Source organism: Streptomyces spongiicola (assembly GCF_003122365.1).
Classification (GTDB): domain Bacteria; phylum Actinomycetota; class Actinomycetes; order Streptomycetales; family Streptomycetaceae; genus Streptomyces; species Streptomyces spongiicola.
The window spans coordinates 6726412-6782797 of record NZ_CP029254.1; the positions used below are offsets into that span (position 1 = coordinate 6726412).

Consider the following 56386-nt stretch of genomic DNA (forward strand, 5'->3'; position numbering starts at 1 on the left):
CGGGCCATCCGCACACCAACATGGCCAAGGCGGCGCTCAACATGCTGACGCGCACCAGCGCCCAGGAGATGTTCGACGCCGACGGCATCCTGATGACCGCCGTCGACACCGGCTGGATCACCGACGAGCGTCCGCACCCGGACAAGGTGCGCCTCGCCGCCGAGGGCTTCCACGCGCCGCTCGACCTGGTCGACGGCGCGGCGCGGGTGTACGACCCGATCGTGCGCGGTGAGGCCGGCGAGGACCTCTTCGGCTGCTTCCTGAAGGACTACGACCGCGCGAACTGGTGAGCAGTCGCGAGGCGCCCCGTTCACGGGCCGCGGGGTAACCCGTTCACAAGCCGTTGGGCGACCCGTTCACGAGCCGCTGGGTAACCCGAACGGCGGATCCCCCCGGGCGAGCACGACTCCCCGGGGGTTTCCTGTACCCGATGGGACGTCACCCTGGAGTGCTTCTCGGTAAAGAAACGCCCAATGTGACCTAATCCATCGAGCGCAGCCGCGCTCATTTGGTTAGTCTGGAACCCACGGACGGTCGGCAAGGGGCCCACGAACCCCCCCCGAGACCGCCCCGGGACAGGTCCGCAACCTCGGCCGCGATCCCGCCCGAAGAACGGCGCCACCGCGACCGGACCGACCTTGTCCCTGTGACGCGACACTAAGGAGTGCGCGGTGACGACTGAAACGAAGAAGAAGACCAAGCCCTCGGCGGACCCCGGCGAACGACCCGGGCGGCCCGACGAACTCGGAAGCCTCGAGGTCTGGGCGCGTTCCGCGCCGATCAGACTGGCCGGATACGAGGACGACCTCGCGGAGCCGCACATCCTCCAGGGCATCGACTGATCCCGCGCCCCCACGGCTGTCACACCCCCGGTCCCGTCGGACCGGGGGTGCCTGCGTCCCGTCCCGGTCGGCCGGGGGCGTCGGCCTGCCCCGCCGGGGCGTCCCCGGCCCCGAGCCGGGTGGGCGGCAGATACTCGCGCAGGAAGCGCCGCTGCCACCACGCGCCCGTGGCGCGCCGCTGCCGCCGGTCCGTGAACGTGTAGTGGTACAGCCTGGCCCTGACGTACGACGGCGGCGCGTCCGGGAACGGATTGCTCCGCAGCAGCCTCAGGGTGTCCCGGTCGTTCTCCAGCAGCCGCTGCACGAAACCGCCGAACCAGGAGCGGGCGTACGCGGGGGAGAGGGCGGCGAACCACATCAGCCAGTCCAGGCGCAGATGGTACGGGGCGTACTGCCGCGGGAGCCGGCGGACGTCCCCGGGCTTCCCCTTGAACCCGTACTCCCGCCACACGGTGCCCGGTCGCGGCACCCGCTCGTCCGTGCCCTCGACCACGACCTCGTAGCGGACCCGCCCCACGGTGCCGAACGCGCCGTAGGTGTTGACCAGGTGGAGCGGGTCGAAGGACCGGTTCATCGCCTGCCGCCGGGAGAGCATGTTGCGCACCGGTTGGTAGCTCCGGGCGAGGACGAGGGCGGTCACCGCGATCACCAGGACCGTGTACCAGAGCGGCGGGGCCGGCAGCGGGGGCGGAGCGGCGAGCGCGGAGAGGTCGAGGACCGGGAGCGCGAGCGCGATCGTGAGCCAGTTGAGCCAGGCGAAGTTCCCGGACAGGACCAGCCACAGCTGGGTGGCGACGATCAGCCCCGCCGCCGCCGAGGCGATTGGCTGAGGCGTGAACAGGAGGACCGGCACCAGCAGTTGGGTCACATGGTTGGCGGCGGCCTCGACCCGGTGCAGCGGTTTCGGCAGGCGGTGGAAGTACCAGCTGAGCGGCCCCGGCATCGGCTGGGTCTCATGGTGGTGGTAGAGGCACGTCAGCCGGCGCCAGCACTCGTCCCCGCGGATCTTGATGAGCCCGGCGCCGAACTCCACCCGGAACAGCAGCCAGCGCAGCAGCCACAGCACCAGCACCGGAGGAGCGGCCCGCTCGTTGCCGAGGAAGACCGCCAGGAACCCGGCTTCCAGCAGCAGCGACTCCCAGCCGAAGGCGTACCAGGTCTGCCCGACGTTGACGATCGAGAGGTACAGCGCCCACAGCAGGGCCCACCACAGCATCGCCGTCCACAGCGGCAGGCGGTCGGCCGCGCCCCCGAGCAGCGCGGCCGAGAGCGCCGCGCCCGTCCAGGCACAGCAGGCGAAGAACCGGTCCGAGTAGTGCAGTTGGAAGACGCTCGGCGCCCGCCGCATCGGGGTGTGCCGCAGGAATTCGGGCACCGGCAGCATGCCGCGCTCGCCGATCAGGGCGCGGAACTGGACGGCCGCCCCCACGAAGGCCACCAGGTACAGCGCGGCGAGGGCCCGCTGGAAGACGATTCTGCTCAGCCAGTAGTCGGGTGCCGAGAACCACTCCATCGCGGACCTCCCGTACCCCAGTGTCCGCCCGGGGCACGAGGCGCCGCAGCCCGGCGCCGAACCGCCGCGCGTACATCCGCCGCGCCGGCGGTACGAGGGGTCCGGCGAGCCGGTGCCCCAGCGGGCGGGCCCGCCGAAGGCGGTCACCGTGAACCGCACGGTGCCGTCCTCCGCCGAGACCGAGAGGGCTCCGGTCGCTCCGGTCGTGCCGTTCGCTCCGGTCGTGCCGGTCGTGCCGGTCGGCCCGTTCGCTCCGTTCGTGCCGGTCTCTTCGTCGTGCCGGTTTCTGCGGTCGCTCCGGTCGCTTCGGTCGCTCCGGTTTCTGCGGTCGTGCCGGTCTCTTCGGTCTCTTCGGTCAGGCCGGTGCGGTGGTCTGTGTGCCGGGACGGGCTCACGGTGCGGCTCCCGGCGGGGTCCGCCCGTACGGCCCCCTCTCCGCCGGTCGCGGCAGGGCCGCCGGCGAACAGAGGGCGAAGCCCGGGGCGTTGCCGGGGCCGTGGGCGGCGGCCTCCAGGCCGGGCCGGGGTGCGGCGGGGCGGTGGCCTCGCCGAGGGCCCGGCTGAGGGGGAGGGGGCGTGGTCGCCACCGGAACGGCCGCCGAGACCCCCGGAAGTCTGTGAATCAGCCGTTCGGCCCTGCCGGGGTGGATATGGCGCCAGGTCAGTGGGGCGACGACCGGTATCCCCGCGATCACTGGCATCGCCCCGGCCGGCTCGCCCCACCCCGTTGAGCAGCCGGCGCCTACCGGCAGGGTGCCCGCCGGCACGCCGAGCGCCGCCAACCGGTCGGTGGACCCCCCCGGCCGCACGGCAGACCAGGGCCCTCGACCAGCGCAGCGGCGAAGCCCGCGAAGCGGAAGCGCGGCACGGTCGGAGCCAGGGTCTCGGGGCGAATCCCGGCGGATCGCGGCCGGAGCGTTCGGCCGCGAGGGCGACTCCGGCGACGGCCGGGCGGGGAGTGCAGGGCGGGGCGGCTGCGGCGAGGACATAGCCCGCGGTCAGAGCCGTGGCGAGTGCTCCCCGCGGCATCCGTAGGCCGGTGGTGCCGGGCAGGGCGAGCAGGGGCAGGGGCAGGGGCAGGGGCAGGGACGGGGGCGGCGGACGGCCTCCGGCCCTACGGCGGCCCCTATCGCGGCCTCTGCCCCGGCCCCTGCTCCGGCCTCTGCCCCGGGCCCTGCTCCCGCCGCGGCACCAGCCGCGGTCCCGACGGCGCGATCACCGGCATGCCGGCCTCACGACCACGCTGACCAGCGAGGTTGCCGGGCCACCCCGGTTTGAGCGTGTTCAGCTCCTCGGACGGGCGCGAGGGTGATTCTTGAGCGCGTTCAAGTCGCGGTATCGGGAGGCATGGGGCAAGACAGGGAGTGATCACTCCGGGTACACCTCACAACTGGCGGGAGATGGCGGAGCATGTTCGTGCGCTCACCGATGTATCGCCGGCACGCCGGGCTGGCCGCGTTGTCGGCCGGCCTGTCGGCCGCGCTGCTGGCCACTGGCTGCGGCAGTCTGACGGATCAGGGGCAGTCGGGATCGACCCCCTCGCAGGAGGTGCGACTGCTGGCGGCCGCGGAGCCGGGTCCCGATCCGTTCACCCCCTCCACGGCCACCGCGACGGCGGTCTCCCGGCAGCTTCCGGCGCCGAGGGTCTCCGGCTCCGCCGCGGCCTCCCCGGGCACGGACCCCGCCGTGCGTTCCATCCGGACCGTGCTCGGGTCCGCGCCCGGGCTGTACGGCGGCACCCGGTCCGTCGCGAGCTGCGACGTGGAGCAGCAGATCCGCCTCCTGGTCGCCGACCAGGGCAAGGCGCAGGCGTTCACCGAGGGCGTCGGAGTCGGCCAGCACGACATGCCGGGGTTCCTGCGGGGCCTGACCCCCGTGGTGCTGCGCGCCGACGCGCGGGTCACCAACCACGGCTACCGCGACGGGATCGCCCAGCGCCACCAGGTCGTCCTTCAGGCCGGAACCGCCGTGCTGGTCGACGAGCACGGCGCGCCCCGGGTCCGCTGCGCCTCCGGCAGCCCCCTCGCCTCGCCCGTGGTGACCGCCGGGCCCGTGAACGAGCAGGGCAAGCCCTGGCAGGGGTACGACCGCGACCGCGTGGTCGTGATCACCAGGGCGGCGCACGTGATCGACGCCCTGGTGCTCGTCGACATGGCCGCCGGCACGTGGATGGAGCGCAGGAGCGGATCGGACGGCGAGGCGGACCAGAACCCGCAGGTGCCGCCCGCCCACGACCCCGGCCTCCATGTCGTCGACGCCCCCCGGATTCCGCTGACGCCCGCGCCCGGCTCACCGAGCGAGCCGCCGCCGCCGAGCCCCGACGCGCCCGCCCCCCAGCAGGCCTCTCCGGAGGCGGTCGGCCCCGGTACCCCCGCCCCGCCGTCCCGCGGCCCCGACGGCCCGCCGCCCATCCTCCCGGACGCGCCACTGCCCGACGGAGCCGGCCAGGGCACCGGTGGACCGGCCGCGGGTGTCCCGGGCGTTTTCGAGCGGCAGGGCGCGGGCCGGAGCGACAGCGACATCTTGATCTCGCCGGACTCCGGCGGCGGCACGGGTCAGGGCGCGGGCACCGCGGGCGGCGGCAACCCCGACGGGGCGCCCGACGTCATCCTCCCCGACGCGCCGCTCCCCGACGCGCCGCTCCCCGACGCGCCGCTCCCCGCTCTCCCCGCCCTCCCCGACGCGCCCCCCGCGGACGCGCCGCTCCCGGGTGGCGTCGGGACCGGAGCCGGGTTGCCCGCCGCCGTCGGCGGCGGGAGCCACCAGGGCTGAGGACGGCCTCCGCTCGCTCGATAAATCGGATAAATGATGGCAGAGTGTCACCATGGCTGATCGGGCAGCGGGGGCCCTGTCACTTCCCGACGACTGGCCCGCCAACCCGGACCTGAGCCTGGCCCTCAACCGAATGGGCAGCTTCGACTGGGACCTCGACAGCGGGCTGATGCACCTGGACCAGCCCGCTCTCGAGGTGCTCGACACGCCCGCCGACCAGTACGACGGCCACCCGGAGACGCTGGCCCGGCGCTTCCCGCGCGACGAGGCGGCCCGGCTGGACGAGCTGGTCGCGCAGGCGCTGAAGAACGGCAGCTCCCACTACGGGGCGTACTTCCGCATCCGCTGCCGCAACGGCATCCTGCGCTGGACGCACACCCAGGGGTCGGTACTCCGCGATGCCGGGGGACGGCCGCACCGCGTCATCGGCATCGTCCGCGACGCCACCCGGGAGCTGGCGGAATCCTCCGCCCGGGTCGAACTCGACGCCGAACGCAGCCGCCAGACCAGCGTCGTGGAGCGCACCACGGCCGCGCTCGCCCACGCCAGGACCGTCAGCGACGTCATCGACGTGCTGAAGGACTCGGGCGGGCTGGAGCACCTCGGCGCCACCAGCCTGGTGATGGGGCTGCTGGAGGCCGGCCGCATCCACCTCGTCGCTGAGGGGCAGGAAGGGTCCTTCGTGCCGGGCACCCGCTTCACCCGGGTCGACGAGCAGTACCCGATGAGCGAGGTCATCCGCACCCTGGTGCCCCGCTTCATCGAGTCCAGGGAGGACTTCGCCGGCTCGTACCCGCGGCTGTGGCCGCATATCAGCGGGCTCGGCATCACCTCGGCGGCCTATATGCCGCTGATCGCCCAGGCGCGGCCGATCGGCGCGCTCGGCCTGCTGTACCGGGAGAAGACCGGCTTCACCACCGAGGAGCGGAATCTGCTCGTGGCACTGAGCAGCAGCATCGCGCAGAGCCTTCAGCGGGCCATGCTCTTCGAGCAGGAGCACGACCTCGCCGAGGGGCTCCAGCAGGCCATGCTGCCCCGCCGCATCCCCTCCGTCCCCGGGGCCCGGATCGCGGTGCGCTACCGCTCGGCACGCCTCGGCCGGGACATCGGCGGCGACTGGTACGACGTCATCCCGCTGCCCGGCGGCCGGGTCGGGGCGGTCATCGGCGACGTCCAGGGCCATGACACCCATGCCGCCGCGGTCATGGGACAGCTGCGTATCGTGCTGCGCGCCTACGCGGCCGAAGGCCACACCCCCGCGACCGTGATGGCCCGTGCCTCGGTCTTCCTCCACGAACTCGACACCGACCGCTTCGCGACCTGCATCTACGCGGAGGCCGATCTCACCACGGGAGTCGTGCAGATGGTCCGCGCGGGCCATATCGACCCGCTGCTCCTCGACTCCGCCGGTGAGGGCCGCCGCATCTCGGTGGAGGGCGGACTGCCGCTCGGCCTGTCCGCCGAGTTCGGCCGGCTCGAGTACCCCGTCGCCACCGTGGAGCTCGACCCCGGGCAGACCCTGCTGCTCTACACCGACGGGCTCGTCGAGGAGCGGGGCGCGGACCTCGACGACGGTATGCGGCAGCTCACCGCCACGATCCGGAGCGGCTCCAGGAACCTCCAGCTGCTGGCGGACCAGCTCTGCGAGGAGGTCGGCGAGCGGGGCGGCGACGACGACGTCGCCCTGCTGCTCCTCCAGCGCCGAGGTGCGTACACCCCGCACGCCGGCGGGCGGTTGCAGCAGCACGTCGCCCAGAACGACCCGGAGGCGCTCAGCTCCGCGCGGCACATGATCCGGGCCGCCGTGCGGGCCTGGGGCGCCGTGGACCGGTCGGACGAGATCGAGCTGGCCGCGGACGAGCTGATCACCAACGCGCTGCTGCACACCGACGGCGGGGCGATCGTGACCGTACGCGTGCTGACCGGCACCGAACGGCGGCTGCGGGCCGAGGTGGAGGACTCCTCCAGCGCTCTTCCCAGGCGCCGGGAGGCCGGGGAGTCCGGGGTCTCCGGCCGGGGGCTGCTGCTGGTGGACCGGCTGGCGGACGTCTGGGGCGTGGAGTCGCGAGGCACCGGCAAATGCGTGTGGTGCGAGTTCACCGTCCCGGGACGGTCGGCCACCTGAAGACTACTTGACGGTAACCATATGTAACCTGATTGTCCTTGACCGTAACCGACCGTAGGCGATTGACTGCTGATTCCTGTGTTCCGGCCCCCTAGGACATGAGGACCCCCCTTGAGCACCAAGCTGCTGGCACCCCTGGATCTGGCCTTCTGGCACCTCGAGTCCCCCGACCACCCGATGCACCTCGGCGCGCTCGCCTACTTCGCTCCGCCCGCGTCCGGGGACACCGGCACGAGCGCGCCCGGCAGCGAGGAGATCCTCGCCCTGCTGGCCGCCCGCACCTCCGCCATCCCCCGGTTGCGCATGCGCGTCCGCGATGTGCTGCTGCCCGTGGGCGGCGCCGCCTGGATGGCGGACCAGGACTTCGACGTGCGGCGCCATCTGCGCCGGACCAGGCTGCCGGCGGGCGACTTCGCGGCGGCCGCGGCCGCCCTCGCCGGGGAGCTGATGGAGCGTCCGCTCGAACGCGGGCTGCCGCCCTGGGAGATGCACCTGCTCACCGGGGGCCCCGGGGACCCGTTCGCCGTACTGGTCAAGCTGCACCACGCCCTTGCCGACGGCATGCGCGCCGTCGCCATCGGTGCCGGGATCTTCGACGAGATCGCCGGGCCGCTCGCCGAACGCGCCCGCGAGTACGGCCGAAGGACCGGCCGGAGCCCGTCCGCCGTACCGCCGCGCTCCTGGCTCCCCGGCCCCTGGCAGGCCGCCGGGATGGCCCGCGGCCGGATCGAGGAGCTGGGCCGGGCCTTCGGCGTCGGCGCCTCCCTCGTGGGCGCCTCCCTCGCCCGGGCCGGCCGGCTCGACCCGCGCGGCACCGCCGCGCTCAGCGCCAGCTCCAGCGGCACCCGCAGGCTCGCCACCTCGGTCCTCGACCTCGACGACGTCCACGAGGTCCGCAGGATCGCGGGCGGCACCGCGAACGACGTCCTCCTCGCCACCGTCGCCGGAGCGCTGCGCCGCTGGATGACCGGGCGGGGCGACGCCCTGCCGCCCACCGACCCCCGCGCCCTCGTCCCGGTGTCGAGGCGCCGCCCCGGCGGCCCGCCCGGCTCCGGCAACAAGCTGTCCGCCTATCTGCTCGACCTGCCCGTCACCGAACCCGACCCCTGGGCCCGGTTGTACGCGGTCCGCGCCGGCATGGACCGCAACAAGTCGGCCGGGCCACTGCGCGGCGCCGGTGCGGTCGCCGTGCTCGCCGACCAGCTTCCGCCACTCGCCCACCGCTTCGGCGCGCCCCTCGCCGGGAACGCCGCCCGGATGCTGTTCGACCTGCTCGCGACCAGTGTGCCGCTGCCCCGCTCCGCGCTGTCGCTCGGCGGCTGCCCCTTGCGCGAGATCTACCCGATGGCGCCACTCGCCCGCGGCCAGTCCCTGGCCCTGGCGATGTCGACCTACGGGGGCCGGGTGCACTTCGGACTGGTCGCCGACGGCAGGGCCCTGCCCGACGTGGACGGGCTCGCCCGCGCGGTCGAGGACGAGCTGGCAGCGCTCCTGGAGCTGGTCCGCTAGGGAGCGTTCGAAGGCAGCTCCGTCCGCCCGCGGGGCGGGAGCGACCTTCACAACACGCCCAGCGCCGCGTCGGGCAGGGTCTGTTCGGGGGGAAGCGGCGCCCGGTGCGGTGCGGTCCGGTTGGAAGCGGCGCCCGGTGCGGTGCGGTGCGGGTCCGGTTGGGTGCGGCGTGGTCCGGTGCGGCGTCGCAGGGCGCCGGACCGGCCTCGCAGCGGCCTGCCCGGCTGGTGCGACGCCGCGGCGATTCGCCGGGCCCGCCGTGCCGGGCGCCGCGACGGGGCGAACGCCCGCCCGATGCGGCCCGGGGCGTACTGCGGCAGGCTGGAGCCATGCCGGAACTGCCCGAGGTGGAAGCGCTCAGGGACTTCCTCGACCAGCACCTGACGGCCAGTGAGATCGCCCGGGTGATGCCCGTGGCGATCAGCGTGCTCAAGACGTACGACCCCCCGCTCGGCGCCCTCGACGGCAGCGAGGTGGTCTCCGTGCGGCGGCACGGCAAGTTCCTGGACATCGGCACCGGCGGCGGGCTGCACCTCGTCATCCATCTGGCGCGGGCGGGCTGGCTGCAGTGGAGGGACGTGCTGCCGTCCGGGGTGCCCCGTCCGGGCAAGGGACCGCTGGCGCTGCGCGCCGCCCTCACCGGCGGGGACGGCTTCGACCTGACCGAGGCGGGCACGACGAAACGGCTCGCCGTCCACCTCGTGCGCGACCCGGCCGACGTGCCGGGCGTCGCCCGGCTCGGCCCCGACCCCCTCGCCGGCGACTTCGACCGCGACTCCTTCGCCGCCCTCCTCGCCGGGGAACGCCGGCAGATCAAGGGCGCGCTGCGCGACCAGAGCCTCATCGCCGGAATCGGCAACGCCTACAGCGACGAGATCCTGCACGCCGCGCGGATGTCACCGTACAGACTCACCTCCAAGCTCGGCGCGGAGGAGGTCACCGGGCTGTACGAGGCCACGCGTACGACGCTCCAGGACGCCGTCGAGCGCTCACGAGGGCTGGCCGCCGGCCGGCTGAAGGCCGAGAAGAAGAGCGGACTGCGGGTGCACGGCCGCACCGGCGAGCCCTGCCCGGTCTGCGGGGACACGATCCGCGAGGTGTCGTTCCACGACTCGTCCCTGCAGTACTGCCCCACGTGCCAGACCGGTGGCAGGCCGCTCGCGGACCGGAGGCTGTCGCGGCTGCTCAAGTGACGGCGCGCGTGCGCAGTGCGCTCCCGTCCGGCGCCGACGACGGGCGGTCGAGCGAGACGAGGTGCTCGCCGCTGTCGGTACGGACCTCGAAGCGGCCGATCTCGTCCCGCCGCAGGACCGTCCCCACCTCCATGTCCAGCTCGTCCGCCGTCCCCGAGGCGCCCGTCCCGTACCCGCCGGCCGGCACCGACCAGCTGGTGACGGAGTACTCCCTGCCGTCCGTGGCGACCGCGACCAGCCGGCAGGTCTTCGGCCCCGGCAGCTTCGCCATGCGCAGGGCCACGGCGGTGCCCCAGCCCCTGGAACGCAGATCGACCGCGCCGTACACACCGGTGGCGCCGTCCGTGGCCGCGATCCGCTCGTCCGGGCCGCCCTCGGCCGGCCCCTCCGTCCCCGGGAACAGGCTCACCGCCACCGCGGGCAGCGCCACGACCAGCGCGGCGGCCGCTGCCACCAGCCGCAGCCGCCGGCGCGAACCGCGCCGGCGGCGCGTGGCGACCTCGTGGAGAAGGTGCTCCAGAACCCTCGGGGCCGGCGGTTCGTCGGCGCGGCCCGGCCCGGCGAGGGCACCCAGCGCGGACGCGACCGGGGCGAAGTCGGAGATCTGAAGGGTGCAGAGGCCGCATTCCGACAGGTGCTCCTCGAAGCGGAAGGCGTCCGCGGGGTCGAGGACGCCCAGCGCGTAGGCGGCCACGGCCCGGTGCTGCTCCCGCAGGTTCATGGACCAATCCTTCGGCTCGGCGGCTACGAACGGTCCATACGGGTCGTACGCACCGTGGGTGTCGTCCTGGAGTACGCAGCGGAGCCGTGCCGTGCTCAGCGGCGGCGGGGGAAAGTGCGACCGGGGCGTGAGCGGGGCCGCCGTGGCGCGCAGTTGTGGAGAAGAGCGGCAGAATGAGTGGGTGAATGGTGGAAACTCGGGCGTCCGTATGACCGGGCGCCCCGCGGGCAGTCCTCATGTGGAGCCGCTACTCGGCGCGTATGTGCTCGGCGTGCTCGTCCCCGAGGAGGAGGCCCGGGTGGCCGGGCACCTCACCCACTGCGCCCGGTGCCGGACCGAGTATCTCGGTATGGCCGACGCCCAGGCACTGCGGGCGGCGTGCGCGGGGGAGGACGGCTCGGACGGCGGGCCGGACGGGACGGGCGGGACGGGTGGGACGGGCGGAATAGGCGAGCCGGGCCGGACGGGCGGAATAGGCAGGACGGGTGGGACGGGCGGAATAGGCAGGACAGGCGGGACGGGCTGGTTCGGCGGACTCAGTGGATTCGGCGGATTCAGTGCGTTCGGCGGATTCGGAGGAGCCGACCGGTCCTGTGGTGGCGGCGGCCGGACACGGTAGCCGAGACCCCGCCCCGCCGCAGCGCTGCACCATGGGGGAAGGACATGCCCGGCCGGATCGTTCCGCCCGGCGCCCGGGGAGCGCTGAATGTCTCGGGGGAGCCGGCACCGCGGGGACCGCCGGACCCGGCCGCGCCCGTGCCCGTGGGCGTTGCCCGTGCCTACGCCCGTGCCCGTGATCGCTCCCGTTCCCGTATTCGCGCCCGTGCCCGTGATCGCTCCCGTTCCCGTATTCGCGCCCGTGCCCGTGATCGCTCCCGTTCCCGTATTCGCGCCCGTGCCCGTGATCGCTCCCGTTCCCGTATTCGCGCCCGTGCCCGTGATCGCTCCCGTTCCCGTATTCGCGCCCGTGCCCGTGATCGCTCCCGTTCCCGTATTCGCGCCCGTGCCCGTTTCCGCGTCCGATGCCTAGAATCCGCTGCATGCTGCGTGTACTTGCGGTCGACGACGAGAAGCCGGCGCTCGGGGAGCTGCTCTACCTGCTGCGCTCCGACTGCCGGGTGCGCAGCGCGGACGGTGCCACCGACGCCACCGAGGCGCTGCGCCGCATCAGCCGGGCACTGGACGCCGGCCCGGACGGTGAGGGCGGCATCGACGTCGTCTTCCTCGACATCCACATGGCAGGGCTCACCGGGCTCGACATGGCGCGGCTCCTCTCGGAGTTCACCCGGCCGCCGCTGATCGTCTTCGTCACCGCCCACGAGGGCTTCGCCGTGCAGGCGTTCGACCTCAAGGCCGTCGACTACGTCCTCAAACCGGTCCGCAGGGAACGCCTCGCCGAAGCCGTCCGCCGGGTCTGCGATCTGGCCGCCGCCGCACGCGCGCCCCGGCCCCCAGCCGCCGCCGGCAGCGGCCCGGCGGGTGGCGCCGGCAGCCGTGGCGGCGCCGGTGGTGCTGGAGCGACGCCGGGCGCGACGGCCGCGCCTCGCCCCGGGCCGGGGGCCGGCCCCCTGGTCACCGGATCCACGGCACCCGGGACCGCGCCGGAGCAGATTCCGGTGGAACTCGGCGGCGTCACCCGGCTGGTACCCATAGACGAGATCACCTACGTCGAGGCCCAGGGCGACTACGCGCGGCTGCACACGCGCGGGGGCAGCCATCTCGTGCGCATACCGCTCTCCACGCTCGAGGACCGGTGGGCTTCCCGGGGCTTCGTCCGGATACACCGCAGCCGTCTCGTCGCTCTGGGGTGTATCGACGAGCTCCGCCTGGACGGGGGCTCCACGGCCGTCCGCGTGGGCACTGCCGAACTCGCGGTGAGCCGCCGGCACGCGCGCCAGCTGCGGGATCTGCTGATGCGGCACGCTCAGCGTTGATCCCCACCCTTGGTCCCCACCCTTGGTCCCCACCCTTGGTCCCCACCGTTGGTCTCCGGCAGTTGTCCTCAGTGTCGGTCCCCGGCGTCGGTCTGCTGGTCCGGTCCCCGCCGTCGCCGGGACCGCCATCGGCAACCGCCCCGCTGCACCGCAGGTCGCCCGCGCCCGCGTCCGGGCCTGCCGCTGCGCCCGACGGGAAATCGACGCACCGACGACGCGGGTGCTCCTCCGGGGCGGATCCGCCGCATAGTGGAAACAACCGGTCCGGCCGCGGGATCTGGTACGGCGCCGCACGGTGAGTCGTCACCGCACCGTGGATACGCGCCGCACGGCGAGTACGCGCCGCGGCGGCGGGCCGGGGTTCGGGGAGCCGCTGCCGGCCGCCCCGATCGCCTCGGAGGCCGGCGGTGCTGCCCCGGAGCCATGAGCGACGGGACGGGAGAGGACGATGACCGATCGACGCACACCCCCGCAGGAGACACCGCCCGTGGAGGCGTCCATCGCCGAAGCCCACCAGGAACGTCCGGACGGCGGGATCTGGGAACACCCCGTGGTGATCCTGTCGCTGATCGTCGCCTGTAGCGTGTTCTTCGCGGCCCTGTTCATAGGCCGGGCCCTCAGCCTCTGAGTGGCCGGCACGGCGAGGTCCACCACCCCGCCGCCGGGGCGGTCGCACGCCTGCCCTCCGTCGCGTCTGCCCCCTTCGTGACGTCTGCCCCCTTCGTGACGCCCGCCCCCTCTGCCACGCCCGCCCCCTTCGTCGCGGCCGCTCGCCCCCGTCGCAGGCCGGCGGCCGTATGGGCGCTGGGCGCTGCCGGTCCCGCCGGCCGCAGGGCGCGCGGACCGCGGACGTTCCGCCGAGGGGTCCCGTACCCGCGCCCACGGACACGCCGGCGAGCCGGACGCAGTCCCGAGAGAGCCGCTCCCCGCGGCCCTGCGGCCCTGCGGCCCTGCGGCCCTGCGGCTCTGCGGCCCTGCGGCTCTGCGGCTCTGCGGCCCTGCGGCTCTGCGGCTCTGCGGCCCCGCCCGCGCCCTGCGCCCGCGCCCGCCCTGCGGCCCGCGGCCTGCGGCCCCGCGGCCGTGGGACCGTGGCGGACCCCACCGGCCTGTACCCCCGTCAACCCACCTGCGTAGACTCCATGGACCCCTGCGGGCCCGCCGCTCGCCGCCGTGAGCGGCCTGCCCGCACGAGCCGCCGAGAGAACGCCGGGAGCGGACGCCGATGTCTGCAGCACAGCCACCCCGCCGTGAAGTCGTCACGGGGGTGCCCCGCGGCACCCGCCGCCGCCCCGGGCACGCCCACGCGCGCTCGGAGATCAGCGAGCAGACCCCCATCGGCACCGTCTACGTGCGCTCCCTGATGCGCAGCCAGCTGCGTGCCGCCCTGTACGCCCTGGGTGCGCTCGCCCTCCTCGTCGGCACCCTCCCCCTGCTCTTCGCCTTCCCCGCGGCCGTCCTCGGTTCCTTCTCCTCGCCCGAACCGTTCGTATGGGTGGTGCTCGGTGTCGGCGTCTACCCCCTGATGTGGCTGACCGCCCGCTGGTACGTCCGCCGGGCCGAACGCAACGAGGAGGACTTCACCGGGCTGGTCGAGGGCCGCTGAGAACACCTGTGGGGGACGACCGGTGAACCAGGGCTACGCGGTTGCGGCCGTGGCCGGCGTGGTCCTGGCGACCGTCCTCATCGGCGCCCTGGGTCTGCGCATCTCCCGGACGACCTCCGACTTCTACGTCGCCTCACGCACCGTCAAGCCCGGTCTGAACGCCGCCGCCATCAGCGGCGAGTACCTCTCCGCCGCGTCCTTCCTCGGCATCGCGGGACTGGTGCTCCTCCAGGGCCCCGACATGCTCTGGTACCCGGTCGGCTACACCGCGGGCTATCTCGTCCTCCTCGTCCTCGTCGCCGCCCCGCTGCGGCGCTCGGGCGCGTACACGCTCTCCGACTTCGCCGAGGCGCGGCTGGAGTCGCCCGCGGTGCGGCGCCTCGCCAGCCTCTTCGTCGTCGGCATCGCCTGGCTCTATCTGCTGCCGCAGCTCCAGGGCGCGGGACTCACCCTGGAGATCCTCACCGGCGCGCCCGACTGGTTCGGCGGGCTGCTCGTCGCCGTCGTCGTCACGGGCGCCGTGGCCGCGGGCGGCATGCGCTCCATCACCTTCGTGCAGGCCTTCCAGTACTGGCTGAAGCTCACGGCCCTGCTGGTCCCCGCACTGTTCCTGGTCGCCGCCTGGGCCGGCGACGACGCCCCCCGCGCACGTTTCGACGGTCCCGCCGTGCTGCGCCAGCACACCGAGGTCCGCATCGACGACACCGTACGGATCGACCTGGACGCCCCGTTGACCGTCACGGTGGCCGGCACGGTGGACGGCATCCGCCACGAGGGGCGGCGGACCACCCTGGACGAGGGCACCCACCGTGTCGAGTCGGGCACCACGCTCACGTTCCCCCCGGGCGCGGACATACCCGAACGCGCGTCCACCGGCGCCGACCCCGCCGGCTGGTCCCAGCCGCTGGCGGGCGGCCGCGACGGCTACCAGCTCTACGCCACCTACGGCCTGATCCTCGCCACCTTCCTCGGCACCATGGGCCTGCCGCACGTCGCCGTCCGCTTCTACACCAGCCCCAACGGCCGCGCGGCGCGCCGCACCACCCTCGTCGTCCTGGGGCTGATCGGCGCCTTCTACCTGCTCCCTCCGGTGTACGGGGCCCTGGGCCGGATCTACGCCCCCGAACTCGCCCTGACCGGCGACGCCGACGCCGCCGTGCTGGTCCTGCCGGAACGGATGGTCGGCGGCCTCACGGGCGATCTGCTCGGCGCGCTCCTCGCGGGCGGCGCGTTCGCCGCCTTCCTGTCCACCGCGTCCGGACTCACCATGTCCGTCGCCGGAGTCCTCACCCAGGACGTCCTGCCGTCGCGCGGGGTACGGCACTTCCGGCTCGCGACCGTCCTCGCCATGGCCGTGCCGCTCGCCGTCAGCGTCGTCGCCACCAACGTGCCCGTCGCCGACGCCGTCGGGCTGGCCTTCGCCGTCTCGGCGTCCTCGTTCTGCCCACTGCTCGTCCTCGGCATCTGGTGGCGCAGGCTCACCCCGCCCGGCGCCGCCGCCGGACTGGTCGCCGGCGGGGGTGCCGCACTGACCGCCGTCATGGCCACCCGGGCGGGACTCGCACCCGAGGGCTGGCCGCACACCCTCATGGCCTGGCCGGCCGTCTGGTCCGTGCCGCTCGGATTCCTCACCATGGTCCTGGTGTCGCTGGCGACCCCACGCCACACGCCCCCCGGCGCCGCGGCCATCCTCACCCGCCTCCATCTGCCGGAAGACCTGGCCGCCCGGCCCGCGTGCGAAGGAGCCCGGCGATGACCGGCACCGCGCTGGCCGCACTCGGTGCCGCCGCGGCGGTGCTGCTCGCCGCCGGGTTCGCCCTCGGTCGCGTCACCGCCCGCCGCGCCGCCGGATCCGGACCCGACCTGGGCACCCCGGTCGAGCGGGCCACCTTCCACACCCTGCACACCGCCTCGCTCGCCGCGCCCCCGCTGCGCGCCGGGCTCACCGAGGACACCGCGCGCAGGGCCACCCGCCGGCTGCGTACGCTGCTCGGCACCCGCGCCCTGTGCCTCACGGACCGGGAGACCGTCCTCGCCTGGGACGGCATCGGCGCCGACCACCACCAGGAGCGCGTCATGCACCGGGTCGGCGAGGTGCTCGAGTCCGGGCGCAGCCAGAGCGTCCGCACCCGGTGCGACGACCCCGAGTGCCCGCTCCGCTGGGCGGTGATCGCCCCGCTGACGGGGGAGGAGGGTGTGCTCGGCACGCTCGTCGCCTACGGTTCGGGGGAGTCGGCGGTTCTGGTACGAGCGGCGACCGAGGTCGCCCGCTGGGTCTCCGTCCAACTCGAACTGGCCGAACTCGACCGCTCCCGCACCCGGCTCATCGAGGCCGAGATCCGTGCCCTGCGGGCCCAGATCTCCCCGCACTTCATCTTCAACTCGCTCGCGGCCATCGCGTCCTTCGTCCGTACCGACCCCGAGCGGGCGAGGGAACTCCTGCTGGAGTTCGCCGACTTCACCCGCTACTCCTTCCGCCGGCACGGCGACTTCACCCATCTCGCCGACGAACTGCGCTGCATCGAGCAGTACCTGGCCCTCGCCGGGGCCCGCTTCGGAGACCGGCTGAAGGTGACGCTCCAGATCGCCCCCGAAGTCCTCCCGGTCGCCCTCCCCTTCCTGTGCCTCCAGCCGCTCGTCGAGAACGCCGTGAAACACGGGCTGAACGCCGTGGGACACGGGATGGAGGACGCCGGACGGGTCTGCCGGGTCTCCATCTCGGCCCGGGACGCCGGCTCGGAGGCGGTGGTGACGATCGAGGACGACGGCGTCGGGATGGACCCGGCCGAACTGCGGCGGATCCTCGCCCGGGAGGCGGACCGCTCCTCCGGCATCGGGCTGTCCAACGTCGACGAGCGGCTGCGCCAGGTGTACGGCGACGACCACGGGCTGGTCATCGAGACAGGGGTGGGAGCAGGGATGAAGATCACCGTACGGATTCCCAAGTACCGTGCGGGCGTGCACAGCCACCCCGGCGGAAGCTGAGCCCGGCGGTGCGGGGGAGCGGCCCGCACCGGGGGAGCGGGCGCCCGCACGGCGTCGCGGTGCCGGGCACCGTCGCGGTGACGGAAGACCACCTCCACGCCCGTACCCGCGCCCGGCCGCGCAGGCAAACGGGCGGGCTCCCGGCCGCCGTCGGCCGCTTCCGGCACGTCGGCCGCGGTAGCTCCGCGCCGGGTAGCGGGTCGGTGCGCTGCGCTGGTCGGTGCGGGTAGCGGGTAGCGGGTAGCGGGTCGGTACGGGCGCGGGTCGGTACGGCGCGCAGGTCGGTACGGCGCGCAGGTCAGTACAGATGGATCGCCAGATGGCCCAGCGGAAGCCCCAGCCGCCACGCCGGCGTCCAGACCTGGCTACCCTCGCAGGCGGCAGGGTCCACCGGAAGGGCCGGATGCAACGGGCCGGCGCCGTCCCCGAGATCGGCGGCGAGCAACTCGGTCCGCTCCAGCCAGCCCCACGAAGCGCGGGCCAGATCGAGATCGGGGTCCGTGCCGGGGGGGTCGAGCGACTCCCGCTCGGCCATCCGGTCGCGCACCCACTCCTGCCAGGGATGCCCGTACGCCGTGACGGACAGCCACTCGTCCAGCCGCGACGCCGTCAGCACACCGGCCGGGCAGTCCTCCGCGCCGCACAGATAGACCGTCAGCGCCAGCGTCTCCCGGCCGGCTCTGTACTCCAGCGAACCCGGCTCCACCAGACCGCCGGTGCGCAGCACCTGGTCGGCCAGGAACTCGGCGCACAGCCAGGCCATCGGGACCGCCAGACCGCCTCCGCTGGTGCCGTTCGTACTCTCGGGCCGCACTCACTCCACCTTCTCCCCGGACGTGTTCGGGCACGGGTCTCGACGACGAGCCTCCACCCGAAGACACGCGTCGCGGTTCCTCTTTACTCAACTTGGGCGGGTGGTTTCGAATCCGGTCGGGCCGGGAGTGTGGCACCGGGGAGACCGGATGTCCAAGGGGGATGCGGGGACGGAAGTGAACCGCCTGAGTCCGCAGGAGTCCGCACGGGTCCGCACCGGTCCGCTCGCGGCGGCGCGGCTCGGCTCGGGGTGGCCCGGGTCCGCTCGCGGCGGCTCGGCTCGGGTCCGGTCGCGCTCCCGTGCCGTCCCGTCGCGCCGGGCCGCGCCGTGCCGTCCTCCCGCCCGTGGGAGCCCGGTGGCGTTCCCGACCCGCAGGACCCGGTGCCCGTGCCGTCCTCCCGCCCGTGGGAGCCCGGTGGCGTTCCCGACCCGCAGGACCCGGTGCCCGTGCCGTCCTCCCGTCAGTTGCCCCTCCGGACCCGGGTGTCCGCACCCGGCGGCAGCGCTCAGGCCGCCGAGGAGAGCGGTCTTCGGCTGTAGCCGGGCAGACTCCGGGCCATGGCACGCAGCGCGTGGTGAGAACGGGACTTCACGGTGCCCTGCGGAATGCCGAGGGCGCTCGCGGCCTCTGCCACACTGCGGCCCCGGAAGTAGATCTGCACCAGAACGGCACGGTGCTCGGGGCTCAGCGACCTCACCGCGGCCCGCACATCGACCGCGGCGACCGCGCGGTCCGTCACGTCGGCCGGGTCCGGCGTCGCGGCCAGGACACCGTCGGCGATCTCCGCCGGCCGTGCGAGCCGCGCCCGGCGCGCATCGATCGCGAGGCGCCGGCCGACGGTGAAGAGCCACGGCCGCATCGACTCGTAGGGCGCGTCGAACGCCTCCGGGTGCTGCCAGGCCCTCAGCAGGGTCTCCTGCAACAGGTCCTCCGCGCGCTGCCGGTCCCCGTAGGTCAGCCCGACGAGGAAGCCGAGCAGGGCGGGACCGTGTTCGCGCTGCAGCTCCGCCAGGGCCTGCTCATCGGTCGTCGCCGTTGCCGTCGCCATCGCCGGCTCCCTTCCCGCTGGATCTTGCCGTGCCCCGAGAGTTCGGTACTCCGGGAATCCGGTGCTGTGTGCTTAGTGGCGTATACGAGCGCATCGGCAGGCGGAGGGACAGGCGCCACACTCGGGTGTGCGGCGAGCGGTCGCACGGAGCGGCGAGTGGTGCGCCGAACGGTCGACCGGACCCGGCTCGCCGTCGGCCGCGACCGGCCGGTGCCGGGAACACCGCGGAAGGCGGCGGCCGTAGCGCCCCACCGCAGGGTTCACCGCCGCAGGGGGAAGCCTCTCCGCGCTACCCGGCCCCCCGGCCGCCCGGCCGCCTCGCGGTTCTCCGCGACCGCACCCGCCGTCGCTTCGGCGGTGTCCGCCACCGGTGCCCGGTGCCCGGTGCCCGGTGCCCGATGCCCGGTGCGGTGCCCCGGCGGCACCGGCGTCACCGGCGTCCGCACGTACACCGGCGCCGACCGCGGGTTCCACCGCCGGGCCGATCGCCGCAGTACGGTGCCGTCTGCTGCGACGCCGCGAGACGTCCAGCTCCCGTGTCATCGTGTCCGCCGTCCCCGTGCTCCCGTGCTCCCGCGCTCCGCGCCCGCGCCCCGCCCGACGAGCGGCCCGACAGGCGGCCCGGCGGTGCCCTCCCTAGAGTGCGGAACATGAGCGTCAGCGCGGCGGAGCGTGGGACAGGCGCCCGGAGCGGTCTCGCGGCCAGGGTGCCGGGCGCCTTCGCGATGTTCTTCGCCCTGCTCGGGGTGTACTGCGTGGTGATCGCGCTCATCGCCCCCTTGCGGAGACTGCTGAACCCGGTCTCCGCGTTCCTCGACCTGGTGGCCGTGCCCGTCAGCGCCAACCTGGCGTACGCGGTCTTCCTGCTGCTGCTGGCAGCGGCGATCGGCGCCCGCAAGAAGGCCGCGTGGTGGCTTGTCGTCGCCTACCTCGCCCTGCTGGTCCTCACCGACGTCCTCACCCTGGTGCTGCTGCGGGACTGGTCCTGGATCCCCAACCTCGTCCTGTGCCTGATCGCCCTCGGGGTGCTCTTCGCCGCCCGCGGTGAGTTCTACGCCCTGACCCGCCGCGGCGCCCTGCGGCTCGCCCTCCTCGTGCTCGTCCTCGGGCTCGTGCTGGCCGTCCTCGTCGGCTGGGCGCTCGTGGAGATGTTCCCCAACGACCTCCCGCAGGGACAGCGGCTGGTGTGGGCCGCCAACCGGGTGCTCGGCGGGCTCGTCTCCAACGCCCGGTTCGACGGCACCCCGCCCCGCGCCCTCTTCTTCCTCCTCGGCCTCTTCGGCGCGCTCGCGCTGCTCAACTCCGCCCGGACGCTGTTCCGCTCCCAGCGGATGGAGGCCGCTCTACACGGCGACGAGGAGCCCCGGATCAGGGCCCTGCTCGCCGCCTACGGCTCCCAGGACTCGCTCGGCTACTTCGCCACCCGCCGCGACAAGGCCGTCGTGTTCCCGCCCAACGGCAAGGCCGCCGTCACCTACCGCGTCGAGGCGGGTGTGGCCCTCGCCAGCGGGGACCCGGTCGGGGACACGGAGGCGTGGACCCCCGCCATCGAGACCTGGCTGGACGTCGCCCGCCGCCACGCCTGGGCGCCCGCCGTGATGGGCGCCTCCGAGGACGGCGCACGTGCCTACGCCCGCTCCGGGCTCGGCGCCATCCAGCTCGGGGACGAGGCGATCCTGTACGTCGAGCGCTTCGACCTGAACGGCCGGGACATGCGCGTCACCCGGCAGGCCGTCGGCCGGGTCCGCAGGCTCGGGGCGGCCACCCGCATCCGCCGCCACTCCGCCCTCGGCGCCGGGGAGATGAAGGAGGTCATCGACCGGGCCGACGCCTGGCGCGACACCGAGACCGAGCGCGGCTTCTCCATGGCCCTGGACCGGCTCGGCGACCCCGAGGACGGCGACTGCCTGCTGGTGGAGGCCCTCGACGCCGACGGGAACCTCATCGCCCTCCTCTCCTTCGTGCCCTGGGGACACGACGGGATCTCCCTCGACGTGATGCGCCGGGACCGCGACCACGCGCCCAACGGGATCATGGAGTTCATGGTCGCCGAGCTGTGCGCGGAGGCCCCGCAGCTCGGCGTGCGCCGGATCTCCCTCAACTTCGCCGTCTTCCGCTCCGTGTTCGAGGAGGGCGCCAGGATCGGCGCGGGTCCGGTCCTCCGGCTCTGGCGCCGGCTGCTCCTGTTCTTCTCCAGATGGTGGCAGCTGGAGGCGCTGTACCGCTCCAACGTCAAGTACCGGCCCGTCTGGTACCCGCGCTTCCTCTGCTACGCGGACGCCGGCGCGCTCGCCCGCATCGGTCTCGCCTCCGCGATCGCCGAGGGCTTCGTTTCCGTACCCCGGCTGGGCAGGCGCTGGGGCGGCGGCCGGCCGCGCGGAGCCGTCGCCGGACCGGTCGCGGGCACCAAGGACCTCCCGCCGCTCGACACGCTCGGACTCGCCGGACCCGACACCGTACGGCCCATGGGGGAGCGCCGGATGCCGGAGCAGGTACGCATCCGCCACCGCAAGCTCGAACGCCTGCGCGCGCGGGGTGTCGACCCGTACCCGGCCGGCGTCACCGCGCGCACCGGCCCCCTCGCCGCCGTACGAGCCGCCCACCCCGACCTGCCGGCCGGAGCCCGCACGGGCGAACGGGTCACGGTCGCCGGGCGGGTCATGGCCGTACGCGACTTCGGCGGAGTCGTCTTCGCGGTGCTGCGCGACTGGTCCGGCGACCTCCAGATCGCCCTGACCCGCGACGGTTCCGGCCCCGATGTGCTCTCCGCCTTCTCGTCGGACGTCGACCTCGGCGACCACGTCACCGCCACCGGCGAGGTCGGTGCCAGTGACCGGGGTGAACTCAGCGTCTTCGCCGACGCCTGGCAGCTCACCGCCAAGTGCCTGCGCCCGCTGCCCGACAAGCGCCGCGGGCTGGCTGACCCGGAGGCACGGGTCCGCCGCCGCTATCTCGACCTGGTCACCAGTCCCGACGCCCGCGGTGTCGTCCGGGCCCGCTCCACCGCGGTCCAGGCACTGCGGCAGGGGCTGCTCGACCGCGGCTATCTCGAGGTCGAGACCCCGATGCTCCAGCAGGTCCACGGCGGTGCCAACGCCCGTCCGTTCACCACGCACATCAACGCCTACGACATGAACCTGTATCTGCGGATCGCGCCGGAGCTGTTCCTCAAGAGGCTGTGCGTGGGCGGCATGGAGAAGGTCTTCGAGATGGGACGCACCTTCCGCAACGAGGGCGTGTCGTACAAGCACAACCCCGAGTTCACGATGCTGGAGGCCTATCAGGCTTTCGCCGACTACGACGTGATGCTCGATCTGGCCCGCGAACTGATCCAGGGCGCCGCCGTCGCCGCGTTCGGCGCGCCCGTCGCCCACACGAGGGGCCCCGACGGCACGCTCGCCGTCCACGACATCTCCGGTACCTGGCCCGTCAGGACGTTGTACGGAGCGGTGTCCGAGGCGCTCGGCGAGCAGGTCGACGCCGACACCGGCGAGCAGCGGCTGCGCAGCCTCTGCGACCTCGCGGGAGTGCCGCACGGTCCCGACGACACCCGCGGTGACGTCGTCCTGGAGATGTACGAGCGGCTGGTCGAGGAGAAGACCCGGCTGCCCACCTTCTACAAGGACTTCCCGACGGACGTGTCTCCGCTGACCCGCCGGCACCGCCGTGATCCGCGCCTCGCCGAGCGCTGGGACCTCGTCGCCTTCGGTATCGAACTGGGTACCGCATACACGGAGTTGACCGATCCGGTCGAGCAGCGGCGACGTCTCACCGCCCAGTCGCTGCTCGCGGCCGGCGGGGACCCCGAGGCCATGGAACTCGACGAGGACTTCCTCGACGCGCTGGAGTACGCCATGCCGCCGACCGGCGGGCTCGGCATCGGCGTGGACCGGCTGGTGATGTTCCTGACGGGGCTGACGATCCGCGAGACCCTGCCGTTCCCCCTGGTGCGCCGACACTGAGACGGCGGGCGGACCGCTTCCGGCCCTGGCCCTGGCCCGGTCCCGGTGCCGGTCCCGGTCCGGCCCCGGTCCCAGTCACCGGACCGGGCCGCCGGACGGGCAGCCCCACCGCCGGGCCGCCGGGCCGCCCCCGGGAAGCGGCCGTTGCGGGTCGGCGTCAGCGCGTGGTGACCATGCGGGCGAAGACGACGACGTTCCCGTCGTAGCCGGTGCCGCGCGAGTAGCCGCCGCCGCAGGTGATCACGCGCAGCTCGGGTGTGCCGGTGTCGCCGTAGACCCGTGCGCCGGGGAAGTCGTTCTTGGAGAACACCTCGACGCCGTACACCTCGAAGACCGCCACCCGGCCGTCGTAGCGCGTCACCTCGACGTGCTGGCCCTTCTGCATCGATCCGAGCCCGTAGAACACGGCGGGCCCGCCCGCGTTGTCGACATGGCCGACGACCACGGCGGTGCCCTGCTGACCGGGGGCGATGCCGTTCTGGTACCAGCCGGCCAGGTTGGGGTCCTGCGCCGCCGGGGCCTCGATCCAGCCGTTGGCGTCGAGCCCCACGTCGACGATGGGGGCGTCCACGCCGACGGCCCGGATGGCGATCCGCGAGGCCGGGGCGTACGGCAGCGGCTCGACCGTACCGGGCAGGGGAACGGAGTCCTGGTGGGCGCGCGCTTCGTCCAGCGACGCCGCCACCGCGGGCTGGGGCGGCCCCATGCCGACGTCCACGCCGTTCCGCACCAGGGCGAGCCCTGTGAGCATGACAAGGGCCAGGACACCCCAGGGGGAGCGTCTCCTGGAATCCGACCCCGTGAACTCCTGCCGGCGCATGGCTCTCCCGTCTCATCGTCTGTCCGCACGCTAAGCAGGTGCGGCGGAGGGCGCGACCCGAGAGGGGCGGACGGGTGGTACGGCCACTCGGGGTGACCCATCCGAGTAGACGGTCCGGCAGATCCTCTGACGGTCCGTGACCTGCGACTCCGCCAGGTGTCACCTGCTTGCCCCGGTGTGTCGCTCACCGGGGTGGACGAGTCCCGAAATGCGGCTGATGCGCAACCCGGTGAGGGTTCGTCGTGGAGGGCGTTCTCGTCGAAATCTCCGGAGCGCCGTTCCGGGGCGCACCTCCGATGGAGGTTCAACCATGCGTGCTTCACGCGCTGTCGCGGTGGCGATCACCGCGTGTGCGGCCATGGGCGCCACTTCTCCGGTGGTCGCCGCCACTTCCACCGGGGGTGGAAACGGTCCGACCAACATCCGTCTCTCCCCGTCCGAGGTCCACCAGGGTTCGACCCTGACCATCCTCGTAGACGGCTGCCACCGCGGCGGCACGGTGTCGTCCAACGCCTTCCCCGCTGCCAACCTGAGCTTCGGCTACGGAGGCTACTACGGCCCGAGCGGCAAGCGGGCCGGTGAGGAGACCAGCCCGGACTCGAACACCAACCCCAACGCGAACGGCAACGGGAACTCCGGCAACGACGGGAACGGGAACGGGAACGGGAACGCCAACGGGAACGCCAACGGGAACACCAACGGCGTCAGGCAGGACCAGCACGGCAACGGCAACGGCAACGGCAACGGCCAGGGCGGGCACTCGAACGGCCGTTTCCAGGGCAACAGCAACGACGACAACCGTCGTGACCAGGGCGGCAACAACGACGGCCGGGGCGGTAACGACGGCCGAGGCAACAACGACCAGCACGGGAACAACGACGGTCGTGGCAACAACGACGGCCGGGGCAACAACGACGGCCGCAACGACCAGGGCGGTAACAACAACCGGCGTGACCAGGGTGGGAACAACGACGGCCGAGGCAACAACGACCAGCACGGGAACAACGACGGTCGTGGCAACAACGACGGTCGCGGCAACAACGACGGCCGCAACGACCAGGGCGGTAACAACAACCGCCGCGACCAGGGTGGGAACAACGACGGCCGGGGCAACAACAACCACGGCCGCAACGACAACAACCGTCGTGACCAGGGCGGCCACCATGACAACCGGCGCAACGACCGCGGCGGTTTCAACGACTTCAAGGGCGGGCAGGGTGTCGCCGTCGCCACTGCCAGGATCTTCGACCGTGCGACCCCGGGCCAGTACAACCTGGCCGTCCGGTGCAACGACAGCAACCGGATCGCGACCCGGACCTTCATCGTGCTCTCGGGCCGCGGTGCCCGCGGTGGTCTCGGTGGTTCGCAGGGTCCTTCCAGCACCGAGATGGCGGTGGGCGGCGGTCTTGTCGCCACGGCGGCCCTCGGTGGTGCCGTCTACCTCCTCCGGCGCCGCCGCGACATCAGCGGCGGGGAGGTGTGACCGGCCGTACCCTCCCGGCCGGCCCGCAACGCCCGTCGCCCCGAGTTCTGATCCAGGAACCGGGGCGACGGGCGTTGCGGGCGCCGGACGGTACCGGACGCTCCTGAACGGCCCTGAACGGTCCTGAACGGTCCTGAATGGTCCAGCATGGGACAGGCCGGTCCCGATTGGGACAGGCCGGGGACGAGAAGGCCGCCGGCGGGGGAGCGCCGGCGGCGAGAAGGGGATCAGGGGCAGGGGATCAGGGGTTCAGTGCAGCCGGCTGCCGGAGCGTCGGCGCACCACGTAGACGACGCCACCCGAGGCCGCCAGGACGAGCGCGACACCTGCCGCGATCTCGACGGCGCCCATGCCGCCGATGCTGCCGCCCAGGCCGCCCTTGACGCCCTGGGGCTGGGGCTGGGGCCGGGGAGCGGTCGTGCTGGTGGAGCGGGTGGTCGGTGTCGCCGCGCCGCCGCCGGAGATCGTGAGATCCGTGGTGCCGGTCTGGCTGTTGCAGGTGAACTGGACCGAGTACACGGCACCGCGCCGTGCGTCCAGGTCGACCCGTGCCGTGGCGGTCTGACGAGGCGGGATGGTCACGGTGTCGAACACGCCGGACGAGGCGGTGGCCGTGGTGCCGCAGCCGGACACGCCCAGCGTCACCATGCCGCCCGGTGCGACGGTCGAGGGGGTGACGGCGAACGAGAACGGCTGCTTGCGGGCGCTGCCGCCGGCGCCGTCGGCGGTGTCCGCCGCCGCGGTGGGAAGGGTCAGGGCGAGGGCGGCCGCTCCCATCAGAGCGGCGGACGCGACGGATATCGCGCGCATGGCAATCCTCCGGAGTCCCCGAGGAGCAGTTGCGGAAGGGGTTTCCACTAGGGCAGGGAATGCACCTCGATGACCGAAACGCTAGAAGTGCGCATTCACCCTCGCGATCTCAGACGGACGAATGGGGCACGTCTGTCCCCCGGGTGGCGCACCGGAGGGTTCCCCGGCTTGCGCCACCCGGAGGTTCCGTGATCAGCCGAGGGCGTGGGGGAACAGTGCCGTGAACGGTCCGGGAGCGGCCGTCGGGCCCCTTCCGAACGGTGCGTCGAAAGCCCAGATCAGGAAGAGCAGGAAGGCGATCAGTGCGCTGAAGAGGCCGGCCAGCAGCAGTTCGTTGAACGTCCGGCGGATCTGCAGGGTGAAGATCAGGCCGACGGTGACCGCCGCGCCCGTCACCAGACCGAACCACACCACGCCGGGCATGGTGGCCTCGGCGTTCTGCCCCCGGGCCCCGCGGGCGTCGTCGGCCGCCGCCACCTGGTCGACGAGCGGCTGGTACGCCTGGCCCTCGTGGTCGTTCGCGGGTACGTAGTCCGTCACGTTCCTGCGCACCTGTTCGAGCAGCCGTGTGCCCTTCGCGGTCAGCTCGCCCTTCTCGACCATGTGGGGCCACTCGGTGTCGACCACGTGTGCGACATAGGCGTCGACGCTGTCCCGGATGCGTTCACGGGCCTCGGCGGGGTAGACCTCGGCACGCGCGCTCACCTCGTGCAGCGCCTGGGCCTCGTGACGTACCGAGTCCTCCGCCGCGCCGCGCGCCTCCCAGACGCCCGCGATGGCCAGGCCGAGCACGATCGCGTAGACCACGCCGATCATCATGGTCATGTACTCGATGACGTCGGGCGTCTCCGAGGGGTCGTCGTGCTCGCCGACCCTCCGATGGTTGATGACGGTGATGGTGAGGACGACCGCGCACGCCGCGGCCATGGCGATGGTCAGTACGACCCACTCCGACAAGTGAACCTCCGGGGGTTAGCGGGATCGGGGGCGAAGGAACGCCGCAGCGAGCACGGCGGGTGCGGTGACCAGGAGCGTCAGGGACACCAGCGAGGGGCCGCCCCGTGGTTCCTCGCGCTGGGGTCTGCGGTAGTGGGGGAGTGCGACCGGGGTGGGCCGCGGCGGTGCGGGGCGGGCCTTCGGCGGCGGCGAAGGCGGTGGCGGTGGTGCCGGCGGTGGTGCCGGCGGTGGCGGTGGCGGTGGGGGAGCCGGCTCGACGCGGGGTGGCGCGGGAGGCCGTGGCGGCGGTGGCGGCGGTTCGGGCGGTGGCGGAGGTGGCGGAGGTGGTGGTGGCGGCGGTTCGGGCGGAGGTGGCGGTGGTGGTTCGGGAGGTGGTGGCGGCGGCTCGGGTACGGGGACCGGTCCCGCCGTGCAGTGGGCGCCACCGGCGATGGCGACCGAGGAGCCCGGCCCGTTCGGACCACCCGGGCCGATCGATGCGTATGAGCAGGAGTCGGCGGCGGCCGGCAGTGGCGCCGTCAGCAGCCAGGTGAGTGCGGCGGCCGACAGCAGCCGCGCGGGAAGCGATCCGTACACGCCGGTGAGCCTGATCCACCAGTGGCCCGGACACGCCCGCACGGGGGGTGATTCGCCTGATGGTGGGGATGTCCGAGGATCTGGTTTGAGACGCCGCGAGGATTTTCTGCGCAGTCCGTTGAACACACCCCGCCTCCCCGCGCGTACCTAGGGCCGTGACAGGCGTCGCACCAGGGCGCCACAACGGACACCGGGCTACGGGAGTTGACATGAAGACCTGGCGGAACGCCTCGCTCGCGGTGACCGCGGCGACCGTACTCGCGCTGACGACGGCGTGCGGTCAGGAGACGGGGACGCAGCCGAACGGCCAGGCCGTCGGAGCCGTCAACCCCGCCGGGCAGCCGGCCGCCAACAGCGGCTACGGATCGGGTTACGGCGGCGGCGCTGCCGCCGGCGCGGCGGACGCCAAACCCAGGACCGCGGGCCAACTCGCCGTGTGGGAGAGCCAGAAGCTCGGCGAGGTGCTCACCGACGGCGAGGGGATGACCCTGTACCGCTTCGACAAGGACTCCGTCGACCCGGTGGCGTCGAACTGCAACGGCGAATGCGCGACGGCCTGGCCGGTGGTGGCCGCGGGCGACGTGACTCCCGCCCCCGGCACCGACGCCTCGCTGATCGGCTCGGTGACCCGCGCGGACGGCACCAAGCAGCTCACCGTCGGCGGCTGGCCGATGTACCGGTACGCCAAGGACGCCAAGCCCGGCGACGCCAACGGGCAGGGCGTCGGCGGCACCTGGTTCGCCTCCGCACCCGACGGCGAGAAGGCCGCGCTCGGCGGTGGCGGCGCGGTGGCGGGTGGCGGGGACGCCGCCGAGGAGGCGGGCGGGGAGTCCGTGGACCTCGCCTCCCTTTCCGTTCGCAAGGACCCGAAGCTCGGCGAGATCGTCGTGGACAAGAACGGAATGACCGCCTACGTCTTCACCAAGGACTCGGCGTGGCCGATGAAGACCGCCTGCACGGGCGCGTGCCTGGAGAAGTGGCCGGTCATCGCCCCGGTCGACGTGAACGACACCGTGGGCATTCTGAAGAAGGGCTCCGTGACCTTCGACCGGCCCGACGGAATCAAGCAGCAGACCATCGACTGCTGGCCGATCTACACGTTCGCGGGTGACAAGAAGCCCGGCGACACCAACGGGCAGGGAGTGGGCGGCACATGGTTCGCCGTGTCGCCCCAGGGCAAGCCGGTCGGGGCGCCCAGTTAAGTCCCCACACCGCGCCCCGGCCACCGGCCCGCCGTCACGCCTCCCGCGTGCGGCGGGTCGGCTGTTTGGGATGTTTCCTGCCCGCATGTGCCGGTGGCGTGTGACCAAGAACGGACCGTTAATTTCCGTTTCTGCTCGCTCTCTTGGCGGGCGATCAGTAGCCTCGGCTCGAACACCTGCCATGACAATGGCGGTTTACCCGTGGCGACTTGTTGGAGACATCAATGGAGCGTCCCGCCTGGGCCCCGCCCGGCATCGACATCTCGGTGCCGAGCGTGTCCCGTATTTACGACTACTACCTGGGCGGCTCGCACAACTTCGAGGTCGATCGCGAAGCCGCCCGGAGGGCCATGCGGTTCATGCCGGGTCTGCCCAAGGTCATGCAGGCGAACCGTGCCTTCATGCGCCGCGCCGTACGCTACGCCGTGAGCGAGGGAGTCAGTCAGTTCCTGGACATCGGCTCCGGCATACCGACGTTCGGCAACACCCACGAGATCGCCCAGAAGGCCGACCCCGAGGCGCGGATCGTGTACGTCGACCACGACCCGGTGGCCGTCGCCCACAGCCAGGCCGTGCTCGAGGGCAACGACAAGGCCGGGATCGTCAAGGCCGACCTGCGCGATCCGGCGGACATCCTCGCAGACGGCGAGACCACCAGGCTGCTGGACCTCGACCGGCCCGTGGCCCTGCTGCTCGTCGCGGTGCTCCACTTCCTGGAGGACTCCGACGCCCCCCTGCGGTCCGTCGCCGCACTGCGCGACGGGCTGGCACCCGGCAGCCTGGTCGTGGTCACCCACGCCTCCTACGAGGGCATCCCGCTGCCCAGGGAGCAGGCCGGCGGCGCCGTCGGCGTCTACGAGGACATCCGCAACCCGCTGGTGATGCGCTCGCGCGAGGAGATCGCGCGGTTCTTCGACGGCTTCGAGATGGTCGAGCCCGGACTGGTGTCGATGCCGGACTGGCGGCCCGAGACCTCGGCCGCACAGGAGGACCCATACGCGTTCTCCGGGTACGCAGGGGTGGGGCGCAAGGCGTGATGACGCCGTCGCAGGCAGCGGGCCCGGAGGCGGGCGGCCCGGACGATCCGGAGGACAGACTCAGCCGGTTCGCGACCATCTGGAGCCGGGCGATCTTCCCGGTCACGGCCACGTCGCTGACCCGCCCCGAGTTCGAGGAGCATCTACTGCCGCTGGCACGGCAGTTGAGCGAGTCGCTGGACACCCGCCCGTTCGACGCCGCGGTCGCCCAGCGGGTCGGCGGCGCGCTCGTCGACGCCCACTGCACGGACCCCGACGCCCTCAGCCGTACGCTCGGCGTCATCGACGCCTATCTGGTCCTCTACTGCGGGAGCGGCCGGGAGTCGGCCGAGGACAGCCGGGCCCGCTGCGCCAAGCTCCAGCACGCACTCGCCGCCGGCTACGCCCTGGCGCTGCGCGAGCGCACCCTCGCCGAGCAGGAGGCCATCGCCCGCTCGGCGCTGGCGGCACGCAGCGTGGCCATGGAGGCCCTGCACGCCACGGAGACGCGCTTCCGAGCCGTGTTCGAGGACGCTGCCATCGGCATCGGCATCGCCGACCTCGACGGCAACGTCCTGGAGGTCAACGACACGCTGACCCGGATGTTCGGCGGACTGGAGCACCATGTCCGCGGCCGCCGGGTCAACGAATGGGCGCACCCGGAGGACCGCCCGCTGACCTGGAACATGTACGACGAGCTGGTCCGCGGTGAACGCGAGCACTACCGCGTCGAGAAGCCCTTCTACCGCAACGACGGCACGGTGCTGTGGACCAATCTCACCGTCTCGCTGCTGCGGGACGCCGACGGCGTGCCCCAGTACCAGCTGGCACTCATGGAGGACACCACCGAACGGCGGCTGCTGAACCTCCGGCTGAGGTACGAGGCGACCCATGACGCGCTCACCGGACTTCCCAACCGGACCCTGTTCTTCGAGCGGCTCGAGAAGGCGCTGGCGGCAGGGGAGGGGGCCCGCTTCGGGCTCTGCTACCTCGACCTCGACGGCTTCAAGGCGATCAACGACAGCCTTGGGCACTCGGCCGGCGACCGACTCCTCGTCGAGGTCGCCGACCGGTTGCAGAGCTGCGCCACCGCGCCCGGCGAGATGGTGGCCAGGCTCGGCGGCGACGAGTTCGTGGCGCTGACGACCGGCCGTGAGACCGAGCGCGAGGCGAGCGAACTCGCCGCCCGGATCCTCGCCGCGCTCGCCGCGCCCATCACGCTCGAGGGTCGGGAGATCATGGTCCGGGGCAGCATCGGGATCGTCGAGGGGCCGGCCGGGGAGCGTACCTCGGCGGAGGTGCTGCGCAGCGCGGACATCACGATGTACCGGGCCAAGTCGGCGGGCGGGAACCGCTTCGAGTTCTCCGACGCCGAGGCGGACGCCCGCGCGATCACCCGGCACGGACTGACCACGGCGCTCCCGGCCGCCCTGGAGCGGGGCGAGTTCTTCATCGAGTACCAGCCGCTGGTGCACCTCGGCGACGGCAGGGTGCACGGTGCGGAGGCGCTGGTGCGGTGGTCGCACCCGCAGCACGGGGTCCTCGGCCCGGACCACTTCATCCCGCTCGCCGAGCACACCGGGCTGATCGTGCCGCTCGGCCGCTGGGTGCTCCAGGAGGCCGTTCGGCAGGCGCGCTCCTGGCACGAGCAGGCCGGACCGGACGGCTTCGCGCCGCTGCGGATCAACGTCAATCTCTCCCCGACGCAGCTGCATCATCCGGGGCTGGTCGCGGACACCGTCGACGTACTGGAGCGCTCGGGCCTGCCCCCCGGCGCGCTGTGCCTGGAGGTCACCGAGTCCGGGCTGATCGGAGCGGACGAGGACCTGCTCAAACCGCTGCGGCAACTGGCCGAGATGGGCGTCGACATCGCACTCGACGACTTCGGTACGGGCTACTCCAACCTGGCCAATCTGCGGCGGCTGCCGGTGAGCGTGCTCAAGCTGGACCGCTCCTTCACCCAGGGCATGCAGCAGCACCCGGCGGACCCGTTCGACCGGAAGATCGTCGAGGGGATCGTCTCGCTGGCCCACAGCCTGGAGCTGGCCGTCACGGTCGAGGGCGTGGAGACCGGTGTCCAGGCCGAGCAACTGCGCGAGCTGGGCTGCGACACGGCCCAGGGCTGGTACTACGCCCGGCCGGGGCCGCCGGACCGCCTCCACAGGCTGTCGCTCGCGGACGCGGTGTAGCGGCAGGCGCGTCGGTGCCGGGGCCGGGGGCACCCGCCGGAAGACGGGTAGGGCTCCGGCCGCCGGCCGTACGAGGCCCGCCGGCGCCCCGAACGGTCGCCGTGCGGCCTGCCGGGGCCCGGGCGCCGGGGCATCCGTCCGCCGTGCCGCCCCGGTGTGCCGTGCCGTCGTGGTCCGCCCGCCGTGCCGCCGGCGCCCGACCTGCCGCGTCAGGTCCGCCGTGCCGTGTCCGTCCGCTGCGCCGCCCTGGTCCACCGCCCTGGTCCGCCCGCCGTGCCGCCCGCGCCCGACGGCCGGCCGGCGACCACGCCCGGCCGGCCGTCGGGCGGAGCGTCCGGCAGGGCGCGGCGGAGCAGGCTCGGGGGCTGCGTCAGGCGTCGAAACGTCCGCGGGAGGCCTCGATGTGCCCGAGGTACCGGTGCGTCCAGTCGCACATCGTGTGGACCGTCTCCCGCAGCGCGCGCCCCGCCTCGGTGAGGCGGTACTCGACCCGCGGCGGCACGGTGGGGTGCACCCTGCGGTCCGCCAGTCCGTTGCGCTCCAGCATGCGGAGGTTCTGGGTGAGCATCTTGTGGCTGATGCCGTCGACCTCCTTGCGCAGCTCGCCGAAGCGCAGGGTCCGCTCACCCAGCGCCTCGATGATCAGCAGTGCCCACTTGTTGGCGACGTCCGAGAAGATCTCCCGCGCCAGGGAGTCCGCGCGCCGGATGTCCGCCTCGTCGGGCGAGCCCGTGAACTGCTTGGTCACCATCAGGTTCCCCACTCACCGAAAAGTGCGTTCTTCCATGTCAGAGGCCACTCTCCTACGGTTACCGAGTAACCACAAGAGACCGGGGGAACCCGCGTCCGGCGGACCGGGCCGGGGCCCTCGTGAGCGAGACAAGGAGGCGGCAGCATGGCCGTCACACTGGTGAATCCCGGCGGACTGCCGGAGGTCGGCGCCTACCGGCAGGTGTCCGTCGCGACCGGATCGAAGCTGGTCTTCGTCGCCGGCCAGGTCGCCTGGGACGCCGACGGCGTCACGGTCGGCGAAGGCGACCTCGCCGCCCAGGTCGAGCAGTGCTATCTCAATGTCGCGACCGCCCTGGCCGGCGTGGGCGCCTCGTTCGGCGACGTGGCGAAACTGACCGTGCACGTCGTGGACTGGACCCCCGGCAAGATGCCGCTGCTCCTGGACGGCATCGCGCGGGCGGCCGCACGGCTGGGCGTCACACCGGTGCCGCCGGCCACCCTGCTGGGCGTCGCGGCCCTCGACGTGCCCGAGCACCTGGTCGAGATCGAGGCCACCGCGATGATCGACTGAGTGGCGGCGGTGGTGAGGGGGTGAAGGCGCGTCCGGAGCCCCCGCGCCTCACCCGCCGGCACCCGGCCCCGGCCCGGCCGGCGTACGCGTGCGCAGCAGCATGCGCTGGAGTTCGCGGGCCGCCCGCGGCGGGGCCACGTCGCTGCGGTGCGCCAGGGCGATGGTCCGGCGCAGGCCGGGGCCGGCGAGCGCGGTGACCCGGAGGTCGCGGCCCGCGCGCTCGGCGACCATACGGGGGACGACCGCCAGGCCCAGCCCCGCGCGTACGAAGCCGAGCACCGCGTCCATCTCCCCGCCCTCCACCGTGAACGTCGGCTCGAAGCCCTCGGCGCGGCAGGCCGCGACGGTGAGTTCCCGCAGGTCGTAGCCGTGCCGGAACATCACCAGCGGCTCACCCCGGAGGTCCGCGATCCGCATCGGCCGGCGCGGCGCCGGGGACCCGGCCGAGGAGACCACCACCAGGTCCTCCCGCAGCAGTTCCACCGTGGTCAGCGCCGGTGAGGGCGCCGGCATCGGCAGCACCACCAGCGCCAGGTCGAGCACCCCGCGCCCCAGCTCCCGCACCAGGTCGCGTGAGCCGCCCTCCTCGATCAGCAGCTCGATCCCCGGGTGGAGGTCGTGGAAGGCGCGCAGCACGTCCGGCAGCAGCCCGGTGCACACGCTCGGTGTGGCCCCCAGCCGCACCCGCCCCCGGCGCAGCTGTGCCAGCTCCTGCACCTCGTGCCGGGCGGTGTCCGCGTCGGCGAGGATCCGCCGGGCCGGCGCCAGCAGCGCCTCGCCCGCGTCGGTGAGGGCGATGTTGCCGCGCGCCCTGCTGAACAGCTCCGCCCCCAACTCCCTCTCCAGCGCGCGGATCTGCTGGGACAGCGAGGGCTGGGAGACGTGCACCCGCTCCGCGGCCCGGGTGAAGTGCCGGGTCTCCGCGACGGCCACGAAGTACCGGAGCTGCTGGAACTGCATCCTGCCAGGATAGCCTGAGTCTATCGACAGCAGCCAGACCATGTCTTGGACCTCTGGTCACCCCTCCGCCTAGCGTCTGTGTCCATGGCACTGGCACCACGGACGGACCGACGGCCGTCCATGACGCGCACGCTCTGGGGATCGACCGTCGGCAAGAAGGCCGTGATGGCCGCGACCGGTCTGATCATGCTCGGCTACCTCCTCGTCCACATGCTGGGCAACCTCAAGATCTTCTTCGGTTCCGGCGAGTTCAACGGCTACGCCCACTGGCTGCGCACCCTGGGCGAGCCGTTCCTCCACCACGAGTGGGCGCTCTGGATCGTCCGCGTCGTCCTCCTCGCCGCCGTCGTACTGCACGGAGTGTCGGCCTACCAGCTCAGCCGGCGGGACATCCGGGCCCGCCCACACGGGTACGCCCACAAGCGCCGGCGCGCGAGCTACGCCACCCGCACCATGCGCTGGGGCGGTGTCATCCTCGGGCTGTTCATCGTCTGGCACCTGCTGGACCTGACCACGCTCACCGTCAACGAGAACGCCCAGCCGGGCAGGCCGTACGAGAACGTCGTCGCGACCTTCTCCACCCCCTACGGCAACGCCGTCTACCTCACCGCGATGCTCGCCCTCGGCCTGCACGTCCGCCACGGGTTCTGGAGCGCCGCCCAGACCCTCGGCGCGGGCAGCGCGCGCCGCGACCGAGCGCTCAGGGCCGCCGCCGACGGCCTCGCGCTGGTGCTGACGCTGGGCTTCGTCTCGGTACCCGTCGCCGTCATGACCGGAGTCGTGAGCTGACATGAGCCATCCGCACTACGAGACCGGCGCCCCGATCGCCGACACCAGGGCGCCCGAGGGCCCCATCGCCGACCGCTGGGACCGCCGCCGCTTCGCCGCCAGGCTGGTCAACCCGGCCAACCGCCGCAAGCACACCGTCATCGTGGTCGGCACGGGCCTGGCCGGCGGCTCGGCCGGCGCGACCCTCGCCGAACAGGGCTACCGCGTCGTGCAGTTCTGCTACCAGGACTCCCCGCGCCGCGCCCACTCCATCGCCGCCCAGGGCGGCATCAACGCGGCCAAGAACTACCGCAACGACGGCGACTCCGTGCACCGCCTCTTCTACGACACCGTCAAGGGAGGCGACTTCCGGGCGCGGGAGTCCAACGTGCACCGGCTCGCGCAGATCTCCGTCGAGATCATCGACCAGTGCGTCGCCCAGGGCGTGCCCTTCGCCCGGGAGTACGGCGGCCTCCTCGACACCCGCTCCTTCGGCGGCGTCCAGGTCTCCCGTACGTTCTACGCCCGCGGCCAGACGGGGCAGCAACTGCTGCTCGGCGCCTACCAGGCGCTGTCCCGGCAGATCGCCGCCGGCAACGTGGAGATGCACCCGCGCACCGAGATGCTGGACCTGATCGTCGTCGGCGGGCGGGCCCGCGGCATCGTGGCCCGCGACCTGGTCACGGGCCGGATCGACGCGTACACCGCCGACGCCGTCGTCCTGGCCACCGGCGGCTACGGCAACGTCTTCTACCTCTCGACGAACGCGATGAACTCCAACGCCACCGCCGTGTGGCGGGCCCACCGGCGCGGCGCGTACTTCGCCAACCCCTGCTTCACCCAGATCCACCCCACCTGCATCCCGCGCACCGGCGACCACCAGTCCAAGCTGACGCTGATGAGCGAGTCGCTGCGCAACGACGGCCGGATCTGGGTACCGAAGGCGAAGGGCGACCCCCGCCCCGCGGGCGAGATACCCGAGGACGAGCGCGACTACTACCTCGAGCGCCTCTACCCGTCGTTCGGCAACCTCGTGCCGCGGGACATCGCCTCGCGCGCGGCGAAGAACGTCTGCGACGAGGGCCGCGGTGTCGGCCCCGGCGGCCAGGGCGTGTACCTCGACTTCGCCGACGCCGTCCGCCGGCTCGGCCGGGCCGGGGTCGAGGAGAAGTACGGCAACCTCTTCGACATGTACGAGCGGATCACCGCGGAGAACCCCTACGAGGTCCCGATGCGGATCTATCCCGCCGTGCACTACACCATGGGGGGACTGTGGGTCGACTACGACCTCCAGACCACCGTGCCCGGCCTGTTCGCGATCGGCGAGGCCAACTTCTCCGACCACGGCGCCAACCGGCTCGGCGCCTCCGCGCTCATGCAGGGCCTCGCCGACGGCTACTTCGTCCTGCCGTCGACCGTCAACGACTACCTCGCCCGCCATCCGCACGCACGAGCCGTCGACGCGGCCCACCCCGAGGTCACGCAGGTGCTCGCCGAGACCGGGGAACGGCTGAACCGGCTGCTGTCCGCCGACGGCGACCGTACGCCCGACTCGTTCCACCGCGAGATCGGTGAGCTGATGTGGGAGTTCTGCGGCATGGCCCGCACCGGCGCCGGGCTGCGCGAGGCCCTCGACCGGATCCCCCGGATACGCGAGGAGTTCTGGCGCCGGATCAAGGTGCCGGGCAGCGGCGACGAACTCAACCAGTCGCTGGAGAAGGCGAACCGCGTCGTCGACTACCTGGAACTGGCCGAGCTGATGTGCCTCGACGCACTGCACCGCACGGAGTCCTGCGGCGGCCACTTCCGCGAGGAGTCCCAGACCCCGGACGGCGAGGCCCGGCGCAGGGACGAGGAGTTCTCCTACGCCGCCGCCTGGGAGTTCGCCGGCACCGGCGCCCCGCCCGTCCTGCACCGGGAAGACCTCGTCTTCGAGTACGTCCACCCCACCCAACGGAGCTACGCATGAAGCTCGGACTGCGCGTCTGGCGCCAGAAGAACGCCGACGCACCCGGCGCCATGGTGACCTACGAGGTCGACGGCGTCTCTCCGGACATGTCGTTCCTGGAGATGCTCGACACGCTCAACGAGGAACTCGTCCTGCGTGGGGAGGAGCCGGTCGCCTTCGACCACGACTGCCGGGAGGGCATCTGCGGGGCCTGCTCGCTGGTCATCGACGGAGACGCGCACGGCCCGGAGCGCACCACCGCCTGCCAGCTCCATATGCGCTCGTTCGACGACGGCGACACGATCGACGTCGAGCCTTGGCGTGCCTCGGCCTTCCCCGTGGTGAAGGACCTGGTGGTGGACCGCTCGGCGTTGGACCGGATCATCCAGGCGGGCGGCTACGTCTCCGTCCCCACCGGGTCCGCCCCGGAGCCCCATGCCACGCCGGTCCCCAAGGCCGACGCCGACTCCGCCTTCGAGCACGCCGAGTGCATCGGCTGCGGAGCGTGCGTCGCCGCCTGCCCCAACGGCTCGGCCATGCTCTTCACCTCGGCGAAGGTCAACCACCTCAACGTGCTCCCGCAGGGCGCGCCCGAGCGCGAGACCCGGGTCCTCGACATGGTCGCGGCCATGGACGAGGAGGGCTTCGGCGGCTGCACCCTCGCCGGCGAGTGCGCGACGGCCTGCCCGAAGGGCATCCCGCTCCCGTCGATCACCGCGATGAACCGCGAATGGCTGCGTGCCGTGCGGAAGGCCGAGCGGTAGCGGTCCCGGCCCACCGCGGCGGCGCGGGCGGCGGGTGTCCGCACGCACCCCCGGGACGCCGCGGGCCGGGTGGTCCGTCGGGTCGGGTGGTCCGTCGGGTCGGGTGGTCCGTCCGGCCGACGCACCCCCGGGGCGCCGCGGGCCGGGTGGTCCGTCCGGCCGGGTTCGGGCCCGGCCGGACGTCAGTCCGTGAAGGACCCGTGGCGGCCCGCACCGCCGGTGAAGCGCGCCGCGCCCGACGAGGTCTCGCCTGCGGTCAGCGGCACCAGTCCGTGACGGAGTTCGCGGGCCAGAGCCTCGGGTTCGGGCAGCCCGTGCTGTTCGCGTGCGGAGAGCCGGTCGTGGCGCAGGCACAGCTGGGGGAACGCGGCGATCTCCCGGGCGAGTTGCTCGGCCGCCCGGCGGGACTCCCCGGGCGCGGCCAGCCGGTTGGCCAGGCCGATCTCGTACGCCTCGGCAGCCTGCACCGGGCGGCCGGTGAGGATCAGGTCCATGGCGCGGCTCTCTCCGACGAGCCGCGGGAGGCGTACCGTTCCACCGTCGATCAGCGGGACGCCCCAGCGGCGGCAGAAGACCCCGAAGACCGCGTCCCGCTCGGCGACCCGCAGATCGCACCAGAGAGCGAGCTCCAGGCCGCCGGCCACGGCGTGGCCCGAGACCGCGGCGATCACGGGCTTGCTCAGCCGCATCCGGGTCGGGCCCATCGGGCCGTCGCCGTCAGCGGTGACCGTGTTGCCGCGCTCGGTGCCCACGGCCCTGAGGTCGGCCCCGGCGCAGAACGTGCCGCCCTCGCCCCAGAGCACGGCGACCGAGGCGTCCTCGTCCGCCTCGAACCGCCGGAACGCGTCGGCCAGCAGCGCCGCCGTGGGGCCGTCCACCGCGTTGCGCACCTCGGGGCGGCTGAGGACGACGGTGAGGACCGGGCCGTCGCGTTCGATCCGTACGGCCGGTGTGTCGCCCATCGCCCGTCCTCCTCGCCGATGTGCCGCAGGCTGGTGCCTGGGTGCCTGGGTGCCTGGGTGCCTGGGTGCCTGGGTGCCCGGTGGCCGGTGGCCGGTGCCTTCGCCTGCCGCCTGGGTTCGGCTGGTGTCCGGGCCCGTTCGGGGATCCTTCCGCGGCGCCGGTCGCGGCACAACCCCGCGGACCGGCCGACGGTCCGTGCATGGGGGCATTCACGCTTCTGCTCCCGGCATATTTTCCGGACAGATTCCCGCTGTGACGTCCGGCACCCCAGACGGCCTCCTGGTGAAGATTCTTCACCACATCGCCATATCCGGCTGCGGTTCTTGCGTCCGCGCGATGCGCGAGTGCCCAAAACAGCAAGATCGATTTGCTTCGAGTCCGCACCGTACGTGGTGACTTGTCCGTATGGCGGCCAACCTGCCCGCCTCGACTACTCCCCGGCTGCGGACGGCCTGTAGGCATGGGAACGGCGGTTCCGGCCCGACCACCGCAACCGCCGCTCCATCGAATCCACTTGGGGGTAACGCATGTCCGGAATCACCCGCCGCCGGGCGCTCGGCGCCGCAGCGGGCGCCGCCGCCGGCCTCGCCGCGGCAGGCGCGGCTCACGCGGCGATACGGACCACCGATCCGCGGCCGCAGCACGCACCCGGCGGCGCGACCGCGGTGCCGGGCTCGTTCGACGAGGTCTACCAGGGCCGCCGCATACAGGGCCACCCCACGCACCACGGCGGTCACGGGGGCGGCCGGCACGGCGGTCACGACGCCGGCTACACCGTCCGCGTGGACGGGGAGGAACTCCACGTGATGCGCAACGCCGACGGCACCTGGATCAGTGTCGTCAACCACTACGAGCCGAGGGCCACCCCGCGGGCCCTCGCCCGCGCGGCAGTCACCGAACTCCAGGGTGCCGCCCTCGTCCCGCTCGCCCTCGGCTGAACCGGAGCACCACCGCGATGACCGTACGGAAGAACCAGGCCCAGCTCACCGCCGACGAGAAGCGGCGGTTCGTCAACGCCCTGCTCGCACTCAAGCGCAACGGGCGGTACGACACCTTCGTCACCACGCACAACGCCTTCATCATGAGCGACACCGACAACGGAGACCGCGTAGGCCACCGCTCGCCCTCGTTCCTGCCGTGGCACCGGCGATTCCTCATCCAGTTCGAGCAGGCACTGCAGTCGGTGGACCGGTCGGTGGCGCTGCCGTACTGGGACTGGACGGCCGACCGCACCACCGCCTCCTCGCTGTGGGCCGCCGACTTCCTCGGCGGCACCGGCCGCGCACGCGACGGACAGGTCATGGACGGCCCCTTCGCCGCCTCGTCCGGCGGCTGGGCCGTCAACGTCCGCGTCGACGGCCGCACCTTCCTCCGCCGCGCGCTGGGCGCCGGGGGCCGGCAGCTGCCGACGCGGGCCGATGTCGAGTCCGTACTGGCCATGTCCACCTACGACGCTCCACCGTGGAACAGCGCCTCGGACGGCTTCCGCAACCACCTCGAGGGCTGGCGCGGCGTCAATCTGCACAACCGCGTCCATGTCTGGGTCGGCGGCCAGATGGCGACCGGCGTCTCCCCGAACGACCCGGTGTTCTGGCTCCACCACGCCTTCATCGACAAGCTCTGGGCGGACTGGCAGCGGCGCCACCCGGACTCGGCCTATCTGCCGACCGCGGGCACGCCGAACGTCGTCGATCTCCGGGAGAGCATGCGCCCGTGGACGGACGTGACACCGGCGGACATGCTCGACCACCGGCCGCACTACACCTACGACACGGCAGCCTGACCCGGGCAGCCTGTCCCGGGCAGCCTGTCCCGGGCCGCCTGTTCTGGGCCGGAGCGACACCCCGTACCGGGCACGCCGGCCGGTGACCGTCCGCGTCACCGGCCGGCGCGGCTTCCGCCCCCGGTCGTACGGCGGTACCGTTCCGCCGCCCGTCACCCCGGCCGGGATCCGCCGCCCCCGCCGCCGAACGATCCGGGCCGGCCGCCCTGCGGGTACGGAGGGCCCCTTGAACCCGGGGGGTGCCGAGGGCCTCCCGGCAACGGGACCGCGAACCGGCGTCCGGTGGTCGGCGTCCGGCCTCCGGTCGTCGGCGTCTCGTGACCGGCGTCTGGTGACCGGCGTCCGGCGTCCGGCGTCCGGCGTCCGGCGTCTGGCGTCCGGCGTCCGGCGTCTGGTGACCGGTGGTCGGTGACCGGCGGGCACGACCTGGCGAGCCGGTACCCGCCGTGCGGCGGATACCCGCAGGCACCGGTCCGCCCCGACCGGAGTCCGGCGCGAACGGACCCCGGAACTCGGCGCGGTGCCGGAAGTGGGGTTCCGCATGCGGAACCCGGCGCGAACGGGCCCCGGAGACCGGGCCTATCGGCGCTCCAGCCAGTCCCCGTAGTACGTCGGCCCCAGGTCCGAACCCTCCGGAGCGACCAGAACGTCTCCCGCCACCAGGGCGAACGGCCCCGCCCGGTCGTCGGTGACCACACTGCGGCCGTCGGGCCGCGCGGCCAGGGCGATCCGGCCCAGCTCGTCCAGCGGGAACACCTCGGGGCCGCCGATGTCGCGGATCCCCTGCAACGGGGCGCCTGCCGCGGTGCCCGCGACCGCCGCGGCCACGTCGGACGCGGCGATCGGCTGGAGGGGGGTGCGCGGCAGCCGGACGACGCCGCCGTCGGTCGTCCAGGACATGATCGCTTCGACGAACTCGAAGAACTGCGTCGCCCGCACGATCGAGTACGGTGTCCGCCCGCTCGCGACGATCGCCTCCTGCGCGGTCTTGGCCCGGTAGTAGTCGAGCTGGGGCACCCGGTCCACGCCGACGACCGAGAGAATCACCAGATGGCGAACGCCGGCCTCCCGGGCCGCGGCCCCGACGGCGTTCGCCGAAGACTCGAAGAAGTCGACGGAGGAAGCGTCGGACGTCGGGGAGTTCGTCACGTCGACCACCACGTCGGAGCCGGAGAAGGCCTCCCGAAGACCCTCACCGCTGACCACGTCGACCCCGGTGGAGCGGGTGGCCGGGACGACGTCGTGCCCGGCCGCCGCCAGCCGTTCGGCTGTCCGCGAGCCGATCAGGCCGCTCGCCCCCAGGACCGTGAACCTCATGGCGTACCTTTCGTCTCGTCGGCCGTTCGCGTTCCCGAGGCGTCATGACGCCGGCGGCGCGAACCGGAGTGCCTGTCGTGAGCCGATCGGCCCGAGGCGGGTCGAGTGGGCATCGAGCGCTCGGGGTTCGGGTGTTCGGGGTTCCGGGCTTCGGGGTTCCGGGCTTCGGGTCTCGGGTGTTCGTGCGCCCCCGGGCGGAACCTCGCCCGGCACGGCGGCCGCCGCACCGTACCGCGGCGTACCGCGCGGCCGGATTCCCGGCGGCTCCCGTCCGGAGCCCCGCCTCGGGCCACAGCACGCCCCGCGGCGCGGCGGGGCGGTACCGGCAGAGGGAGGGCAGCGCCCCGGCCGACCGGGTCCGGAGCCGCCGGGTTCCGTGGCCGGGCGGGCTCACGAGCGGTCGATGGCCGTCGCCCCTGCGTGTCCGCACCCCGGTGCCGTGCGGCACCGGCATCCGCATCCGCATCGGCATCGGTGCCGGCGCCGGCACCGTGGATGCTCGGGGCTCCTGCCGCCGGTCGGGTGACGGTGTCAGCCCGCGCCTTCCGCGTCCTCGATGCGGAACCCGACCTTCAGGCCGACCTGGAAGTGCTCGATCTCGCCGTCCTCGATGTTGCCGCGCACCTGCGTGACCTCGAACCAGTCGAGACCGCGCAGCGTCTGCCCGGCCCGTGCGACGCCGTTCCGGATGGCCTGGTCGACGCCCTCGTGCGAGGTGCCGACGATCTCGGTGACCCGGTAGGTGTGGTGGGACATGAGGGCCGCTCTCCTCTCAGCCGTTTCGTTGGCTCCAGTCCACCGTGCCCCAGCCCCTTCCGCTCCGCGAGGCGTCGGGGCCAAGTCCCGTCCACCCCGTCCACCCCGTCCAGGCCGTTCGCCCAGTCGCCCGTTCGCCCAGCCTGCGTCACCTGGGTCACCTGGGTCACCTGGGTCGTCCGGGTCGTCCGGGCCCCATGGCGGGGCCCGGTCGGGGACCCCGCGGTGGAACACGGGTCCCGGGCGCGGGCGCCCGGCCCTGGAGCCCGGGGCCGCCGATCACCCGAGCCGGTCCCGAAGCCGGCCCCCGCCCGGCCGGTCCCGAATCCGGCACGGGCCCCGAGCACCCGCCCGACCGCACCCCGGCAGGAGGTCGCAGGAGGCCGCCGGCCATTCAGGCGGCGCACATCCGCGCTACGCACCGTCGTCACGTCGAGTCCAGCCGGACGCGGAATGACTGGGGAGCCGGATCGCCGCACGGTGCGGCCCGGCTCCACCGCCCGGCAGAGGAGACCGCCATGCCCGCATCGTCCGCCGTCGCCCCCCTCGTCGCCGCCGAGCCCCGCTACGTGGTGTCGCTCGCCCGCGACCAGCAGGACGTACGGGCCGCACAGCGGCTGCGCCACCAGGTGTTCGCCGGGGAGATGGGGGCCCGCCTCGAAGGCCCCGAACCGGGGCTGGACGCCGACGCCTTCGACGCGTACTGCGACCACATCCTGGTGCGCCGCGAGGACACCGGCGGGGTCGTCGGCACCTACCGGGTGCTGCCGCCGGAGCGAGCCCGGGTCGCCGGGCGGCTCTACTCCGAGACCGAGTTCGACCTGTCCCGGCTGGCCCCCCTCCGCGACGACCTCGTCGAGGTGGGCCGCTCCTGCGTCCACCCCGCCCACCGCAACGGCGCCGTCATCGCGCTCGTCTGGGCCGGGCTCGCCCGCTACATGACCCGCACCGGCCGCACCTGGCTGTCCGGCTGCTGCTCGGTGCCGCTCGCCGACGGAGGCGGGCTCGCCGCCGCGACCTGGGACGCCGTCAGGGCCAAGCACCTCGCTCCGGAGGACTACCGGGTCACCCCGCACAAGCCCTGGAGCGCTGACGGCGTCGCCCACCCCGGGGGCCGTACCGGGCTCCCCCCGCTGCTGCGGGGCTACCTCCGTCTCGGGGCCTGGGTCTGCGGTGCGCCCGCCCACGACCCCGACTTCGGCGTCGCCGACCTCTACGTCCTGCTGTCGCTGCGCCGCACCGACCCCCGCTACCTGCGGCACTTCCTCTCCCTGGCGCCCGTGAAATGAGCGTCTGGCTGCCCACGGCGCCCTGCACGCCCGCCGGCTGCGCGTCCCCTCGGTGGCCGACCGTGCGGCGGGCCACCGCGGTCCTCCGCCTTGCCGCGGGTACCGCGGCGGTCCTCGCGGGCCTCGTACTCGCCCCGGTGGCGGCCGTCCTCGGCCCGGCGGGCCGGGGACGGCTGGCCGCACTGTGGTGCCGTACGGTGATGCGGGCCTTCGGCGTACGGGTCCGGGTGAGCGGCGCGGTCCCGCCCCGGCGCCTGCCCGGGCTGCCTCCCGGACCGGGCACGCTCGTCGTCCCCAACCACGTCTCCTGGCTGGACATCCCGCTCGTCGCCTCGGTCCTGCCCGGGCGGATGCTGGCCAAGCGCGAGGTGCGGCGGTGGCCCGTCCTCGGACCCCTCGCCCGTCTGGGCGGCACGCTGTTCGTGGACCGCGACCGGCTGAGGGAGCTTCCCGCGGTCGTCGGCGCCGTGGCCGGCGCGCTCCGGCGCGGCTCGCGGGTGGTGGTGTTCCCCGAGGGGTCCACCTGGTGCGGCCGGGAGCGGGGCCGCTTCCGGCCCGCCGCGTTCCAGGCGGCGCTGGACGCCGGCGCGGCCGTGCAGCCCGTGCACATCGCCTACCGGCCCGTCGGCGCGGCCGCGTTCGTCGGCGACGACGCGCTGGGCGCCTCGCTGTGGCGGGTCGCGACGGCCGCGGGGCTGACCGCGGAGATCACCGTCCTGCCGCCGATCCCCGCGGCGGCCCACCCCGACCACCTCGCCCGCAACCTGCCCTACGGTGAGCAGCGCACCGTCCACGCGCTGTACGGCTTCGCCCGCTGGGCCGACGACATCGTCGACGACCTCGACAGCGACGCCACCCCCGCGGAACGCGCGACGGCGCTGGACCGGCTGTCGGAGCGCCTCGACGCCGGGCTGCGCCTCGGCCGCAGCCCCGAACCCGTCGTCCACGCCCTCGCGCACACGGCCCGCCGCTACCGCATCGACCACCGCCACTTCACCGACTTCCTGGCGTCCATGCGCAGCGACCTGGAGGTGACGGACCGCGGGGCGGGGTGCTCGGGGCGGTTCGCCACGAGCCGGGCCCGTCCCGCCAGGCGGGTACGGGTGAAGCGGTGCCGCCCCGCACCCGCGGCCCCGGGAGCCGCGCCCGGTCCCCGCTCAGGCCACCGCCGACAGGGACAGCGCGAACCTGCCCTCCGCGTCGGTCCACCATCCGGTGAGCCTCATCCCCGCGGCGGCCAGTTCCGAACGCACCCCTTCCTGACGGAACTTCGCGGAGACCTCCGTACGGATCTCCTCACCCGCCTCGAAGGGAACGACGAGATCGAGTCCGCGGATCTTCACATTCGCCCGCTCGCGTGCGCGCAGGCGCATCTCGATCCACTCCTCCCGGTCGTTCCAGACGGCCACGTGGTCGAAGCCGTCGAGGGGGAAGTCCGCCTCCAGCTCCCGGTTGACCACGGCGAGGACGTTCTTGTTGAAGTCCGCCGTGACACCGGCGGCGTCGTCGTACGCGGCCACCAGCACCCGCTCGTCCTTCACCAGGTCCGTGCCGAGCAGCAGCGCGTCGCCGGGCGACAGGAGGGCCCGCACGGACCGCAGGAAGTCCGCGCGCTCGACGGGCAGCAGATTGCCGACCGTTCCGCCGAGGAAGGCGACCAGCCGCGGGCCGGGGGCGTCCGGCAGGGCCAGCACACGGGTGAAGTCCGCGATCAGCGCGTGCACATGGAGGCCGGGCCGGTCCGCCAGCAGCGCCTCGCCGGCCCCGGTCAGCGCGCTCTCGCTCACGTCCACCGGGACATAGCTGTGCAGCTCCGGCAGGGCGTCCAGCAGGAAGCGGGTCTTCTCCGAGGAGCCGGAGCCGAGCTCCACCAGGGTGCGGGCGCCGGTCGCCGCGGCGATGTCCCCGGCCCGGCCGGCGAGGATCTCCCGCTCGGCGCGCGTCGGGTAGTACTCGGGCAGCCGGGTGATCTCCTCGAACAGCTCGCTCCCGCGGGCGTCGTAGAACCACTTCGGCGGCAGCTCCTTGGGACTGCGGGTCAGGCCGTGCCGCACGTCGGCGCGCAGCGCGGCACTCGTGGCGTCCTCGGGCAGGGTGCGGGTCAGCTGGAACGGGCTCACGCGGGCGGCTCCTTGAGCGGGGTCAGCAGTACGTCGGTACGGGTCGCCGTGAGCAGCGCTCGGTCCGGCACCTCGCACCATCGGGGGTCGTCGTCGTACGGCTCCGACGCCACGACCGTGCCCCGGCCGGGCACGGCCAGGTACCAGAGCGTGTCGCCCCAGGCGGTCGCGGCGATCGTCACGCCGTCGGTCAGCAGCAGGTTGAGGCGGGAGCCCGGCGCGGCGCGGGCCGCGTCGAGCACGGTGTCGGCGACGGCCTGGCCAGGCTCGTCACCCTCCCGCAGCCGGTGCAGCACCAGCGCCCACACCAGGGCGGAGTCGCAGCGGGCCTCCAGCGACAGCAGTTCCGCGGCGGGCAGCGCGGCGGCGAGCGGAGCCACACTGCCGGGCCAGCCGCGCACCGCTCCGTTGTGGCTGAACAGCCAGGGGCCGGCGGCGAACGGTGCGGCCGCGGCCTCGCCGTCGGCGCCGGCCTCCGTGGCGTCCCGGACGGCTGCCAGCAGCGCCTCGCTGCGGACCACCCGGGTCAGGTCGGCGAAGGACGGGTCGGCCCAGACGGGCCCGGCACGCCGGTAGCGGGCGGGCACCGGATCGCCTTCCGCGTACCATCCCACGCCGAAACCGTCCGCGTTCACCGTGCCGTGCCGCTGCCGGCGCGGTGCCCACGACTGCCGCAGCAGCCCGTGCGGCGGCCGCACCAGCAGGTCCCCCAGGGCCGACGGCCTTCCGACATAGGCGATATGACGGCACATCAGGCGTCCCTGGCGGTACGGAAACCGGAGAAGATCTGCCGGCGCACCGGAAGGTCCCAGTTGCGGAACGTGCCCCGGCAGGCCACCGGGTCCACCGCGAACGAGCCGCCCCGCAGCACCTTGTGCCCGGGGCCGAAGAACACCTCCGAGTACTCGCGGTACGGGAACGCCGCGAACCCCGGGTACGGCAGGAAGTCGCTCGACGTCCACTCCCACACGTCGCCGATCAGCTGCCGCGCCCCGCACGGCGAGGCACCCTCCGGGTACGCCCCGGCGGGCGCGGGACGGAGGTGCCGCTGCCCCAGGTTGGCCCGCTCCGGCGTCGGGTCCTCGTCGCCCCACGGGTAGCGCCGCGAACGGCCGGACGCGGGGTCGTGCCGGGCGGCCTTCTCCCACTCGGCCTCGGTGGGCAGCCGCCGCCCCGCCCAGCGCGCGTATGCGTCCGCCTCGTACCAGCTGACGTGCAGCACCGGCTCGTCCTCGGGCACCGGCTCGGTCGTCCCGAACCGGCGGCGCAGCCACCGCCCGCCCTCGCACCGCCAGAACAGCGGCGCGCCGATGCCGTGCCGGCGGATCTGCTCCCAGCCCTCGGGCGCCCACCAGCGCTCGTCGGTGTAGCCGCCGTCCGCGACGAACGCCTGGAAGGCGCCGTTGGTGACGGGTGTGGTGTCGATGAAGAACGCGTCCGCATGGCGGTGGTGCGCGGGCCGTTCGTTGTCCAGTGCCCACGGCTCGGCGGAGGTTCCCATGGTGAACGGCCCGGCCGGCACCGGCACTTCGGCCGGCAGCCCGGCGGTGCCGCCCCCCGGCGGGTCGGGGGCGTCCAGCGCCGCCGGGCCGCGCCGCAACTGATGGGTGATGAGCATGGTCTCGTCGTGCTGCTGCTCGTGCTGCGCGATCATCCCGAAGGCGAAGGCGGAGTCCACGAGGGGGCTGCCGTGCAGCGGGTGCGCCTCCAGGACGTCCAGCACCCGGCCGCGGATGTCGGAGGCGTACGTCCGGGACTCGGTGGGGGACAGCAGCGGCAGGGCCGGGCGCTCGGCACGCGGGTGCTCGAACGCGTCGTACACGGAGTCGATCTCGGGCCGGATCGCCTCCCGTCCGGCGACGGCCCGCAGGAGCCACTGCTCCTCCTGGTTGCCGATGTGCGCCAGGTCCCACACGAGCGGGGACATCAGGGGCGAGTGCTGGGCGGTGAGTTCGCCGTCCTCGACGCACTCCGTCAGCAGCGTGGTACGGGCCCTGGCCGCGGTCAGCGCCTCCAGGGCGCGCTTCCTGAGCACCTCGTCCGCGGCCACCGGGGTCTCGGTCATGAGCGGGTCTCCTTACCGAGGAGCGGGAAGTCGTCGGCCGGGCACCGGCCGGGCAGGACATGGCGCTCGTGGAACGCGGCGACCGCGTCCTGCACGGCCTTCGACGCGCCCAGCCGGGGGAGGGCCTCCAGGGCGACGGCGAAGCAGCCGACGGCGGCGCCGTGCAGTTCGGGGTCGGCCAGTCCGTGCCGGGCGGCGCCCACCCACAGCGGGTTGCGGGGCGCGGGCAGCGGGCCGGCGGTCTCGGCGAGCGGCTTGACGGTGCGGTAGGCGGTCTCCGCGGCCTGCGGGTCGTCGAAGAGCGCCGCGGTGACGGCGAGCGGGACCATCCAGCCCGCCTCCCCGGGCTGTGCGTCGATCATGCGCAGTTCGAGGTGACCGCGCGGGCGCACCGGTGGGAAGAGCGTGGTCAGGTGGTACTCGAGGTCGGCGCGGGTGGGCGGCCGGGGCTTCCCGGACCGGATCCACTCCCGGAAGGCCAGCCCTTCCGGCACCGGCCACGGACCCTCCGCCGCACGGACGCACATCACCGGCGTGTCCAGCACATGCGCGGCCCAGGCGTCACGGGGCGTCGCGCCCGAAGGCGGTGCCAGGGCCCGCGCCGGGTCCAGATCGGCCCACAGCGCCTGCCGGGTCGAGCGCCAGCCGGTCCTCCCGCCCGCTCCGGCGGGTGAGTTGGCGAAGGCGGCGACCAGCACGGCCCCCAGCAGGTGCCCCAGCTGCCAGCGGCGGCCGAGGCCCAGCGGGCCGGGCTCCTCGTGTCCGGCGTCCAGACACACCTGCACGGAGGCCGTGGAGCACATCATGGACCGGCCGGCGGGGCCGGTGCGGTCGAGGCACGCCTCCATGGCGTCGTAGCGGGGCTCGCGCAGCAGCCGGCGCGGCGGGTTCCAGGGGTCGTGGCCGCAACCGGTCAGCACGAGCCCGGAGCGGCCGAGTGCGGTCCGGACCGCGGCCAGGTCGGCCGCGGTGGAGTCGATGCACTCCATCAGCGACGCGGCGGGCGGCGAGCTGAGCTCCAGCTGCCCGCCCGGTTCGAAGGTGAGCGCCGAACCGAGGGCCAGGTCCCGCAGTCCGGCGAATGCCCGGCCGAGGCGGTCCTCGTCGACGGGCAGGTGCGGCAGATGCCGATCGTGCACGAGCCATTCCAGCTCAACCCCGACGGTGCGGGGCGGGCCCGTCTTGAAGCAGATGCACCGGAGCAGTTCCTCGGCGTCGTCCTCGGAGAGCGGTGGGGCACCGCCCGCGCGGCCTGCTGCTGCCATGATCGAATTCCTCCTGTCGAAGGCGTTCCGTCCACCTAATGCCACCGCCGTGGTTCTCACAAGAGTGCCCCCGGACCGGGTCCGTCCGGCTTTCCGGCGAGGTGAGCGGGGTGGTGGAGGGCCTGCCGGGCGCCTCCCCGACCATTGAGGACTCCGGGCGTGAGGGCACGGTCGAGGGGGGTCGCGCGTCAGACCCGGGAGATCGTCGACGCGGGTCGCTACCGGGCTTCGGACGGCCACAAGGTGACGATCGGCGGGGGTCCGACCGCCGTGGTCGAGGGGACATGGGTGTACGGGCCGGGCCCGAGCCCGTGCCGGTGGTCCCCGGCGCGGACCGTTTCAGCCTATGCGAGGTCACGGGGGAGAGCAGCCTGGCTGCCGCGCGGCGGACGACCCGGCGGGACGACGACCCGGCGGGTGTCCCGAGCCTCGCCTCGGACCGCGATTCCGGCGGGTGTCCCGAGCCTCACCTCGGACCGCGATTCCGGCGGCGGGTGCCTCAACGGCGCCCACGCGCAGGAGGAGGCGCTCTGCCGCGCCTCCGCGCTCCACACCGCACCACCGGCCGTCCCCGGGTTCGACGCCCACCACCGGGAGGTCAGTGCCCCCTTCTGCTCCGATCGGGTGATCCGCCCGCTCCGGGTGCCTGTTCCCGGACGCGCGCGGCGGACTCCTGGACACGCCGTTCACGGCCGGGCTCCTCGACTGTCCCGGGCCCGGCCCCCGGCAGACCGCGCGGTAGGCGACCGTCGCGCGGCGCTGCGCGGGTCCGGCGGGCTGCGCGGGTCCGGCGGGCTGCGCGGTCCGGCGGGAGGGGAGGGCCGGCGGGAGGGGAGGGCCGGTCGGGGGCACCGGCGAGGGCCTCCACCGGCTCACGGGCGCCGGTCCAGCGGACGTCCGTCGCTGGGGAGGCGGGTCCGGGCGGCGGGTCCGGGCGGCGGGTCCGGGCCACCGGCGGGCGGACATGCGTGACGGGCCGGGCCTGACTAGCGTCAGGGCATGAGCACACTTCCGCGGCGCTTCGAGATCCTGCTCGTGCCGGAGCACGTCGAGGACCGCGGTGGCGCGGCGGTGGAGGACAGCGCCGTCCGCACGGCCGTGGTCGAGACGACCGGGGAACGGGGGGCGTCCGGCTACCCGCGCTACGCCGGGCACGGAGTCGTCGCCGACATCGACCCCGAGACCCGCACGGTGGAGGCGCTGCTCGTGGACGGCTCGGAACTCGACTACGGGCTGACGGCGCTGGTCAGGGACTGGCAGCCCGGCTGAAGCAACGCAACCGAGGCAGCCCGCCTGAAGCGGCTCGGCTCGAGCGGCGCGCTGGCCCGCCCGACCGCCCGACCGCCCGACCGCCCGACCGCCCGCCCGACCGACCGCCCGCCCGACCGACCGCCCGGCCGGGCCGGCGCGGCGGCGGGTGCCGGACCGGTGTCACGGGAACGGCTGGCCGGTCGCCGCGGCCTTCACGGCCGCCGCCCGCGGCAACCACCGCCGTGGAGCGGCGCGGGAGAACGCCCTTCCGGTCCGCGCCGCTCCACGCGGCCGGGGGCCGGCGGGTCACCCCTGCGGGGCCTCGTTCTGCTGCGCCTCCTCGATGGACTTGCGCACCTCGTCCATGTCCAACCCGCGGGCCTGGCCGATCACGTCCTCCAGGACCGGCTCGGGCAGCGCGCCCGGCTGTGAGAACACCGCGACGTTCTCCCGGACGATCATCAGCGTCGGGATCGAGCGGATGTCGAACGCCGCCGCCAGCTCCGGCTGCGCCTCCGTGTCGACCTTGGCGAAGACGAGGTCCTGATGGCGTTCCGAAGCGCCCTCGTACACCGGGGCGAACTGGCGACACGGACCGCACCAGGAAGCCCAGAAGTCGATCAGGACGAAGTCGTTCCCGGAGACGACCTGATCGAAGTTTTCCTTGGTGAGCTCGACAGTGCTCATTACCTGCTACCTCTTCCTGGGTGTCCTGGCTGTCCTGGGTGTCCGGTCGGCCCCGTCCCTCCGGCGCCCTCGCGGCGCGCGGGGACGCCCCCGACAACGTGCGCGGGGTGCGGCCGTATTCCGCCTGCCCCTGTGGCCGCCGTCCACACCTGGCACCACACTGGTCGGTATGACGGCAGCCGTGGAGTACGACGTTGTGGTGCTGGGAGCCGGGCCGACCGGCGAGAACGTGGCGGACCGCACACGGGCCGCCGGTCTGAGCACGGCCGTGGTGGAGGGCGAACTCGTCGGCGGGGAGTGCTCGTACTGGGCGTGCATGCCGAGCAAGGCGCTGCTGCGGCCCGTGATCGCGGGCTCCGACGCGCGCCGGGTGCCCGGTGTCCGCCAGGCCTTGCGGGGCCCACTCGGTACGGAGGACGTCCTCGCACACCGCGACGAGATGACCTCGCACTGGAGGGACGACGGCCAGGTCTCGTGGCTCGACGGCATCGGCGCCCGCCTGTACCGCGGACAGGGCCGACTGCACGGCCCCCGCAGGGTTGTGGTCGAGGGGCCGGAGGGCGAGCGCCATGTGCTGACAGCCCGGCACGCGGTCGCCGTGTGCACCGGCAGCCGGGCGGCGCTGCCGGATCTGCCGGGTCTCGCCGGGGCCAGGGCCTGGACCAGCCGCGAGGCGACCAGCGCTCAGGCCGTGCCGAGGCGGCTCGTCGTGGTGGGCGGCGGAGTCGTCGGTACGGAGATGGCGACCGCCTGGCAGGGTCTCGGCTCCCGGGTGACCCTGCTGGTGCGCGGCCGAGGGCTGCTGCCGCGGATGGAACCGTTCGTCGGCGAGCACATCGCGGAGTCGATGGCCGCGGCCGGGGTGACCGTGCGGACCGGCGCGGGTGCGGCCGCGGTCAACCGGCCCGACCCCGGCGGCCCGGTCACCGTCGTCCTCGACGGCGGTGAGCTGATCGAGGCCGACGAGGTGCTGTTCGCCACGGGCCGCGCCCCGCGCACCGACGACATCGGGCTGGACACGGTGGGTCTGAAGCCCGGCTCCTGGCTCTCGGTCGACGACAGTTGCCGGGTGGACGGCCACGACTGGCTGTACGGGGTCGGTGACGTCAACCGCCGTGCGCTGCTCACCCACCAGGGCAAGTACCAGGCCCGAATCGCCGGTGCGGCCATCGTGGCCCGTGCCCGGCGCTGCCCGCTGCTGGAGACCGATCGCTGGGGCGCCCACGCGGCGACGGCCGACCACGACGCCGTGCCGCAGGTGGTGTTCACCGACCCGGAGGCGGCGGCGGTCGGACTGTCACTGGCGCAGGCCCGTGCCGCCGGGCACCGGGTCCGCGCGGTCGACAAGGACCTCGCGGCCGTCGCGGGCGCGAGCCTGTTCGTCGACGACTACCGCGGCCGCGCCCGGATGGTCGTCGATCTCGACCGGCAGATCCTCCTCGGCGCCACCTTCGTGGGCCCGGGCGTCAGCGAACTGCTCCACTCCGCCACGATCGCGGTGGCCGGGGAGGTGCCGATCGACCGGCTGTGGCACGCGGTGCCCTCCTACCCGACGATCAGCGAGGTGTGGCTGCGGCTGCTGGAGGAGTACCGCGACGGCAGCGACGCGACACAGGGCAGCGACGCGACGCACGGCAGCGACGGCAGCGACGCGACGCACGGCAGTGACGGCAGCGACCGCCAGGACGGCTGACCGGCGGTCGGGACGGCTGACGCGGCGGAGGCGGCAACCGCCGGTTCGCCGCGCCCCGGGGAACTCCCCGGACACCGCCGCCGCCAGTCGCAGATGCGGAGCGGCCGCCTCGCTGTGCCTGCCCTGCCGCTCCGGCGTGCGGCCGAGCATCAGGCGGGCGCAGTGCTCGACCGGATCGCGTTCCAGCACCGGATCGCGCTTGAGTACTCGGATCGCGCTTCAGCACCCGGACCGCGTTCCCGCACGGCGCGGAAGTCCGGTCCCGGCTCTGCCGGGCCGGGCCGGGTGGTGGTGGGCGTGTGCCGGCAGCAGCCGCGGGGCGACCCGGCCGGGCTCCTCCGCGACAGGACCGTCGAGGATCCGCGCGGCCGCCGCGTACTCCTCGGCGTCGAAGAGGAACCACACGCGGTCCCACCGCTCGGCCGGTGTCCCGAACCCGTGGTGGCCGCCGTTCACCCGGTCTCCCTCGGCGCGTTCGCGGGTGATCGGCCAGGGCGCTGCTCCACGGTCCCGCGGCGCGCTCAACCCAAGACAGCGGTTGAGCATTCCACGTTCTTGGTTGCGCTGGATCCGCACCGCACGGGACTAGGTTGGGCGCCATGAGCAATCTCGACCGTCAGGCTGCGCTCTCCGTGTGCGGCGGCAGGGGATTCGTGGTGGCCGATCCGGTCCGCGAACTCCTCAACCCCCGTCGCGTCCGGCTCGGCGAGTCCACCGAGGTCCGCCGGCTGCTCCCCAACCTCGGTCGCCGGATGGTCGGTGCCTGGTGCTTCGTCGACCACTACGGTCCCGACGACATCGCCGGCGAGCCCGGGATGCAGGTCCCGCCGCATCCCCATATGGGCCTGCAGACCGTGAGCTGGCTGCACCAGGGGGAGGTGCTGCACCGGGACAGCACCGGCAGCCTCCGGACGATCCGGCCGGGGGAACTCGGGCTGATGACCTCGGGGAGGGCGATCAGCCACTCCGAGGAGAGCCCGAAGAGCCGCGCCCGCTTTCTGCACGGCGCCCAGCTGTGGGTCGCCCTGCCCGACGCCCACCGCCATGCGGAACCCCACTTCCAGCACCACGCGGAGCTCCCGCGTGTCACCGCCTCCGGTCTGACCGCCACCGTCATCCTCGGCGAGTTCGCCGGCGCCCGCTCGCCCGGCTCGGTGTACACGCCGATCGTCGGCGCGGACCTCGCCCTGACCCGCGGCACCGGCACCGCCGTCCCGCTCGAACCGGACTTCGAGTACGCCGTGCTCTCCATGTCCGGCGAGACGCGCGTCGACGGCGTTCCCGTGCTTCCCGGCTCGATGCTCTACCTCGGCTGCGGCCGCGGCGAACTGCCCCTCCGCGCGGAGTCGGACGCCGCACTGATGCTCCTCGGCGGCGAGCCGTTCGAGGAGGAGCTGATCATGTGGTGGAACTTCATCGGACGGTCCCACGAGGAAATCGCACAGGCCAGGGAGGACTGGATGAGCAGCGCCCGGTTCGGCCGGGTAGAGGGCTACGACGGAGGCCGACTGCCCGCTCCCGAACTCCCGCCGGTGACGCTGAAACCGCGGTAGGGGGTGCGTCGCCCCGCGCCGACGTGAGGTGGGGAGGCGCCGTCCCGTCTTCCGTGCGTGGCGTCGGCGGTCCGGGGTGGACGGCCGGACGGCCGGACCGGGACGGGAGGTTCTGGCGCGTTCGTGAGGACGGGCGGTGATCTGCGAAGTGACGGCGCCCCCGGCGGACACGGCCGGGGGCGCCGAGGTCCTCGCATGTGCGCTCGGAGTCGATCGCGGCGGTGCCGGTGAGGGCCGTCGGCCATCCCGTACGACGGCTCGCGCCGACCGGGTGCCGGCGCCGGACGCCCGTCGGGCCCGGCACCGGCGTGGGTCCTCGGGTCAGGCGGCTCGTCCGGAGCCGGAGCCGGAGGCCGACCGGGTCCGTCCGGCTGCCGGGGTGGCACGTCGCCGGTAGACCAGGTACGGCCGGGCGAGATATCCGATCGGGGCGCTCCACACGTGGACCAGCCGGGTGAAGGGCCAGGCGGCGAAGAGCAGGAATGCGGTGAGGGCGTGCAGTTGGAAGAGGAGCGGTGCTTCGGCGATGGCCTCGGGCCGCGGCTGGAGGGCGAACAGGCTGCGGAACCAGACGGAGACGGTGGAGCGGTAGTCGTAACCGGCGCCGAAGACGTTGTGTGCGGCGGTGGCGGTGATGCCGAGCAGGACGGCGGCGGACAGCAGGGGGAAGAGGACCTTGTCGCTGCGGTCGGTGCCGAGGCGGATCCGGCGGGTCAGCAGCCGCCGGGCGCACAGCATGCCCAGCCCGGCGACCATGGCGACGCCGGCCACGGAGCCCGCCCAGACGGCCGTCGTGTGGTAGGCGTGCTCGGAGATTCCCGCCGACTCGGTCCACGAGTCGGGGACGGCAAGACCGGCGACGTGTCCGGCGATCACCATGAAGGCGCCGATGTGGAACAGGGGGCTGCCCCAGCGCAGCCAGCGGTGTTCCAGCAGCTGGGTGGTGCGGGAGGTCCAGCCGAACTGGTCCTGCCGGTAGCGCCAGACGTGCCCCACGGCGAACACGGCGAGACAGGCGTAGGGGACGGCTACCCACAGGAGAAGGTCCGTGCCGCTCGTGGACGAGACCGCCAGGGGGGTGTGCACGGCGCTCATCGGAGGCCTTCCGTTCGGGTGGTGGGAGCCGGTGGCAGTCGGGTCGGCGGGGCCTGCATGGGCGGCACGAAGGTGTGCGGAGGAGCGAACTCCCCTTCCCCGTACGTTCCGTAGGGGTCGAGGCCCACCTCCTCGTTCGGCGGCCCCTCGGCGACGAGCTGCTCCACCGCCGCGCGGTCCGCCTCACTGGGCGGCGGCAGCAGGGTGAGCAGCGCGGCGAGGACGTGCCGGTACGGCGAGCCGGCATCGGACAGCGCCCGGTGGATCAGTTCGACACCGCGCCGGTGCCGGCGCAGCGGCGCCTCGCCGCCTCCCGGGCCCGCCAGGGCGGCGAACTCCAGCACGACCGGCAGATGGTCGGGCAGTTCACCGCCGTCGGTGTCCCAGCCGGCGGCCCGGTAGCGCTGGTTCAGGGTGAGCAGGGCCATGCCCCGGCGGCGGGTGTCGCCGTGCAGGTAGTAGGTGAGGTAGAGGCTGCTCCTGCGGCGCAGGTCGAACGTCTCGACGTAGTGCCGTTCGAGTGCCTCGGGCTGCTGGGAGGTGAACCAGTCGGTGAACCGGGCCAGTCGCTCCGCCGCGGGCGTGGCGGGCATGGCCCCCACGGTGGCGGCCAACTCGGCTCGTGCCGAAGTCAGTTCGGAGTCCGGATACTGGAGGAGCAGCGAGACGAGCCGCAGTGTCAGCGCTCGGTCCGCCTTCTCCGCGGGGGTGAGCCGGGCCGGGCGGCGTACG

47 protein-coding genes and 2 pseudogenes (2 of these 49 running past the window's edge) are annotated in these 56386 nt (G+C 73.6%); 29 read left to right on the forward strand and 20 right to left on the reverse strand.

What is annotated here, in order from left to right; translation table 11 throughout:
* Together DDQ41_RS29250 and DDQ41_RS31825 are read left to right on the forward strand one after the other, a co-directional pair.
* On the forward strand, positions 1 to 290 hold the end of the coding sequence (locus DDQ41_RS29250; protein ID WP_109297161.1) for an SDR family NAD(P)-dependent oxidoreductase. 1174 nt of this gene lie to the left of the window's left edge; the window shows 290 of its 1464 coding nt (coding positions 1175–1464); the start codon falls outside the window, past its left edge; its stop codon occupies positions 288 to 290.
* A gap of 381 nt (positions 291 to 671) precedes the next feature.
* Positions 672 to 842 (forward strand): hypothetical protein, encoded by a 171-nt coding sequence (locus DDQ41_RS31825; RefSeq protein WP_167450289.1) that lies wholly within the window; start codon positions 672 to 674, stop codon positions 840 to 842.
* Between the two features lie 19 nt (positions 843 to 861).
* Here DDQ41_RS31825 and DDQ41_RS29255 read toward each other — a convergent pair whose 3' ends face one another.
* Positions 862 to 2355, reverse strand: a complete 1494-nt coding sequence (locus tag DDQ41_RS29255) for a lipase maturation factor family protein (RefSeq protein ID WP_245991382.1) — start codon at positions 2353 to 2355, stop codon at positions 862 to 864.
* Positions 2356 to 3764: 1409 nt separating this feature from the next.
* Between DDQ41_RS29255 and DDQ41_RS29265 the strand changes: the two genes are divergently transcribed.
* The 4 genes from DDQ41_RS29265 (at position 3765) to DDQ41_RS29280 (ending at position 9953) form a co-directional block, all read left to right on the forward strand.
* Entirely contained in the window at positions 3765 to 5126 is a 1362-nt protein-coding gene (locus DDQ41_RS29265; protein WP_109297162.1) for a DUF6777 domain-containing protein, read from the forward strand.
* Between the two features lie 52 nt (positions 5127 to 5178).
* Positions 5179 to 7251 carry a SpoIIE family protein phosphatase gene (locus tag DDQ41_RS29270; protein ID WP_109297163.1) on the forward strand — a complete coding sequence of 691 codons (2073 nt, stop codon included), beginning with the start codon at positions 5179 to 5181 and terminating at the stop codon, positions 7249 to 7251.
* A 111-nt stretch (positions 7252 to 7362) separates the two neighbouring features.
* On the forward strand, positions 7363 to 8760 hold the full coding sequence (locus tag DDQ41_RS29275) for a wax ester/triacylglycerol synthase family O-acyltransferase (RefSeq protein WP_109297164.1): 1398 nt from the start codon (positions 7363 to 7365) through the stop codon (positions 8758 to 8760).
* Positions 8761 to 9089: 329 nt separating this feature from the next.
* A complete protein-coding gene (locus DDQ41_RS29280) occupies positions 9090 to 9953 on the forward strand; it encodes an Fpg/Nei family DNA glycosylase (RefSeq protein ID WP_109297165.1) in 864 nt (287 codons plus the stop codon).
* Here the strand turns inward: DDQ41_RS29280 and DDQ41_RS29285 are convergent.
* Positions 9946 to 10674 carry a zf-HC2 domain-containing protein gene (locus DDQ41_RS29285; protein ID WP_109297166.1) on the reverse strand — a complete coding sequence of 243 codons (729 nt, stop codon included), beginning with the start codon at positions 10672 to 10674 and terminating at the stop codon, positions 9946 to 9948. The two genes, DDQ41_RS29280 and DDQ41_RS29285, sit on opposite strands and share 8 nt — an antisense overlap.
* A 208-nt stretch (positions 10675 to 10882) precedes the next feature.
* Here DDQ41_RS29285 and DDQ41_RS29290 point away from each other — a divergent pair, with 208 nt between their 5' ends.
* The 6 genes from DDQ41_RS29290 (at position 10883) to DDQ41_RS29320 (ending at position 17196) form a co-directional block, all read left to right on the forward strand.
* Positions 10883 to 11293, forward strand: coding sequence for an anti-sigma factor family protein (locus tag DDQ41_RS29290; RefSeq protein WP_217364470.1), 411 nt, complete (start codon positions 10883 to 10885; stop codon positions 11291 to 11293).
* A 421-nt stretch (positions 11294 to 11714) separates the two neighbouring features.
* Positions 11715 to 12608, forward strand: a complete 894-nt coding sequence (locus DDQ41_RS29300) for a LytR/AlgR family response regulator transcription factor (protein ID WP_109297168.1) — start codon at positions 11715 to 11717, stop codon at positions 12606 to 12608.
* 448 nt (positions 12609 to 13056) lie between these two features.
* Positions 13057 to 13236: a DUF6480 family protein gene (locus DDQ41_RS29305; RefSeq protein ID WP_109297169.1), complete on the forward strand. Its 180-nt coding sequence runs from the start codon at positions 13057 to 13059 to the stop codon at positions 13234 to 13236.
* 594 nt (positions 13237 to 13830) lie between these two features.
* Positions 13831 to 14211, forward strand: a complete 381-nt coding sequence (locus DDQ41_RS29310) for a DUF485 domain-containing protein (RefSeq protein ID WP_109297170.1) — start codon at positions 13831 to 13833, stop codon at positions 14209 to 14211.
* A 22-nt stretch (positions 14212 to 14233) separates the two neighbouring features.
* Entirely contained in the window at positions 14234 to 15967 is a 1734-nt protein-coding gene (locus DDQ41_RS29315) for a sodium/solute symporter (protein ID WP_109297171.1), read from the forward strand.
* On the forward strand, positions 15964 to 17196 hold the full coding sequence (locus DDQ41_RS29320) for a sensor histidine kinase (protein ID WP_109297172.1): 1233 nt from the start codon (positions 15964 to 15966) through the stop codon (positions 17194 to 17196). Before DDQ41_RS29315 ends, DDQ41_RS29320 begins: the two co-directional genes overlap by 4 nt.
* 298 nt (positions 17197 to 17494) lie before the next feature.
* Here the strand turns inward: DDQ41_RS29320 and DDQ41_RS29325 are convergent, their stop codons facing one another.
* A complete protein-coding gene (locus tag DDQ41_RS29325) occupies positions 17495 to 18010 on the reverse strand; it encodes a hypothetical protein (RefSeq protein ID WP_109297173.1) in 516 nt (171 codons plus the stop codon).
* 506 nt (positions 18011 to 18516) lie between these two features.
* Positions 18517 to 19059 carry a sigma-70 family RNA polymerase sigma factor gene (locus DDQ41_RS29330; RefSeq protein WP_109297174.1) on the reverse strand — a complete coding sequence of 181 codons (543 nt, stop codon included), beginning with the start codon at positions 19057 to 19059 and terminating at the stop codon, positions 18517 to 18519.
* A 650-nt stretch (positions 19060 to 19709) separates the two neighbouring features.
* On the opposite strand from DDQ41_RS29330, the gene lysX reads away from it, so the two are divergent.
* Positions 19710 to 23021, forward strand: a complete 3312-nt coding sequence (gene lysX, locus DDQ41_RS29340) for a bifunctional lysylphosphatidylglycerol synthetase/lysine--tRNA ligase LysX (protein WP_109297176.1) — start codon at positions 19710 to 19712, stop codon at positions 23019 to 23021.
* A gap of 157 nt (positions 23022 to 23178) precedes the next feature.
* Here the strand turns inward: lysX and DDQ41_RS29345 are convergent, their stop codons facing one another.
* A complete protein-coding gene (locus DDQ41_RS29345; protein ID WP_109297177.1) occupies positions 23179 to 23772 on the reverse strand; it encodes a class F sortase in 594 nt (197 codons plus the stop codon).
* A gap of 379 nt (positions 23773 to 24151) precedes the next feature.
* Here DDQ41_RS29345 and DDQ41_RS33165 point away from each other — a divergent pair, with 379 nt between their 5' ends.
* The gene (locus DDQ41_RS33165; protein ID WP_162602764.1) at positions 24152 to 25324 is read left to right on the forward strand and encodes a hypothetical protein; all 1173 of its coding nucleotides are present in this window, start codon (positions 24152 to 24154) and stop codon (positions 25322 to 25324) included.
* 249 nt (positions 25325 to 25573) lie between these two features.
* Here the strand turns inward: DDQ41_RS33165 and DDQ41_RS29355 are convergent, their stop codons facing one another.
* Both DDQ41_RS29355 and DDQ41_RS29360 read right to left on the reverse strand, forming a co-directional pair.
* A complete protein-coding gene (locus DDQ41_RS29355) occupies positions 25574 to 26134 on the reverse strand; it encodes a hypothetical protein (RefSeq protein ID WP_109297179.1) in 561 nt (186 codons plus the stop codon).
* Between the two features lie 192 nt (positions 26135 to 26326).
* The gene (locus DDQ41_RS29360; RefSeq protein ID WP_109297180.1) at positions 26327 to 27091 is read right to left on the reverse strand and encodes a bestrophin-like domain; all 765 of its coding nucleotides are present in this window, start codon (positions 27089 to 27091) and stop codon (positions 26327 to 26329) included.
* A 785-nt stretch (positions 27092 to 27876) separates the two neighbouring features.
* Here DDQ41_RS29360 and DDQ41_RS29370 point away from each other — a divergent pair.
* From DDQ41_RS29370 to DDQ41_RS29380, 3 genes are all read left to right on the forward strand, one after another.
* On the forward strand, positions 27877 to 28869 hold the full coding sequence (locus DDQ41_RS29370) for an SCO0930 family lipoprotein (protein WP_109297181.1): 993 nt from the start codon (positions 27877 to 27879) through the stop codon (positions 28867 to 28869).
* A gap of 224 nt (positions 28870 to 29093) precedes the next feature.
* Entirely contained in the window at positions 29094 to 29906 is an 813-nt protein-coding gene (locus tag DDQ41_RS29375) for an SAM-dependent methyltransferase (protein WP_109297182.1), read from the forward strand.
* The gene (locus DDQ41_RS29380; RefSeq protein WP_109297183.1) at positions 29906 to 32074 is read left to right on the forward strand and encodes a putative bifunctional diguanylate cyclase/phosphodiesterase; all 2169 of its coding nucleotides are present in this window, start codon (positions 29906 to 29908) and stop codon (positions 32072 to 32074) included. The genes DDQ41_RS29375 and DDQ41_RS29380 overlap by 1 nt, the downstream gene beginning before the upstream one ends.
* A 370-nt stretch (positions 32075 to 32444) precedes the next feature.
* On the opposite strand, the gene DDQ41_RS29385 is transcribed toward DDQ41_RS29380, so the two are convergent.
* Entirely contained in the window at positions 32445 to 32825 is a 381-nt protein-coding gene (locus DDQ41_RS29385) for a winged helix-turn-helix transcriptional regulator (protein WP_109298003.1), read from the reverse strand.
* A gap of 144 nt (positions 32826 to 32969) precedes the next feature.
* Between DDQ41_RS29385 and DDQ41_RS29390 the strand changes: the two genes are divergently transcribed.
* Complete coding sequence (locus tag DDQ41_RS29390) at positions 32970 to 33377, forward strand: RidA family protein (protein WP_109297184.1); 408 nt, start codon at positions 32970 to 32972, stop codon at positions 33375 to 33377.
* A 48-nt stretch (positions 33378 to 33425) separates the two neighbouring features.
* Here DDQ41_RS29390 and DDQ41_RS29395 read toward each other — a convergent pair whose 3' ends face one another.
* Positions 33426 to 34337 carry a LysR family transcriptional regulator gene (locus DDQ41_RS29395; protein ID WP_109298004.1) on the reverse strand — a complete coding sequence of 304 codons (912 nt, stop codon included), beginning with the start codon at positions 34335 to 34337 and terminating at the stop codon, positions 33426 to 33428.
* An 84-nt stretch (positions 34338 to 34421) separates the two neighbouring features.
* Here DDQ41_RS29395 and DDQ41_RS29400 point away from each other — a divergent pair, with 84 nt between their 5' ends.
* The 3 genes from DDQ41_RS29400 to DDQ41_RS29410 are packed head-to-tail and all read left to right on the forward strand — an operon-like array spanning position 34422 to position 37817.
* On the forward strand, positions 34422 to 35126 hold the full coding sequence (locus DDQ41_RS29400; RefSeq protein ID WP_167450291.1) for a succinate dehydrogenase: 705 nt from the start codon (positions 34422 to 34424) through the stop codon (positions 35124 to 35126).
* A 1-nt stretch (position 35127) separates the two neighbouring features.
* Positions 35128 to 37074, forward strand: coding sequence for a fumarate reductase/succinate dehydrogenase flavoprotein subunit (locus DDQ41_RS29405; RefSeq protein WP_109297186.1), 1947 nt, complete (start codon positions 35128 to 35130; stop codon positions 37072 to 37074).
* Entirely contained in the window at positions 37071 to 37817 is a 747-nt protein-coding gene (locus DDQ41_RS29410; RefSeq protein ID WP_109297187.1) for a succinate dehydrogenase/fumarate reductase iron-sulfur subunit, read from the forward strand. The genes DDQ41_RS29405 and DDQ41_RS29410 overlap by 4 nt, the downstream gene beginning before the upstream one ends.
* Before the next feature lie 182 nt (positions 37818 to 37999).
* On the opposite strand, the gene DDQ41_RS29415 is transcribed toward DDQ41_RS29410, so the two are convergent.
* Positions 38000 to 38779 carry a crotonase/enoyl-CoA hydratase family protein gene (locus tag DDQ41_RS29415; protein ID WP_109297188.1) on the reverse strand — a complete coding sequence of 260 codons (780 nt, stop codon included), beginning with the start codon at positions 38777 to 38779 and terminating at the stop codon, positions 38000 to 38002.
* 528 nt (positions 38780 to 39307) lie between these two features.
* Here DDQ41_RS29415 and melC1 point away from each other — a divergent pair.
* Both melC1 and melC2 read left to right on the forward strand, forming a co-directional pair.
* Entirely contained in the window at positions 39308 to 39718 is a 411-nt protein-coding gene (melC1, locus tag DDQ41_RS29420; RefSeq protein WP_109297189.1) for an apotyrosinase chaperone MelC1, read from the forward strand.
* Between the two features lie 17 nt (positions 39719 to 39735).
* Complete coding sequence (gene melC2, locus DDQ41_RS29425) at positions 39736 to 40563, forward strand: tyrosinase MelC2 (RefSeq protein WP_109297190.1); 828 nt, start codon at positions 39736 to 39738, stop codon at positions 40561 to 40563.
* Between the two features lie 579 nt (positions 40564 to 41142).
* On the opposite strand, the gene DDQ41_RS29435 is transcribed toward melC2, so the two are convergent.
* Positions 41143 to 41880, reverse strand: coding sequence for an SDR family oxidoreductase (locus tag DDQ41_RS29435; RefSeq protein WP_109297191.1), 738 nt, complete (start codon positions 41878 to 41880; stop codon positions 41143 to 41145).
* Between the two features lie 531 nt (positions 41881 to 42411).
* Positions 42412 to 42636: a dodecin gene (locus DDQ41_RS29440; protein WP_109297192.1), complete on the reverse strand. Its 225-nt coding sequence runs from the start codon at positions 42634 to 42636 to the stop codon at positions 42412 to 42414.
* A 518-nt stretch (positions 42637 to 43154) separates the two neighbouring features.
* Here DDQ41_RS29440 and DDQ41_RS29445 point away from each other — a divergent pair.
* Complete coding sequence (locus DDQ41_RS29445; RefSeq protein WP_109297193.1) at positions 43155 to 43925, forward strand: GNAT family N-acetyltransferase; 771 nt, start codon at positions 43155 to 43157, stop codon at positions 43923 to 43925.
* Positions 43922 to 44905 (forward strand): annotated as a pseudogene (locus DDQ41_RS33270) (1-acyl-sn-glycerol-3-phosphate acyltransferase); the annotation flags it as partial. The gene DDQ41_RS29445 and the pseudogene DDQ41_RS33270, both read left to right, overlap by 4 nt.
* A gap of 177 nt (positions 44906 to 45082) precedes the next feature.
* Here the strand turns inward: DDQ41_RS33270 and egtD are convergent.
* The 4 genes from egtD to egtA are packed head-to-tail and all read right to left on the reverse strand — an operon-like array spanning position 45083 to position 49375.
* Positions 45083 to 46045: an L-histidine N(alpha)-methyltransferase gene (egtD, locus tag DDQ41_RS29455; protein WP_109297194.1), complete on the reverse strand. Its 963-nt coding sequence runs from the start codon at positions 46043 to 46045 to the stop codon at positions 45083 to 45085.
* A complete protein-coding gene (gene egtC / locus DDQ41_RS29460) occupies positions 46042 to 46797 on the reverse strand; it encodes an ergothioneine biosynthesis protein EgtC (protein ID WP_109297195.1) in 756 nt (251 codons plus the stop codon). Before egtC ends, egtD begins: the two co-directional genes overlap by 4 nt.
* Positions 46797 to 48110, reverse strand: coding sequence for an ergothioneine biosynthesis protein EgtB (gene egtB, locus DDQ41_RS29465; protein ID WP_109297196.1), 1314 nt, complete (start codon positions 48108 to 48110; stop codon positions 46797 to 46799). Before egtB ends, egtC begins: the two co-directional genes overlap by 1 nt.
* On the reverse strand, positions 48107 to 49375 hold the full coding sequence (gene egtA / locus DDQ41_RS29470; protein ID WP_109297197.1) for an ergothioneine biosynthesis glutamate--cysteine ligase EgtA: 1269 nt from the start codon (positions 49373 to 49375) through the stop codon (positions 48107 to 48109). The genes egtB and egtA overlap by 4 nt, the downstream gene beginning before the upstream one ends.
* A gap of 159 nt (positions 49376 to 49534) precedes the next feature.
* On the opposite strand from egtA, the gene DDQ41_RS33175 reads away from it, so the two are divergent.
* Positions 49535 to 50347, forward strand: a complete 813-nt coding sequence (locus DDQ41_RS33175; protein ID WP_162602765.1) for a TIGR02452 family protein — start codon at positions 49535 to 49537, stop codon at positions 50345 to 50347.
* Positions 50348 to 50374: 27 nt separating this feature from the next.
* Positions 50375 to 50644: a hypothetical protein gene (locus DDQ41_RS29480; RefSeq protein ID WP_109297199.1), complete on the forward strand. Its 270-nt coding sequence runs from the start codon at positions 50375 to 50377 to the stop codon at positions 50642 to 50644.
* Positions 50645 to 50932: 288 nt separating this feature from the next.
* Here the strand turns inward: DDQ41_RS29480 and trxA are convergent, their stop codons facing one another.
* On the reverse strand, positions 50933 to 51313 hold the full coding sequence (gene trxA / locus DDQ41_RS29485; RefSeq protein WP_109297200.1) for a thioredoxin: 381 nt from the start codon (positions 51311 to 51313) through the stop codon (positions 50933 to 50935).
* Between the two features lie 169 nt (positions 51314 to 51482).
* Between trxA and DDQ41_RS29490 the strand changes: the two genes are divergently transcribed.
* The gene (locus DDQ41_RS29490) at positions 51483 to 53006 is read left to right on the forward strand and encodes a dihydrolipoyl dehydrogenase family protein (protein WP_262508612.1); all 1524 of its coding nucleotides are present in this window, start codon (positions 51483 to 51485) and stop codon (positions 53004 to 53006) included.
* A gap of 54 nt (positions 53007 to 53060) precedes the next feature.
* Here the strand turns inward: DDQ41_RS29490 and DDQ41_RS29495 are convergent.
* Positions 53061 to 53462: pseudogene (locus DDQ41_RS29495) on the reverse strand (hypothetical protein); the annotation flags it as partial.
* 143 nt (positions 53463 to 53605) lie between these two features.
* Here DDQ41_RS29495 and DDQ41_RS29500 point away from each other — a divergent pair.
* On the forward strand, positions 53606 to 54559 hold the full coding sequence (locus DDQ41_RS29500) for a pirin family protein (RefSeq protein WP_109297202.1): 954 nt from the start codon (positions 53606 to 53608) through the stop codon (positions 54557 to 54559).
* A 321-nt stretch (positions 54560 to 54880) separates the two neighbouring features.
* Here DDQ41_RS29500 and narI read toward each other — a convergent pair whose 3' ends face one another.
* A complete protein-coding gene (gene narI / locus DDQ41_RS29505) occupies positions 54881 to 55654 on the reverse strand; it encodes a respiratory nitrate reductase subunit gamma (RefSeq protein WP_109297203.1) in 774 nt (257 codons plus the stop codon).
* Positions 55651 to 56386, reverse strand: the 3' portion of a protein-coding gene (gene narJ / locus DDQ41_RS29510) for a nitrate reductase molybdenum cofactor assembly chaperone (protein WP_109297204.1). Its footprint extends 86 nt past the window's final position; 736 of the gene's 822 nt are visible here — the last part of the coding sequence; the start codon falls outside the window, past its right edge — the gene reads right to left on this strand; it ends in the stop codon at positions 55651 to 55653. The genes narI and narJ overlap by 4 nt, the downstream gene beginning before the upstream one ends.

Coding starts and splice junctions, on each gene's coding strand:
- DDQ41_RS29310 (WP_109297170.1), top strand. CDS start 13,831: ATGTCTGCAGCACAGCCACCCCGCCGTGAAGTCGTCACGGGGGTGCCC.
- DDQ41_RS29345 (WP_109297177.1), bottom strand. CDS start 23,772: ATGCTCACAGGGCTCGCCCTGGTGCGGAACGGCGTGGACGTCGGCATG.
- lysX (WP_109297176.1), top strand. CDS start 19,710: ATGAGCGTCAGCGCGGCGGAGCGTGGGACAGGCGCCCGGAGCGGTCTC.
- DDQ41_RS29330 (WP_109297174.1), bottom strand. CDS start 19,059: ATGGCGACGGCAACGGCGACGACCGATGAGCAGGCCCTGGCGGAGCTG.
- DDQ41_RS29280 (WP_109297165.1), top strand. CDS start 9,090: ATGCCGGAACTGCCCGAGGTGGAAGCGCTCAGGGACTTCCTCGACCAG.
- DDQ41_RS29410 (WP_109297187.1), top strand. CDS start 37,071: ATGAAGCTCGGACTGCGCGTCTGGCGCCAGAAGAACGCCGACGCACCC.
- DDQ41_RS29440 (WP_109297192.1), bottom strand. CDS start 42,636: ATGTCCCACCACACCTACCGGGTCACCGAGATCGTCGGCACCTCGCAC.
- DDQ41_RS29370 (WP_109297181.1), top strand. CDS start 27,877: ATGAAGACCTGGCGGAACGCCTCGCTCGCGGTGACCGCGGCGACCGTA.
- narI (WP_109297203.1), bottom strand. CDS start 55,654: ATGAGCGCCGTGCACACCCCCCTGGCGGTCTCGTCCACGAGCGGCACG.
- DDQ41_RS29500 (WP_109297202.1), top strand. CDS start 53,606: ATGAGCAATCTCGACCGTCAGGCTGCGCTCTCCGTGTGCGGCGGCAGG.
- trxA (WP_109297200.1), bottom strand. CDS start 51,313: ATGAGCACTGTCGAGCTCACCAAGGAAAACTTCGATCAGGTCGTCTCC.
- DDQ41_RS29490 (WP_262508612.1), top strand. CDS start 51,483: ATGACGGCAGCCGTGGAGTACGACGTTGTGGTGCTGGGAGCCGGGCCG.
- DDQ41_RS33165 (WP_162602764.1), top strand. CDS start 24,152: ATGCGTGCTTCACGCGCTGTCGCGGTGGCGATCACCGCGTGTGCGGCC.
- DDQ41_RS29380 (WP_109297183.1), top strand. CDS start 29,906: ATGACGCCGTCGCAGGCAGCGGGCCCGGAGGCGGGCGGCCCGGACGAT.
- DDQ41_RS29285 (WP_109297166.1), bottom strand. CDS start 10,674: ATGAACCTGCGGGAGCAGCACCGGGCCGTGGCCGCCTACGCGCTGGGC.
- DDQ41_RS29435 (WP_109297191.1), bottom strand. CDS start 41,880: ATGAGGTTCACGGTCCTGGGGGCGAGCGGCCTGATCGGCTCGCGGACA.
- DDQ41_RS29375 (WP_109297182.1), top strand. CDS start 29,094: ATGGAGCGTCCCGCCTGGGCCCCGCCCGGCATCGACATCTCGGTGCCG.
- DDQ41_RS29255 (WP_245991382.1), bottom strand. CDS start 2,355: ATGGAGTGGTTCTCGGCACCCGACTACTGGCTGAGCAGAATCGTCTTC.
- DDQ41_RS29405 (WP_109297186.1), top strand. CDS start 35,128: ATGAGCCATCCGCACTACGAGACCGGCGCCCCGATCGCCGACACCAGG.
- DDQ41_RS29400 (WP_167450291.1), top strand. CDS start 34,422: ATGGCACTGGCACCACGGACGGACCGACGGCCGTCCATGACGCGCACG.
- DDQ41_RS29390 (WP_109297184.1), top strand. CDS start 32,970: ATGGCCGTCACACTGGTGAATCCCGGCGGACTGCCGGAGGTCGGCGCC.
- melC1 (WP_109297189.1), top strand. CDS start 39,308: ATGTCCGGAATCACCCGCCGCCGGGCGCTCGGCGCCGCAGCGGGCGCC.
- melC2 (WP_109297190.1), top strand. CDS start 39,736: ATGACCGTACGGAAGAACCAGGCCCAGCTCACCGCCGACGAGAAGCGG.
- DDQ41_RS29320 (WP_109297172.1), top strand. CDS start 15,964: ATGACCGGCACCGCGCTGGCCGCACTCGGTGCCGCCGCGGCGGTGCTG.
- DDQ41_RS29300 (WP_109297168.1), top strand. CDS start 11,715: ATGCTGCGTGTACTTGCGGTCGACGACGAGAAGCCGGCGCTCGGGGAG.
- DDQ41_RS29445 (WP_109297193.1), top strand. CDS start 43,155: ATGCCCGCATCGTCCGCCGTCGCCCCCCTCGTCGCCGCCGAGCCCCGC.
- DDQ41_RS29395 (WP_109298004.1), bottom strand. CDS start 34,337: ATGCAGTTCCAGCAGCTCCGGTACTTCGTGGCCGTCGCGGAGACCCGG.
- egtA (WP_109297197.1), bottom strand. CDS start 49,375: ATGGCAGCAGCAGGCCGCGCGGGCGGTGCCCCACCGCTCTCCGAGGAC.
- egtB (WP_109297196.1), bottom strand. CDS start 48,110: ATGACCGAGACCCCGGTGGCCGCGGACGAGGTGCTCAGGAAGCGCGCC.
- DDQ41_RS29290 (WP_217364470.1), top strand. CDS start 10,883: ATGACCGGGCGCCCCGCGGGCAGTCCTCATGTGGAGCCGCTACTCGGC.
- DDQ41_RS29385 (WP_109298003.1), bottom strand. CDS start 32,825: ATGGTGACCAAGCAGTTCACGGGCTCGCCCGACGAGGCGGACATCCGG.
- DDQ41_RS29265 (WP_109297162.1), top strand. CDS start 3,765: ATGTTCGTGCGCTCACCGATGTATCGCCGGCACGCCGGGCTGGCCGCG.
- DDQ41_RS29305 (WP_109297169.1), top strand. CDS start 13,057: ATGACCGATCGACGCACACCCCCGCAGGAGACACCGCCCGTGGAGGCG.
- DDQ41_RS29480 (WP_109297199.1), top strand. CDS start 50,375: ATGAGCACACTTCCGCGGCGCTTCGAGATCCTGCTCGTGCCGGAGCAC.
- DDQ41_RS29415 (WP_109297188.1), bottom strand. CDS start 38,779: ATGGGCGACACACCGGCCGTACGGATCGAACGCGACGGCCCGGTCCTC.
- DDQ41_RS29355 (WP_109297179.1), bottom strand. CDS start 26,134: ATGCGCGCGATATCCGTCGCGTCCGCCGCTCTGATGGGAGCGGCCGCC.
- egtC (WP_109297195.1), bottom strand. CDS start 46,797: ATGTGCCGTCATATCGCCTATGTCGGAAGGCCGTCGGCCCTGGGGGAC.
- DDQ41_RS29270 (WP_109297163.1), top strand. CDS start 5,179: ATGGCTGATCGGGCAGCGGGGGCCCTGTCACTTCCCGACGACTGGCCC.